The sequence below is a fragment of the Pseudomonas sp. GL-B-12 genome (assembly GCF_019955895.1).
Lineage (GTDB): Bacteria > Pseudomonadota > Gammaproteobacteria > Pseudomonadales > Pseudomonadaceae > Aquipseudomonas.
In genome coordinates, this window is the sequence record NZ_JAHBCX010000044.1 from 1 (window position 1) to 57671 (window position 57671).

The 57671-nt window shown below is 60.1% G+C and carries 51 protein-coding genes (1 of these 51 running past the window's edge); 19 read left to right on the plus strand and 32 right to left on the minus strand.

Annotated features, from left to right (window positions below):
• The first annotated feature begins 513 nt into the window (after positions 1–513).
• The gene (locus KGA85_RS22390) at positions 514–1380 is read left to right on the plus strand and encodes an OST-HTH/LOTUS domain-containing protein (RefSeq protein WP_223543378.1); all 867 of its coding nucleotides are present in this window, start codon (positions 514–516) and stop codon (positions 1378–1380) included.
• Positions 1381–2062: 682 nt separating this feature from the next.
• Positions 2063–2392 carry a hypothetical protein gene (locus tag KGA85_RS22395; protein WP_223459259.1) on the plus strand — a complete coding sequence of 110 codons (330 nt, stop codon included), beginning with the start codon at positions 2063–2065 and terminating at the stop codon, positions 2390–2392.
• An 83-nt stretch (positions 2393–2475) separates the two neighbouring features.
• Here the strand turns inward: KGA85_RS22395 and KGA85_RS22400 are convergent, their stop codons facing one another.
• Positions 2476–2973: a DUF4411 family protein gene (locus KGA85_RS22400; protein WP_223459257.1), complete on the minus strand. Its 498-nt coding sequence runs from the start codon at positions 2971–2973 to the stop codon at positions 2476–2478.
• Complete coding sequence (locus KGA85_RS22405) at positions 2970–4106, minus strand: XRE family transcriptional regulator (protein ID WP_223459255.1); 1137 nt, start codon at positions 4104–4106, stop codon at positions 2970–2972. Before KGA85_RS22405 ends, KGA85_RS22400 begins: the two co-directional genes overlap by 4 nt.
• Positions 4107–4801: 695 nt before the next feature.
• On the opposite strand from KGA85_RS22405, the gene KGA85_RS22410 reads away from it, so the two are divergent.
• The 6 genes from KGA85_RS22410 to KGA85_RS22435 all read left to right on the plus strand — a co-directional run bounded on the left by KGA85_RS22410 (position 4802) and on the right by KGA85_RS22435 (position 12189).
• A complete protein-coding gene (locus KGA85_RS22410) occupies positions 4802–5113 on the plus strand; it encodes a DUF3077 domain-containing protein (protein WP_223459253.1) in 312 nt (103 codons plus the stop codon).
• Positions 5114–5812: 699 nt separating this feature from the next.
• Positions 5813–6289, plus strand: a complete 477-nt coding sequence (locus KGA85_RS22415; protein ID WP_223459251.1) for a formate dehydrogenase subunit gamma — start codon at positions 5813–5815, stop codon at positions 6287–6289.
• Complete coding sequence (locus KGA85_RS22420; protein ID WP_223459249.1) at positions 6286–7848, plus strand: formate dehydrogenase beta subunit; 1563 nt, start codon at positions 6286–6288, stop codon at positions 7846–7848. The genes KGA85_RS22415 and KGA85_RS22420 overlap by 4 nt, the downstream gene beginning before the upstream one ends.
• On the plus strand, positions 7845–10727 hold the full coding sequence (gene fdhF, locus KGA85_RS22425; protein ID WP_223459247.1) for a formate dehydrogenase subunit alpha: 2883 nt from the start codon (positions 7845–7847) through the stop codon (positions 10725–10727). Before KGA85_RS22420 ends, fdhF begins: the two co-directional genes overlap by 4 nt.
• Positions 10724–10945 carry a formate dehydrogenase subunit delta gene (locus KGA85_RS22430; protein WP_223459245.1) on the plus strand — a complete coding sequence of 74 codons (222 nt, stop codon included), beginning with the start codon at positions 10724–10726 and terminating at the stop codon, positions 10943–10945. The genes fdhF and KGA85_RS22430 overlap by 4 nt, the downstream gene beginning before the upstream one ends.
• A 203-nt stretch (positions 10946–11148) precedes the next feature.
• Entirely contained in the window at positions 11149–12189 is a 1041-nt protein-coding gene (locus KGA85_RS22435; RefSeq protein WP_223459243.1) for a DMT family transporter, read from the plus strand.
• Positions 12190–12234: 45 nt separating this feature from the next.
• On the opposite strand, the gene KGA85_RS22440 is transcribed toward KGA85_RS22435, so the two are convergent.
• From KGA85_RS22440 to KGA85_RS22475, 8 genes are all read right to left on the minus strand, one after another.
• The gene (locus KGA85_RS22440; protein WP_046040256.1) at positions 12235–12582 is read right to left on the minus strand and encodes a potassium channel family protein; all 348 of its coding nucleotides are present in this window, start codon (positions 12580–12582) and stop codon (positions 12235–12237) included.
• A 299-nt stretch (positions 12583–12881) separates the two neighbouring features.
• Entirely contained in the window at positions 12882–14525 is a 1644-nt protein-coding gene (locus tag KGA85_RS22445; RefSeq protein ID WP_223533760.1) for a fatty acid--CoA ligase, read from the minus strand.
• Between the two features lie 24 nt (positions 14526–14549).
• Complete coding sequence (locus KGA85_RS22450) at positions 14550–16328, minus strand: acyl-CoA dehydrogenase C-terminal domain-containing protein (RefSeq protein WP_223543379.1); 1779 nt, start codon at positions 16326–16328, stop codon at positions 14550–14552.
• Positions 16329–16334: 6 nt separating this feature from the next.
• A complete protein-coding gene (locus KGA85_RS22455; RefSeq protein ID WP_223459237.1) occupies positions 16335–18854 on the minus strand; it encodes an efflux RND transporter permease subunit in 2520 nt (839 codons plus the stop codon).
• Positions 18855–18870: 16 nt separating this feature from the next.
• Positions 18871–19962, minus strand: a complete 1092-nt coding sequence (locus KGA85_RS22460) for a WD40/YVTN/BNR-like repeat-containing protein (RefSeq protein WP_223543380.1) — start codon at positions 19960–19962, stop codon at positions 18871–18873.
• 155 nt (positions 19963–20117) lie between these two features.
• Positions 20118–21476 carry a DUF1329 domain-containing protein gene (locus KGA85_RS22465; RefSeq protein WP_223459233.1) on the minus strand — a complete coding sequence of 453 codons (1359 nt, stop codon included), beginning with the start codon at positions 21474–21476 and terminating at the stop codon, positions 20118–20120.
• A 41-nt stretch (positions 21477–21517) separates the two neighbouring features.
• On the minus strand, positions 21518–23521 hold the full coding sequence (locus KGA85_RS22470) for a DUF1302 domain-containing protein (RefSeq protein ID WP_223459231.1): 2004 nt from the start codon (positions 23519–23521) through the stop codon (positions 21518–21520).
• A 124-nt stretch (positions 23522–23645) separates the two neighbouring features.
• Positions 23646–24212: an RBBP9/YdeN family alpha/beta hydrolase gene (locus KGA85_RS22475; protein WP_223459229.1), complete on the minus strand. Its 567-nt coding sequence runs from the start codon at positions 24210–24212 to the stop codon at positions 23646–23648.
• Between the two features lie 355 nt (positions 24213–24567).
• Between KGA85_RS22475 and KGA85_RS22480 the strand changes: the two genes are divergently transcribed.
• Positions 24568–25602, plus strand: a complete 1035-nt coding sequence (locus KGA85_RS22480; RefSeq protein WP_150754899.1) for an AraC family transcriptional regulator — start codon at positions 24568–24570, stop codon at positions 25600–25602.
• 139 nt (positions 25603–25741) lie between these two features.
• Here KGA85_RS22480 and KGA85_RS22485 read toward each other — a convergent pair whose 3' ends face one another.
• From KGA85_RS22485 to KGA85_RS22515, 7 genes are all read right to left on the minus strand, one after another.
• On the minus strand, positions 25742–26752 hold the full coding sequence (locus tag KGA85_RS22485; protein WP_223543381.1) for a YeiH family protein: 1011 nt from the start codon (positions 26750–26752) through the stop codon (positions 25742–25744).
• A complete protein-coding gene (locus KGA85_RS22490) occupies positions 26749–27075 on the minus strand; it encodes a Rieske (2Fe-2S) protein (protein WP_057716326.1) in 327 nt (108 codons plus the stop codon). Before KGA85_RS22490 ends, KGA85_RS22485 begins: the two co-directional genes overlap by 4 nt.
• A complete protein-coding gene (locus KGA85_RS22495; RefSeq protein ID WP_223543382.1) occupies positions 27072–27734 on the minus strand; it encodes a DsbA family oxidoreductase in 663 nt (220 codons plus the stop codon). Before KGA85_RS22495 ends, KGA85_RS22490 begins: the two co-directional genes overlap by 4 nt.
• Positions 27731–29062 carry an MFS transporter gene (locus KGA85_RS22500; RefSeq protein WP_223459219.1) on the minus strand — a complete coding sequence of 444 codons (1332 nt, stop codon included), beginning with the start codon at positions 29060–29062 and terminating at the stop codon, positions 27731–27733. The genes KGA85_RS22495 and KGA85_RS22500 overlap by 4 nt, the downstream gene beginning before the upstream one ends.
• Positions 29063–29154: 92 nt before the next feature.
• On the minus strand, positions 29155–30207 hold the full coding sequence (locus tag KGA85_RS22505; protein ID WP_223459217.1) for a 3-keto-5-aminohexanoate cleavage protein: 1053 nt from the start codon (positions 30205–30207) through the stop codon (positions 29155–29157).
• A 114-nt stretch (positions 30208–30321) separates the two neighbouring features.
• A complete protein-coding gene (locus tag KGA85_RS22510; protein WP_007979208.1) occupies positions 30322–31170 on the minus strand; it encodes a TauD/TfdA dioxygenase family protein in 849 nt (282 codons plus the stop codon).
• A gap of 13 nt (positions 31171–31183) precedes the next feature.
• Complete coding sequence (locus tag KGA85_RS22515) at positions 31184–32164, minus strand: quinone oxidoreductase family protein (RefSeq protein ID WP_223448320.1); 981 nt, start codon at positions 32162–32164, stop codon at positions 31184–31186.
• Positions 32165–32368: 204 nt separating this feature from the next.
• Here KGA85_RS22515 and KGA85_RS22520 point away from each other — a divergent pair, with 204 nt between their 5' ends.
• Positions 32369–34291 (plus strand): alkaline phosphatase D family protein, encoded by a 1923-nt coding sequence (locus KGA85_RS22520; RefSeq protein WP_223459215.1) that lies wholly within the window; start codon positions 32369–32371, stop codon positions 34289–34291.
• 119 nt (positions 34292–34410) lie between these two features.
• Here the strand turns inward: KGA85_RS22520 and KGA85_RS22525 are convergent, their stop codons facing one another.
• Positions 34411–35559 carry a hypothetical protein gene (locus KGA85_RS22525; protein ID WP_223459214.1) on the minus strand — a complete coding sequence of 383 codons (1149 nt, stop codon included), beginning with the start codon at positions 35557–35559 and terminating at the stop codon, positions 34411–34413.
• 465 nt (positions 35560–36024) lie between these two features.
• Here KGA85_RS22525 and KGA85_RS22530 point away from each other — a divergent pair, with 465 nt between their 5' ends.
• From KGA85_RS22530 to KGA85_RS22545, 4 genes are all read left to right on the plus strand, one after another.
• The gene (locus KGA85_RS22530; RefSeq protein ID WP_223537570.1) at positions 36025–37008 is read left to right on the plus strand and encodes a hypothetical protein; all 984 of its coding nucleotides are present in this window, start codon (positions 36025–36027) and stop codon (positions 37006–37008) included.
• A gap of 195 nt (positions 37009–37203) precedes the next feature.
• Positions 37204–37695, plus strand: a complete 492-nt coding sequence (locus KGA85_RS22535; protein ID WP_223459210.1) for an adenylate kinase — start codon at positions 37204–37206, stop codon at positions 37693–37695.
• Positions 37696–37901: 206 nt separating this feature from the next.
• Positions 37902–38156, plus strand: coding sequence for a type II toxin-antitoxin system prevent-host-death family antitoxin (locus tag KGA85_RS22540; RefSeq protein ID WP_223459208.1), 255 nt, complete (start codon positions 37902–37904; stop codon positions 38154–38156).
• The gene (locus KGA85_RS22545; RefSeq protein ID WP_015093589.1) at positions 38153–38407 is read left to right on the plus strand and encodes a Txe/YoeB family addiction module toxin; all 255 of its coding nucleotides are present in this window, start codon (positions 38153–38155) and stop codon (positions 38405–38407) included. Before KGA85_RS22540 ends, KGA85_RS22545 begins: the two co-directional genes overlap by 4 nt.
• Positions 38408–38415: 8 nt before the next feature.
• Here the strand turns inward: KGA85_RS22545 and KGA85_RS22550 are convergent, their stop codons facing one another.
• A complete protein-coding gene (locus KGA85_RS22550; protein ID WP_223543383.1) occupies positions 38416–39591 on the minus strand; it encodes an aspartate aminotransferase family protein in 1176 nt (391 codons plus the stop codon).
• A 102-nt stretch (positions 39592–39693) separates the two neighbouring features.
• On the opposite strand from KGA85_RS22550, the gene KGA85_RS22555 reads away from it, so the two are divergent.
• Positions 39694–40611: a LysR family transcriptional regulator gene (locus KGA85_RS22555; protein ID WP_223543384.1), complete on the plus strand. Its 918-nt coding sequence runs from the start codon at positions 39694–39696 to the stop codon at positions 40609–40611.
• Positions 40612–40620: 9 nt separating this feature from the next.
• Here the strand turns inward: KGA85_RS22555 and msrA are convergent, their stop codons facing one another.
• From msrA to msrB, 3 genes are read right to left on the minus strand one after another with little or no spacing between them, the layout of a single operon-like run.
• On the minus strand, positions 40621–41328 hold the full coding sequence (gene msrA / locus KGA85_RS22560) for a peptide-methionine (S)-S-oxide reductase MsrA (RefSeq protein ID WP_223532656.1): 708 nt from the start codon (positions 41326–41328) through the stop codon (positions 40621–40623).
• A gap of 29 nt (positions 41329–41357) precedes the next feature.
• Positions 41358–43133 carry a cytochrome c biogenesis protein DipZ gene (locus KGA85_RS22565; protein WP_223543385.1) on the minus strand — a complete coding sequence of 592 codons (1776 nt, stop codon included), beginning with the start codon at positions 43131–43133 and terminating at the stop codon, positions 41358–41360.
• Positions 43134–43166: 33 nt separating this feature from the next.
• Positions 43167–43685, minus strand: a complete 519-nt coding sequence (gene msrB, locus KGA85_RS22570) for a peptide-methionine (R)-S-oxide reductase MsrB (RefSeq protein ID WP_223459081.1) — start codon at positions 43683–43685, stop codon at positions 43167–43169.
• A 151-nt stretch (positions 43686–43836) separates the two neighbouring features.
• Between msrB and KGA85_RS22575 the strand changes: the two genes are divergently transcribed.
• The 4 genes from KGA85_RS22575 (at position 43837) to KGA85_RS22590 (ending at position 48760) form a co-directional block, all read left to right on the plus strand.
• Complete coding sequence (locus KGA85_RS22575; protein WP_008000098.1) at positions 43837–44556, plus strand: response regulator transcription factor; 720 nt, start codon at positions 43837–43839, stop codon at positions 44554–44556.
• Positions 44553–46073, plus strand: coding sequence for a sensor histidine kinase (locus KGA85_RS22580; protein WP_223543386.1), 1521 nt, complete (start codon positions 44553–44555; stop codon positions 46071–46073). The genes KGA85_RS22575 and KGA85_RS22580 overlap by 4 nt, the downstream gene beginning before the upstream one ends.
• Before the next feature lie 184 nt (positions 46074–46257).
• Entirely contained in the window at positions 46258–46962 is a 705-nt protein-coding gene (locus KGA85_RS22585) for a hypothetical protein (protein ID WP_223459086.1), read from the plus strand.
• 367 nt (positions 46963–47329) lie between these two features.
• Positions 47330–48760 carry a PLP-dependent aminotransferase family protein gene (locus tag KGA85_RS22590; protein WP_223459087.1) on the plus strand — a complete coding sequence of 477 codons (1431 nt, stop codon included), beginning with the start codon at positions 47330–47332 and terminating at the stop codon, positions 48758–48760.
• A 24-nt stretch (positions 48761–48784) separates the two neighbouring features.
• Here KGA85_RS22590 and KGA85_RS22595 read toward each other — a convergent pair whose 3' ends face one another.
• The 10 genes from KGA85_RS22595 to KGA85_RS22640 form a co-directional block, all read right to left on the minus strand.
• Complete coding sequence (locus KGA85_RS22595; protein ID WP_223543387.1) at positions 48785–49585, minus strand: N-acyl homoserine lactonase family protein; 801 nt, start codon at positions 49583–49585, stop codon at positions 48785–48787.
• A gap of 14 nt (positions 49586–49599) precedes the next feature.
• Positions 49600–50559: a diiron oxygenase gene (locus tag KGA85_RS22600; protein ID WP_223543388.1), complete on the minus strand. Its 960-nt coding sequence runs from the start codon at positions 50557–50559 to the stop codon at positions 49600–49602.
• Positions 50560–50626: 67 nt separating this feature from the next.
• Complete coding sequence (locus KGA85_RS22605; RefSeq protein ID WP_223459092.1) at positions 50627–51385, minus strand: TauD/TfdA family dioxygenase; 759 nt, start codon at positions 51383–51385, stop codon at positions 50627–50629.
• A gap of 21 nt (positions 51386–51406) precedes the next feature.
• Positions 51407–52279, minus strand: coding sequence for a branched-chain amino acid aminotransferase (locus KGA85_RS22610; protein ID WP_223459094.1), 873 nt, complete (start codon positions 52277–52279; stop codon positions 51407–51409).
• Between the two features lie 31 nt (positions 52280–52310).
• Positions 52311–53651, minus strand: coding sequence for a KamA family radical SAM protein (locus KGA85_RS22615; RefSeq protein ID WP_223459095.1), 1341 nt, complete (start codon positions 53649–53651; stop codon positions 52311–52313).
• A gap of 32 nt (positions 53652–53683) precedes the next feature.
• Positions 53684–54328, minus strand: a complete 645-nt coding sequence (gene yfcF / locus KGA85_RS22620; protein ID WP_223459097.1) for a glutathione transferase — start codon at positions 54326–54328, stop codon at positions 53684–53686.
• Between the two features lie 243 nt (positions 54329–54571).
• Complete coding sequence (locus KGA85_RS22625; protein WP_223459099.1) at positions 54572–55057, minus strand: cupin domain-containing protein; 486 nt, start codon at positions 55055–55057, stop codon at positions 54572–54574.
• Between the two features lie 83 nt (positions 55058–55140).
• Positions 55141–55635: a RidA family protein gene (locus KGA85_RS22630; RefSeq protein WP_150727357.1), complete on the minus strand. Its 495-nt coding sequence runs from the start codon at positions 55633–55635 to the stop codon at positions 55141–55143.
• 48 nt (positions 55636–55683) lie between these two features.
• Entirely contained in the window at positions 55684–56964 is a 1281-nt protein-coding gene (locus tag KGA85_RS22635) for an acetyl-CoA carboxylase biotin carboxylase subunit family protein (protein WP_223459102.1), read from the minus strand.
• Positions 56965–57006: 42 nt separating this feature from the next.
• Positions 57007–57671, minus strand: the 3' portion of a protein-coding gene (locus KGA85_RS22640) for a hypothetical protein (protein WP_223459103.1). The gene runs 436 nt beyond the window's last position; the window shows 665 of its 1101 coding nt (coding positions 437–1101); the start codon falls outside the window, past its right edge; its stop codon occupies positions 57007–57009.

Below are 57671 nucleotides of genomic sequence, written 5' to 3' on the forward strand. Positions count from 1 at the left end.
CTTGGCCAGGTCGACTCCAATGCGCATAAGCTTCATGTGTGGACTCCTTCTCACTGTTGACTGTGGTTCGCACCTTCAGTCTGGCACTCAAGATGCCGAAGTGAGGAGGAGTCCATCCCATTGCTTTTGGCTGTGGATTGCCGCCTGTCGCGACAGGCTGAAAACGACCCAGGCTGTGTAAAAACGCAGACGCCGTTTTGAAGTCCTCGCTTCTACGTTGAATCTGCAAACGTCCGGTTAGTTAGCAGACCTGGATTTTGCGTAGGTGCGTGCTTTTCGCGCCGATTTTCATTGCCGCGTCTGCCTTAAAATGTTTTTACACAGCCTCGCCCCATAGCTGTCACTCGCCAGCGGCAGCTGTCGACCGATTCTGTTGAAAAAGTCCGAGCGGATTGACTCAACCTACACTGAGCTTGAAAAGCGTCCGATTTACGCGTTGCTCGTGCTCCTAGCAGGGCGAGAGTATTGCAGTGAATCGCTCCAGCCCTACCACTTATGCCTGAGTCGTTAATCATGGAGGACGTCACTACCATGCCCTCGGATGATGTACCTGCTGTTCAACATATAGTGCAGCGCAAACTCGGACGCTGTCTGTTGCGCTTGCAACAATACGAACGGCAGCTGAAAGCCATTGTCGCGCATGGTGAGCTGAGCGGTCCTGCGGATCGGCTGCCTATCATCCGTGAGCAGAAGGTCGCACGTGCCCAGAACAAGACGATGGGCACGTTGATGGGGATGTTGACCGAAAGCTTTCTGTCCCCGCCGCCCCCAAATGAAGAAGAGTCACAGACGGAAGCCGATCTCGGTGACCAGATCTGGCTCAGGTATCGATACCAGTTGGAAATGACAGCCGAGAACTATGAGGCAATGAAGGCCGACCTCAAGGAGCTGGTTGACCTGCGCAATAAAGTGGTTCACCACTTTATTGAGCGTTTCGATCTCTGGTCTGAATCAGGCTGCCAGGCGGCGGTTGGTTTTCTGGAGGAAAGCTACGAAACCATCAATCGGCATTGCCTAAATCTGCAATCCTGGGCCAAACACATGAGTGAGGCACGAGCTAAACTGGCTTCGCTTATGCAGAGCCAGGCATTTGAAGATGCGCTCGTCGACGGTATCAGGGAGGACAGTTCAGTCTTTTGGCCTGGCAATGGGATATGCCGCTGTTTACGTGAAGCAGAAAACAAACTTGCCGAAGATGGCTGGACTCGACTGGAAGCAGCCATCTGCTGGATTGGTGGTACCTATCCAGAGCAGACGCCCAAGCGCTACGGTTGCAAAAGCTGGAGGCATGCCCTGTACGAATCACGGCAGTTCGAAATACGAAAATCCCAAGCTGATAACGAACCTACTGCCGTCTGGTATCGCAGCAAGGTCAGTTGAATGGGAAACTGAATCCTCCCTCCTTTTGTAAGCGCGCTGAGTGACTGCTCCTAGCCGACATCTGCCTGTCACTACCGTCAGCTTTGGGTCCAGGCTGTGTAAAAACGCAGACACTGTCTTGAAGTCTGTGTCGCTACGTAAAATCTGCCAATGATTGGTGTATCAGCGGGGACCTGAAATTTGTGTAGGAACGCGATTTTCGTTCTGGTTCTGACTGTCAAACCTGCTCTAAACCGTTTTTACACAGCCTCGGTCGTTTTCTGCCTGTCATGACAGACATGTTTGGGTCGACAGTTGCCTATAGCGGCAGGCCAGACTCCACCGAACCCGATTGCTTTGTTGACAGCAATGACTCACACAACATGCATCTCGTCGGAAATCAGAAAGGCGAAATCTGGAATCTTCCATCCACCAAGTTCCATTGATATAAATCACTCAAATTTACACTTTTCCGTATATTAAAAAGTGTACATGTGCTTTTATAGATATTAATCAAATGCTTAACCTATTCTTCGAGTCCCCCTCGGGCACCAAAATTAAGAAAGGTCTTGCTTTGCAAGGCCTTTTTTTTCGTCCATAGAAAAGTGATCCACATTGCTGCCCTCTGTAGGAGCTGCCGCGGGCTGCGATCTTTTGACCCTCCTTCACCAGACACGCTGGACACTGCACAAGGACCATCCCCATGGAAACCCCACTGGAAACAGTCGCGCTTTTCTCGCTGAAGCTGGCTTATGAGTCAGCGGATCAGAGTCCGATTTTGCGGGACGACCTGGTCATGAGCGACTATCAGCGGGATGTGTTTGGCATACTGGTACGCCGGGGTGATGTCGAAGCGATCCAGCTCAAAGTGGATGAGTGTCTGGCATTGGCACTGGATGCCGTCGGCGGTATTGAGAAACCGCTAGGGCGTGAGCTGAAAAGGTTGGCGATTAGTTTTGGCAATGCGCAAACGATGGAGCAGCTTGATGCGCCACTGATCGCGATCAAAAAATACTTGAAAGACATATTGTAAGAGATGACTTTCTGGCTAATTCCCATCTCGACATATCTAACGCCAACTTTCTTACAAGCCTATTCTGGTCTTTAACTAGTCTATCAAGCAGGTAACACAAACCTTGCTTCAAGCCTATGCAGCAGCTCAAACGTATTCAAAAAAGGAATGTTTAGCTGCTCACAAAGATTAGGAATGATGAATTTTCGTTTGGCTTCACGATTCAACACTTCATGAGTAACGACTGTAGCCCCCGTAGTCATAGCTTTTGCGATTAACCAAGGGTCAGCACCGGCTAAGAAATCGTCCATAGCACCTACTTTCATTTTCGGCGCTTGATTTGCCACAAGCCCTGCAATCTGAGCAAACGCCATTTGCGTAGCTTTATCGGTGGTTGAGTGGAAGAACTCTTGATTTTCCTTCGCCCACTCCGCCAATTCGTCATGCCCCTTAGTTAACTCATCCTTAACAGGTGCGATACTGGCTAAATCTAACGCTTTATTTTTCAACAACAGCCATTGCCAATAGCCAGGACAGATAGCCATCCCGTAGTAACGGTTCTTCGCTTCGATCAGGGTGTTAGCGTCGAGTAAATGATTCATTCCGTAATCTTGCTGGCGAGAGTCCTTAATTTGGCAGGTTGCACGCCGAGCAAGTGTCCCGCTTCGCGCAGCAGCATCCGGCCACTCATTGCTTCAGTCAGCACTGCCTTGCTTAGGCGAGGGCTGTTTTTCGCGGTGGCGTTACGGTAATAGTCACCCGCCCCACCTTTTTCATCCTGGAAAGCCTTGAGGATCACTCGATAGTAGGCGCTGTATTGGGCTTGGCTTATATATCCAAGATCCAATGCGCGGCGACCGATAGCTAATTTACTGATATGAAACCGAGTGGCTAGCGGAGCTAAATTGTCTTGCCAGTCAATATCTGCGTTCCAAAGGGCACGGAATTGGGCTTCGGGAGCCAGAAACTCACCTGCAACTGTATTGCAGAAACGCTCCTCGTCTCGACCATTTGCGGAATTCCCGTCAGACACGCCACTGCTACCAATCCAGATATGGGCAAGCTCGTGAAGCAACGTGAACAGCCTGGCGGTGGGGGCGTCGGAACTGTTGATAAATACAATTGGGGCGTAGGTATTACTGATGGCAAACCCCCGAAACTCGCTCACTTCAAGTTTGCGGTGAGTGTTCCCTAAAGCAATTCCACTGCGCATAACCAAAACGCCAGCCGCCTCAGCAGCTTCGATCAAGGCACGGCTGTATTTTTCGTAATCCAATCGAGCAATGTCAGGGTTCACGCCGAGGACCCGGCGAATATCGTCGACCACCTCTCCGACTTGAGATCGACTACTGAAGCGACCTACAAATCCCAGCGGTTGATGCTCCTGGTGTTGCAAATACTCCAGGTACCAGTCCTGCTTACGTATGGCATCCCTTACGGTGTCCAACAGTTCCAAAGTGGGACGTTGAGGAGCAATCCCTCCCACCGTCCGCAGATCAGGTAAAGGCAGTTGTTCGACGGGAGGCTGCTGTAGAAACAGGAATCCGAAAGGGATGTGAGCGACACTCGCCCACTTTTGAGCCTGAAGGAATGTTGGCTTGGTCTCGCCAGCCTCCCATTCATGTACTCGATCAGGCTTCACTGGCAGCTTTTTAGCAACCTGCTCAGTGGAGAGACCTGCGCGCTCACGAGACCAGGTGAGCAGGCTTGGATTGACGAAGGCGGCTTGACTCATAGGGTCGCAGGCAAATCAGATGGGTCCAGTAACCGTTCAAGAGCATCCTTGGCAGATGCGTCCGACTGAAGCTGGTTCCCGCTATCTGGCATTGCCTTTCTCCTTGGCTATTGAATATCTGGTAACAGCGTCTACAGATTAGTAGAGAAGCGGAGCTACCGACGGTAGAAGCGGGCGAGTATGAGGTAAATCCGCAACGACCCGAAGCGCAAATATGTAACCCGCGGACAGATGGCATTGCCCTTTTTCCAGAGCGTCGCCGCGCCTGCATCACGCGGATATCTGCGGTGACTGACCACATCATTGCTCAGCGCTCTCGAAGGTTGCAGGAAAAGGGACCACACGATACCCTCCCACCGTCGCTGCCAATTCAGCGACCGGGTGTGGTAACCCGAGTTATTCAAGGCGCAACAGCGCCCCAATCACGTCATCAGGCGCTTTTTTTATGCCTGCGGCGTGAGTTATGGCGGCTGTGCGTGGGACGCCCTCGGGCGTGCCGGTTTCCTTGATTCCCGGTTTACCACCCTGCGCACAGCTGTCACCCATTCGTGTGGTAACGAACGTGGCAGCTCCTCATATCAAGGAGTTGGATAATGCGCAGTATCAATCCGTTTGAAATTTGGCTTTCCCCTCTACGCAATTCCCGATCGCGTAACCCCCTTCCCCCATTGCCTCTCCATCCTCGGAGGTGGCCAATGACCGAACAACCTGAACTCAAAACCATCGGCCTGACACCGGCCATCTACTGCGCGGATCAAGCGCTGTTCCATGTCACTCGCGGTGTCCCTCTCGGCGATGCGTTATCCATGGCCTCCGATTTTCTGTTCCTGGCCAAAACGCTCACTGAAGATGCCGCTTATGCCAGAGACACTGATCGTCACGCCTGGGCTGCGCATTATCTGACTTCGATGAGTAAGGCGTTGGTGGATGATGCGGTGAAGGTGCTGACTCGGGATCGGACTTGTGCGCCGGTATCCAAGCGGGCGGGGGCGAAGGCTGAGGCTTAGTGGTTGAGGCCTGTGGGGTGTAGGTGGTTTGTGATGGTGGTAGTTGATTCAGCATTTATGTTGTTTGGGCTGGCACTATCGCGAGCAAGCTCGCTCCTACAGCGGTTTTGTGTGTTTAGTGGTATTTGGGATTAGCCCCGATGGTTTCGTAAGGAAAGCTTCGGAGGGGCTGGCGTAGGCAACCTCCATGTTCCATAAACAAGAAGGCCCGAACGTAATGCCGGACTGAGCCAGCACCAGAGGATCGGGCGCGATTGGGATTAATGCTGTCGTAGCCTAATGGCAATGTCAACGTCGCCAGCAGGAACGGTGGTTGCCTCGGCTTTTCCAGCCTCCGAGTCCTTCCAGTGGGCTTGTTCGTCACCTTCTCCACAGGCAATCCGCTGTGCATAACTCCAGCAAGCTCCCCTCTGGCACGGCGCCTCCCGCCTCATTCTTCTAGACTCAATACAAGGTCGTAGACAGAACCAAACACGTCGCTCTGGTGCGGCCGAATCAAGGGCCGCGTGGCAATCTGGCTTTTATGCCCCTATTGAGGTGCGGCGAAGACCGTGCCGGGCGCAACAAGATGCCCGCTCAGGGTGCCCTGGCCGACGGTCTGTAGATGCCACGATACCGTGACGTGGTGTGAATGCCGCAGCCGACACTTTCGGACAACCGACGACCTTCTGGTTTGTCCGTGACCGTGAGGATTGCTGAATGCCTGATGAGAAGTTGCACCTGCCTGTGGTCAACAGTCTGCTGGAGCGCCACAAGGGCTCTGCGGGTGCGCTGTTGCCCATTCTTCATGATATTCAGGAGCGCATCGGTTATATCCCCGATGTCGCCGTCCCCGAGATTGCCCATGCCCTCAACCTGAGTCAGGCCGAGGTTCGCGGGGTGATCAGTTTTTACCATGACTTCCGTACCGCGCCTCCCGCGCGACATATCTTGCGTCTGTGCCGGGCCGAGTCGTGCCAGAGCCGTGGTGCCGAGCAGCTTGCCGCGCAGTTGCGCGAGCGTCTGCAACTGGACGATCACGGCAGCAGCGCCGATGGCAGCATCAGTTTGCGGCCGGTGTATTGCCTGGGTGCCTGCGCCTGTTCGCCGGCTCTGGAGTTGGATGGCCGGGTGCATGCGCGGCTCAGTGCCGAGCGTCTGGATGCATTGCTCGATGCTTGCCGGGAGGACGCATGATGCCGACTCTTTATCTGCCTTGTGATTCCCTTGCCCGTGCCGTGGGTGCCGATGAGGTGGCGGTGGCGCTGATCACTCAGGCCCGGGAACGCAATCTGCCGCTGGAGTTGCAGCGCACCAGTTCGCGCGGTTTGTATTGGCTGGAACCGCTGCTGGAAGTGGACAGCGCGCAAGGTCGTATCGGTTTTGGGCCGCTGACGGCGGCTGATGTGCCGTCGGTGCTCGATGCGCTGCAAAGCGAGCCGTCCGCTCATCCGCTGGCCTTGGGGCTGGTGGAGGAATTGCAGTATCTGAAGACTCAACAACGCCTGCTGTTCGCCCGTGCTGGCATTACCCGGCCGCTGTCCCTGGAGGATTACCGGGCCCACGGCGGTTTCGAGGGTTTGACCCAGGCCATCGCCATTGGCGGTGAGCAGACCGCGACGGCGGTGTTCGATTCGGGCCTGCGTGGCCGTGGCGGCGCGGCTTTCCCGGCCGGGATCAAGTGGCGCACGGTGCGCGGCACCCAGGCTGCGCAAAAGTACATTGTGTGCAACGCCGACGAAGGCGACTCCGGCACCTTTGCCGACCGCATGTTGATGGAAGGCGACCCTTTCCTGCTGATCGAAGGCATGGCGATTGCCGGCATTACCGTCGGCGCCACCTTCGGCTACATCTATGTCCGCTCGGAATATCCGGATGCCGTGGCCACGCTGCGTCAGGCGTTGAACATCGCCCGAGAAGCCGGTTACCTGGGCTCCGATGTCGGCGGCAGCGGTCAGGCTTTCGATATGGAAGTGCGGGTCGGGGCCGGGGCTTATATCTGCGGTGAAGAAACCGCGCTGCTGGACTCGCTCGAAGGCAAGCGCGGGATCGTCCGCGCCAAGCCGCCGATTCCCGCGTTGCAGGGCTTGTTCGGCTTGCCGACGCTGGTGCACAACGTGCTGACTTTGGCCTCGGTGCCGCTGATTCTGGCCAAGGGTGCGCAGTTCTACCGCGATTACGGCATGGGCCGTTCCCTGGGCACCATGCCCTTCCAGCTGGCGGGCAATGTGCGTCATGGCGGTCTGGTGGAACGGGCCTTTGGCCTGACCCTGCGCGAACTGGTGGAAGACTACGGTGGTGGCACCGCCAGTGGTCGTCCGCTGAAAGCTGCGCAGGTTGGTGGCCCTCTCGGTGCATGGGTTCCGCCCTCGCAATTCGATACGCCGCTGGATTACGAAGCCTTTATGGCCATCGGCGCAATGCTCGGTCACGGTGGTGTGGTGGTGGCTGACGACACCCTCGACATGGCCCGCATGGCGCGCTTCGCGATGCAGTTCTGCGCCGAGGAGTCCTGTGGCAAATGCACGCCGTGCCGCATCGGCTCGACCCGGGGCGTCGAGGTGATCGACCGTCTGCTGGCTGCGCCGGACCAGAACAGTCGTGATGAGCAGGTGATCATCCTCAAGGACCTGTGCGACACCCTGCAATACGGTTCGCTGTGCGCGTTGGGCGGCATGACGTCTTATCCCGTGACCAGCGCCCTCAAGCACTTCCCCGCTGACTTCGGTCTGCAAGCCTCGGAGGCCGAACAATGATCACTCTCTTCGACCCGAAAACCGATATCGACCTCGGCACGCCAGCCCGCGACAGCCAGGTGCAAGTCACCCTGAACATCGATGGCCGCAGCATCAGCGTGCCCGAAGGCACTTCGGTGATGCGCGCCGCTGCGTTGCTGGGCACCACCATTCCCAAACTCTGTGCCACCGACAGCCTGGAAGCCTTCGGCTCCTGCCGCATGTGCCTGGTGGAGATCGACGGCATGCGCGGGTATCCGGCGTCCTGCACCACGCCGGTCAGCGAAGGCATGAGCGTACACACCCAGACGCCAAAGCTCGCCACCTTGCGCCGCAACGTCATGGAGTTGTACATCTCCGATCACCCGCTGGACTGCCTGACCTGCTCGGCCAACGGCAACTGCGAGCTGCAAACCGTCGCCGGCCAGGTTGGCCTGCGGGAAGTGCGTTATGGCTATGAAGGCGAGAACCATTTGGAGGACGTGAAAGACACCTCCAACCCCTATTTCGACTACGACCCGAGCAAGTGCATCGTCTGCAACCGCTGCGTGCGCGCCTGCGAAGAAACCCAGGGCACCTTTGCCCTGACCATTACCGGGCGCGGTTTTGAATCCCGCGTGGCCGCCGCCGGTGGCGAGAACTTCCTCGATTCGGAATGCGTGTCCTGCGGCGCCTGCGTGCAAGCCTGCCCCACCGCGACCCTGATGGAAAAAAGCGTGGTCGAACTGGGCCAGCCCGAACGCAGTGTGATCACCACTTGTGCCTATTGCGGGGTGGGCTGCTCGTTCCGTGCCGAGATGAAAGGCGACCAGTTGGTGCGCATGGTTCCGGACAAGAACGGCCAGGCCAACCACGGCCACTCCTGCGTCAAAGGGCGCTTTGCCTGGGGCTACGCCACCCACCCGGATCGCATCACCAAACCGATGATCCGCAAGCACATCAGCGACCCTTGGCAGGAAGTCAGCTGGGATGAAGCGGTGACCTACGCCGCCAGCGAATTCCGTCGGCTGCAGCAACAATATGGCCGCGATTCCATTGGTGGCATCACCTCCAGCCGCTGCACCAACGAAGAAACCTATCTGGTGCAAAAACTGGTGCGCGCCGCCTTCGGCAACAACAACGTCGACACCTGTGCGCGGGTCTGCCACTCGCCGACCGGTTATGGCCTGAAGCAAACGTTGGGCGAGTCCGCAGGTACCCAGAGTTTCGACTCGGTGATGCAGGCCGACGTGATCCTGGTGATGGGCGCCAACCCCAGCGACGCTCATCCCGTGTTCGCCTCCCAACTCAAACGCCGCCTGCGTGAAGGCGCGCGGCTGATCGTCATCGATCCGCGACGCATCGATCTGGTGGATACGGTGCATGCCCGCGCCGAGTATCACCTGGCCCTGCGCCCCGGTACCAACGTCGCCATGCTCAATGCGCTGGCTCATGTGATTGTCACTGAAGGACTGCTCAACCAGGCCTTTATCGACGCCCGTTGCGAGGGCAGTGATTTCGCGGTCTGGAGTGAATTCGTCAGCCGTGCGGAAAACTCGCCGGAAGCCCTTGGCCCTGTCTGCGGTGTACCCGCTGCCGACATCCGTGCCGCTGCGCGCCTGTATGCCACCGGTGGCAATGCAGCGATCTACTATGGCCTGGGTGTCACCGAGCACAGCCAGGGCAGTACCTCAGTGATGGGCATCGCCAACCTGGCCATGGCCACCGGCAACATCGGCCGCGAAGGCGTGGGCGTGAACCCGCTGCGGGGGCAGAACAACGTCCAGGGCTCCTGCGACATGGGTTCCTTCCCCCATGAGCTGCCCGGCTACCGGCACGTCTCCAACGAGGTGGTACGAGCGCAGTTCGAACAGGCCTGGAACGTCACCCTGCAACCCGACCCGGGCCTGCGTATCCCCAACATGTTCGAGGCAGCCTTGGGCGGCAGCTTCAAGGGCCTGTATTGCCAGGGCGAAGACATCGCCCAGAGCGACCCCAATACCCAGCACGTCACCGCGGCTCTGTCGGCCATGGAATGCATAGTGGTGCAGGACATTTTCCTCAACGAAACCGCCAAGTTCGCCCACGTGTTCCTGCCGGGCTGCTCGTTCCTGGAAAAAGACGGCACCTTCACCAACGCTGAGCGACGCATCTCCCGGGTGCGCAAGGTCATGGACCCGCTGGGCGGCAAGGCCGACTGGGAAGGCACGGTGGCCCTGGCCAATGCCTTGGGCTACCCGATGAACTACCAACATCCGTCGCAAATCATGGATGAGATCGCCAGCCTGACGCCGACCTTCACCAACGTCAGCTACGCCGAACTGGATCGCCACGGCAGCCTGCAATGGCCGTGCAACGCCGAGGCACCGGACGGCACGCCGACGATGCACATCGAAGAGTTTGTGCGCGGCAAGGGGCGCTTCATGCTCACCGGCTACGTGCCGACCGAGGAAAAGGTCAACAGTCGCTATCCGCTGCTGCTGACCACCGGGCGCATCCTCAGCCAGTACAACGTCGGCGCCCAGACCCGGCGCACCGACAACGTGGCCTGGCATGACGAAGATCGCCTGGAAATCCACCCGACCGACGCCGAGAGCCGTGGCATCAACGAAGGTGACTGGGTCGGCATCGGCAGCCGCGCCGGGCAGACCGTGCTGCGTGCGCGGATCACCGAACGGGTCGCCCCGGGCGTGGTGTACACCACTTTCCACTTCCCGGAATCGGGCGCCAACGTGATCACCACCGACAACTCCGACTGGGCCACCAACTGTCCGGAGTACAAGGTCACCGCCGTGGAGGTCAGCCGCGTTTATCACCCTTCGGAGTGGCAGAAGCGCTTCCAGGAATTCAGCGACGAACAACAGCGCCTGCTTGACGCTCGTCGCCAGGAACGTGGGACCAAAGCCGAGGTGCGCCGATGAGTACCGACAACCTGATCAAGATGGCCAACCAGATCGCCCAGTACTTTGCCAGCCAGCCGGACCAGCAACAGGCGGTGCTCAGCGTGCGCAATCATATGCAGATGTACTGGGCGCCCAGCATGCGCAAGGAGTTGCTGACCTGGCAGACGGAGCATCAGGGGGCAGACTTGCACCCGCTGGTGCAGGCGGCGGTGACTGGGGCGGGTTGGGAGGCTTAGCCTTGGACGATCCCGACTGAACAGCTAAACAACTGTGGGAGCGAGCCTGCTCGCGATAGCGGTGTATCAGCCAGCACAAATGCTGAATGTTACGCAGCCATCGCGAGCAGGGGGGTTGTGTTGTGTGGACAGGCCACAGGCGCTCATTTGCTGCACTAAGCGTATCCTGTTCACAACTGCCTTCCCTGAGCCCCGGAACCACAATGACCAAAAGCATTCTCTACGCCTTGGGCGCTGCTGCCTTGTTCGGCGCCAGCACGCCCTTGGCCAAGTGGCTAGGCTTGAACGTGTCCCCCATCCTCCTGGCCGGCCTGCTTTACCTGGGCAGCGGCGTCGGGCTGACGCTAACCCGCCTGATCCGTGATCGTGGCTGGCGGCCGACAGGCCTGACAGCCCCTGAATGGCCGTGGTTCATCGGGGCCATTGTGTTCGGTGGCGTACTGGGCCCGGTTTCATTGATGTTTGGACTCACCCTCACCTCTGGCACCACCGCATCACTGTTGCTGAACCTGGAAGCCGTGTTGACCGCACTGATGGCGTGGGTGGTGTTCCGGGAGAACGCTGACCGGCGCATTGTTGCGGGGATGGTGGCCATTGTTGCCGGGGGCGTGTTGTTGGCGTGGCCTCGCACTTCGGCAGAGGTTCATGGCTGGTTGGGGCCTGTCGCGGTGGCGGTGGCGTGTTTTTGTTGGGCCATTGATAACAACCTCACCCGCAAGGTGTCTGCGTCGGATGCGTTGTTTATTGCTGGCACCAAAGGGCTGGTGGCAGGGGCCGTCAATTGCACGCTAGGGATCGCGCTGGGTATGCACTTGCCAGAGTGGTCGCTTCTTGGGCCAACCCTGCTGGTGGGCTTTTTGGGGTATGGCGTTAGTCTGGTGCTATTCGTCCTGGCGCTGCGGGGGCTTGGTACGGCGCGGACCGGGGCGTACTTTTCCACGGCGCCGTTCCTGGGAGCCGCGATAGCGATCCTGTTTTTCGGTGAAGCCGTGACCTGGGTGTTTTGGATCGCTGCCGGCCTGATGGGGCTTGGGGTCTGGATTCATCTGACCGAGAGTCACTTACACGAGCATCAGCACGAACCGCAAATCCATGACCACAAGCACGTCCATGATGAGCATCATCAGCATGAACATGACTTTGAGTGGGATGGTGTACAACCGCACCGCCATGTTCACCAACACTCACCGATCGTCCACAGTCATCCGCACTTTCCCGACATCCATCACCGGCACTCGCATTGAGCCCCGGAGGCTGCGGCCATTTAAATGGCCGTGGCCATCACCGCCCTACTCGACGTCCTTCTGCCGCGACGCCGTCACGGTCACTTCAATCGCCCGGACACTGATCGCCGCGAATGTCGCGGTCATCAGCACGCCGTTGAAACCCAGCAGGATCGCCAGCACTCGCGACACACCCAGTTTTGGCACCAGCTCTCCATAGCCAATGGTCAGGCCCGTCACGAAGGCAAAGTAGACACCGTCATCAGGGCTCCACCCCTCCAACTGGGCGATGATGAGGCCAATCGCAACGATCACTAACAGCAGTATCGAGAAGATCGGCCACACCACTTTGAAATAGAACCAGACGGCTTTGTAGAACTCTTTGCGGACGTTGGATGCACGGGTGAAGTTCATGTCGTGGGCTTCCGTGGGGTTTGCCTGACCGGCAATTGAATGCACGGCGGTTCAATACCCCGTTCAGCTTGGCACAAGCGCTGAAAACTGCGACCGACGGGGCGTTATCTTTGCCGAGGACTATGACAAAGATGACGCCCCGCAAACTATCCAGAAACCGCCTGCTGCTAAATTCCTTGTAGGAGTGAGCTTGCTCGCGATGGTCGTTAACGATTACGGGTGTTTACCGGTTAAACGCGGCGCTCTCGAGTCCATCGCGAGCAGGCTCGCTCCTACAACAACAGTGGCGGGTTTATCCCTCAGTTCGCTTCAGTTTCCCGGATCAGCTTCTTGTTGATCTTGCCGACGCTGGTCTTGGGGATTTCGGTCACGAACTTGAACTGCTTGGGGATCGCCCATTTGTTGATGCGCCCGCCGTCGACGAAGGCTTGCAAATGAACCTCCAGAATCTTGCGGTCGAGGTATTGCCCTGGTTCGCAGACGACCATGGCCATCGGGCGTTCGCCCCACTGTTCATCGACGATGCCCACGACGGCGACGGACATGACTCCCGGGTGCTCGCTGATCAGGCTTTCCAGTTCCAGTGAGCTGATCCACTCGCCGCCGGTCTTGATCACGTCCTTGATGCGGTCCTTGATTTCTACGCCGCCGAGTGGGTCGATCGAGGCCATGTCGCCGGTGTGCAGCCAGCCGTTTAGCCAGAGCTCAGCGCCTTTTTCCGGCTCTTTCAAATAGCCTTGGGTCAGCCACGGTGCACGGACGACGATTTCACCGAGGGACTCACCGTCGTGGGCCACATCGTTGCCCTCGGCGTCGATGATCTTCAGGTCGACCATCGGCACCGGCGTGCCGGTCTTGATGCGGATCGGCAGTTGCGCTTCGGCGGACAGTTGCAGGTCTTCATCGCGCAGGTACGTCAGGCACAGCAACGGGCAGGTCTCGGACATGCCGTAGCCGGCATGCACCACCATGCCTTTGGCACTGGCTTCGCTGGCGACGCCGAGGGTCAGCGCACTGCCGCCGAGGAGCATTTTCCAGCCGTCGAAACGGGTCGCCTTGCCTTCTTCACAGTTGAGGATCATCTGCAAAATGGTCGGCACGCAGTGGGAGAAGGTCACCTTCTCTTCGCGGTACAGCCTGACCAGGCTGTTGGGCTCGTAGCGGCCGGGGTACACCTGCTTGATGCCCATCAGGGTCGCGACATACGGCACGCCCCACGCATGCACGTGGAACATCGGCGTGATGGGCATGTACACATCGTCGGAACGCAGCAGCGGTTGGCCCTGATAGACGCCCAGGGTACCGACGGCATTCAGGGTGTGCAGCACCAGTTGCCGGTGGCTGAAGTACACGCCTTTCGGGTCGCCGGTGGTGCCGGTGGTGTAGAACAGCGTGGCGACCGAGTTCTCGTCGAAATCGGGGAAGTCGTACTGGTCCGGGGCCAGGGACAGCAGGTGCTCGTACTCGCCCAGCACCGGCAACGAGGTCGTGGTCGCCTCGTCATCGGTGAGCTGCAGGTAGCCTTTGACGGTTTCCAGCCGACCGTGGATCTGCTCGACCAGTGGCAGGAAATCATCATGCACCAGCACCAGGTCATCCTCGGCGTGGTTCATGGTGAACAGCACCTGCTCCGGCGACAGGCGAATGTTCACTGTGTGCAGCACCGCGCCGATCATCGGCACGGCGAAGAAGCATTCCAGGTAGCGGTGGCTGTCCCAGTCGAGCAGGGCCACAGTGTCACCGGCCTTGACCCCGGCCGCCGTCAGCGCATTGGCCAGTCGGCGGATACGCTTGTTGAGGGTCTGGTAGCTGTAGCGCAGCTTGTCGGCGTAGACGATTTCCCGGCCCGGCTCGTAGCGCACGCCGGACAGCAGCAATTGCTTGATCAGCAAGGGATAGACATAAGCGCCGTCGGCGGGCGGGATTATTTTTGTCGCCATCATGATTAAGGTTCCTTGTCCTTTCGATCAGAACTGATCGGCTTGCAGCTCGTAGAGGCAGTCGCTGCCGGCCTTGGCCGATGCGCTCAACGAGTGGATACGCGGCAGCAACCGGGCGAAGTAGAAACGCGCGGTGGCCAGTTTGCTGGTGTAGAAATCGTCTTCGGCATCGCCGCTCATGACGGCCTTGGCCATACGCGCCCACATGTAGGCGTACGCGGTGTAGCCGAACACGTGCAGGTACTCGACCGAGGCCGCGCCGATTTCATTCGGGTTGTTTTGTGCCCGGTCGAGCAACCACGCGGTCAGTTCGTCAAGGGTGTCCACGGCGGCGTTCAACGGCTGGGTGAACTCGCCGAGGTCCGCGCAGGCAGTGGCCGTGAAACTGCGGATTTCCGAGGCGAACAAGCGGTAGAGCGCCCCGCCGCTGCCGACGATCTTGCGCCCGGCCAGGTCCAGAGACTGGACGCCGTTGGTGCCTTCGTAGATCTGGGTAATGCGCACGTCGCGCACCAGTTGCTCCTGGCCCCACTCACGGATGTAGCCGTGGCCGCCGAAGACCTGCTGGCCGTGGAGGGTGGTTTCCAGGCCCATGTCGGTGAGAAAGGCCTTGGCCACCGGGGTCAGCAGCGATACCAGATCCTGCGCGCGCTGGCGTGTCGGTGCGTCTTCGCTGTACTTGGCGATGTCCAGTTGCAGGGCCACGTAGCTGGAGAACGCACGACCGCCTTCGTTCAAGGCTTTCATGGTCAGCAGCATGCGGCGCACGTCCGGGTGCACGATGATCGGGTCGGCCGCTTTGTCCTTGTGCTGCGCGCCGGTCGGTGCGCGGCTTTGCAGGCGGTCACGGGCGTAGGCGACGGCGTTCTGGTACGAACGCTCACCCTGCGCCAGGCCCTGGATGCCCACGCCCAGACGCTCGTAGTTCATCATGGTGAACATGGCCGCCAAGCCTTTGTTCGGTGCGTCGACAATCCAGCCGGTGGCGCCGTCGAAGTTCATCACGCAGGTGGCGGAGGCCTTGATGCCCATCTTGTGTTCGATGGAACCGCAGGACAGCGCGTTGTTTTCGCCCAGCGATCCGTCGGCGTTGACCAGCACTTTCGGCACCAGGAACAGCGAGATGCCTTTCGGCCCGGCCGGTGCATCCGGCAGACGCGCCAGCACCAGATGAATGATGTTTTCGGTCAGGTCGTGCTCACCGCCGGTGATGAAAATCTTGCTGCCGCTGACCTTGTAACTGCCATCGGTCTGGGGTTCAGCCTTGGTGCGGATCAGGCCCAGGTCGGTACCGGAATGGGCTTCGGTCAGGCACATCGAACCGGTCCAGGTGCCGGCGTACATGTTCGGCAAGTAAGCCGCTTTCAGTTCTTCACTGGCGTGGGCCTTGATCGACAGGCAGGCACCGGCGGTCAGCATCGGGTACAGGCCGAACGACAGGCTGGCCGAGTTGACCATCTCTTCGACCTGGGCCGAAATCGCCTTGGGCATTCCCATGCCGCCGTACTGCGGATCACCGCCGACACCCACCCAACCGCCTTCGGCGAAGGCTTGATAGGCCTCGGCAAAACCATCCGGGGCGCTGACCGAGCCATTGCTCCAGGTGCAGCCCTGTTCGTCGCTGGCGCGGTTCAGTGGCGCGATCACTTCGGCGCTGATCTTGCCGGCCTCTTCGAGGATGGCGGCGGCGGTTTCTTCATCGATCACGTCGGCCAGGCCGGGCAATTGCGCCCAGAGCCGGGACACCTGGAAAACCTCGTTGAGTACGAAGCGCATGTCGCGCAGGGGAGCTTTGTAATCAGACATCTTGGCTTACTCGGAAGTGGTCACGGCATGGGGCATGCCGGGACGTTCAGTGGATTCAGCGTTTTCGGTTGCCGCGACAGAACCGGGCTGAGGGGCCCGTTCGCGCAGCAGGAAGTAGGACAGGGCCGGAATCAGGATCAGCGCGCCGAGCATGTTCCACAGGAACATGAAGGTCAGCAGGATGCCCATGTCGGCCTGGAACTTGATCGGCGACCAGACCCAGCACACCACGCCGGCAGCGAGGGTGATGCCCACCAGCCCGACCACGCGGCCGGTGAAGGACACGGCGTTGCGGTAGGCCTCGGACAGCGGCAAGCCCTGGCGCTGGAAGTGCAACTGCACGCTGAGCAGGTACAAGGCGTAGTCCACGCCGATGCCCACGCCGAGGGCGATCACCGGCAGGGTCGCGACTTTCACGCCGATACCCATGGCCACCATCAAGGCTTCGCAGAGGATCGAGGTCAGCACCAGCGGCAACAGGGCCACCAGCGTGGCGCGCCAGCTGCGGAAGGTGATCAGGCAGAACAGCGTCACCGCCGCATACACGTACAGCAGCATGGTGCGGTTGGCTTCGCGCACCACGATGTTGGTCGCGGCTTCAATACCGGCGGTGCCGGCGGCGAGCAGGAACTGGCGATCCGCGGTGCTGTTTTCCTTGGCGAACTTGTCGGCAATCGCCACCACCGCATCCAGGGTTTCGGCCTTGTGATCCTTGAGGAAGGTAATCACCGGCATCAGCGAGCAGTCGGTGTTAAACAGCTCCGGCGAGTTGACCGAGGCTTGCTGGGCGGCGTAGTTCAGCACGTCCTGGTTGCGCTGGATGCTGTTGAGCTTGGGGTTGCCTTCGTAGGTGCCGGCGGTGATCTGGCGTACCGCGTTGACCAAGGACGCGGTCGCCTGCACGCCCGGATACTGCTGCAGTTCCCAGGCCAGGCGGTCGGCGAGGACCAGGGTCTTGTAGTTCAGGCAGCCTTCCGGCGCGGTCTTGATCATCACCGCGAACAGGTCGCTGGACAGCGCGTAATGCTGGGTGATGTAGGCGTTGTCGCGGTTGTAGCGCGAGTCGGCGCGCAACTCCGGCGCCCCGCTGTCCAGGTCGCCGATCTTCAGGTTCAGGCTGACCATGTAACCGCCAATGCCCATCAACACCGCGACCACTACCGCGCCGGTGGCCCACTTGGCGGTGGTGAAGCGATCGAGCGTGTCCCACAGTCTGCCGAAGCCTTTGTGCTTCTCTGCGCGGTTGTCGATTTTCAGCGCACGCTCGGCGGCCTTGGCACCGACGCCGACGTAGGACAGCGCCACCGGCATCAGCAACAGCGAGGTGAAGATCAGTACCGCGACACCGATACTGGCGGTGATCGCCAGGTCCTGGATCACCGGGATGTCGATCAGCATCAACACGGCGAAACCCACGGCATCGGCCAGCAACGCGGTGACGCCGGCAATGAACAGACGGCGGAAGGTGTAGCGCGCAGCGATCAGTTTATGGGTGCCACGGGCGATGTCCTGCATGATGCCGTTCATCTTCTGCGCGGCATGGGACACGCCGATGGCGAAGATCAAGAACGGCACCAGCACCGAGTACGGATCGATGGCGTAGCCGAGCCAGGCGACGATGCCCAGTTGCCAGACCACTGCGATCAGCGAGCAGCCGACCACCAGCAGGGTGCTGCGCACGCAACGGGTGTAGGCGTAGATGATGATCAGCGACGTGACCACGGCAAGGCCGAAGAACATCATCACCTGGATCAGGCCGTCGATCAGGTCGCCCATGAGTTTGGCGAAGCCGATCACCCGCACCTTGTAATGGCCGGTGCCTTCGACCCCGGATTTACGCGCAGCGCTGTCGCCGGCGTATTCGATCTTGTCGCGCAACTGCTCTTCGAGCATCTGCGAGAACGCGTGGTAGTTGATGCGTTGACCACCGGCGGCGGCTTTGTCCATCAGCGGCACGATCAGCATGGTCGACTTGAAGTCGCTGGCCACCAGGCTGCCCACCAGGCCGGCGCGGGAGATGTTCTGGCGCAACTGTTCAATGTCGGAGGGCGAGCCCTGATAACTGTCGGGCATCACCGGGCCACCCTGGAAACCGTCCTCGGTGACTTCGGTCCAGCGCACGGCCGGGCTCCACAGCGACTTCATCCACGCGCGGTCGACGCCTTCGGTGAGGAACAGCTGGTCGTTGACCTGCTTGAGCACGTCGAGGTATTCGGGGTCGAAAATATCGCCCTGGGTGTTCTCGACCACGACGCGCACCGAGTTGCCCAGACCGCGCAGCGACTGGCGGTTTTCCAGGAAGTTCTGGATATAGGGCTGGCTCTGCGGAATCATTTTTTCGAAGCTTGGGCGCAACTCCAGGCGAGTCACCGCCATGAAGCCCAGCACCACGGTGGCGAGCGCCATCAGCAACATGAACAGCGGGCGGTAGTTGAATACCAGCCGTTCGAGGAGGTTGCCGGAGCGCTGGTCGAAATCCCGCAGTTCGCGGATCACCGGCATGGCGTCTTGTTTGATATTGCCCATGTCTGGGTTCTCGCTCTTAGGGTTCGAGGGCTGGATCGGCGGACAGCGTCCGGGCGCCACGGCTGCCCGCTACCACCAACGCGCCAGCGGCGGACTGGGTGGCACCGGCGACCGGGGTCGGTGCCGGTTGCTGCTTCAGATGCAACTGCGCGCCCGTCCCTTGGCTGACCAGCATCTGCCCGCCCTGGGTGAACAAGCGATAATCGCCACGGGCATCGATCAGGCCCGCGGTGATGCTGACGTGCAGGCCGCTGTCCAGTGCGGTCCAGCTCTGGCCGCCGTCGGTGCTGCGCAACACGTTGCCGCGCAGACCGTAGATCAGCACTTCGCCAGGCTTGCCAAGCACGCCGAAAAAGCTGCCTTGATAAGGCGTCGGCACGGCATTGAAGCGTTGGGCGCTGTCGTCCCATTTGAGCAGCAGGCCTTGCTCGCCCGCGATGTACAGACTGTCGCCGGTGGAGGCGATGGCGTTGAGGTGGAAACCCTGGGGGTTGTCGGTGCGATCCTGGAATGGCGTCCAGCTCAGACCACCATCGTCGGTGCGCAGGATCAGGTTGAATACCCCGACCACATAGCCGGTTTTGTCGTTGGCGAACCAGACGTCAAGCAGCGGTTTGTCCGCGCCCTGATCGACTAGCCTCTGGCCCTCGGCGACCAGCAGCGGCCATTGCTCATTGCCCGGTTCGGCGCTGGCCAGCGCCGTGTAATGCTTGACCAGCAAGGCGCCGATCTGACGACCGTCGAGTTGCTTTTGCCAAGTCGCGCCGGCGTCGCTGCTGTGCAGCACCACGCCGTCATTACCCACCGCCCAGCCTTGGGTGGTGGTCGGAAAATTCACCGCAGTGAGGTCGGCACTGGCCGGTACGGCGGCCTGTTGCCAGTGGTTTCCCGAATCATCGGAAAACAGAATATGGCCACGCTGGCCGACGGTAATCACGCGCCCGCCGGCACGGGTCATGCCGGACAACGGGCTGTTGATGGCCAAGGCACTGACTCTGGCGGGCAGGTCCAGCACATCAACGTAATCGGCCGCCTGGGTGATGCCCTGCGACAGGCAAAGCACAACGCCAAACGCCAACTGCAACATATTATTTTTATACGAACACATACTGCGTCCTCTTCGGAAAACCGCGCCCTGCAAGTCATGCCGTTGGTAGGAGCGAGCCTGCTCGCGAAGGACGAGTGGGCGACGCGGGCATCCAGAAAACACGCGTCATCGTTAACGTCCATCGCGAGCAGGCTCGCTCCCACAATGCGGTTGGCTTAGCGAATACCGGCGCCGGCCAGGGATTCCGAAGACCACTGGGCCTTGGAGAGCGGCTCGATGTACTTGATGCCGCCGTACGGGCCGACTACACCGTTGATGTTGTATGAACCACCGACCAGGTCGTAGATCATGAAGGGCGTCGAATCCGGAACCTGCTTGTCATAGCTCTGGCTCAGGAAGGCGAAGGAACCGCGATAGAGCTGACCACGGGCGTCATATTGATCCGAGGCCAAAGCGGTCCAGCTGTCTTCGTCGAGGTAGAAGCGACGCTTGGCGTAGATGTGACGGGCACCGGCCTTGAGGTTGCCTTCGACGACCCATACACGGTGTTTTTCCCAGCGTACGAAGTCAGGCGACAGGTGATTGGCGGTGGTCAGCGACTTCGGATCCTGGACGTAGGTCAGCTTGTAGGTGTTGTAGGGCACGATCATTTCTTGCTTGCCGACCAGTTTCCAGTCGTAGCGATCCAGTGCACCGTTGAACACGAACACGTCATCGTAGGTGCCCGCGCCAGCGGTACCAGGGTTAGGCGTGTCGTAGGCCAGGCTCGGAGCCAGCTTTACCCGACGCTGCCCCGGCAAGTACTGCCAGGCGCGACGCGGTTGCTGCAACGGGTTGGCGGCGTCCTTGAGCATGATCGCCTCACCGGCGCGGCGCGCAGGGCCGGTGTATGCCAGCTTCATCTGGTAGTACACATCGGAACTGCTGATCGGCTGCGAGAGGTTTTCGTAGATCGGGTAGGAGATGTTCGCTTGCCCGGTGGTCGCCAGGCTAGGAACGCCCGCGGAGTCGACGTTCCAGGAGTCGTACTTGGAGCTGATGCTCACGCCCTGATAACGCAACAGGAAGTTCCACATCGCTTCGTTGCCCGACTGCGGAATCGGGAACGGAATGCCCGGCAGCACGTTGTCAATGGCCAGGCCACCTTCCAGGGACTTGGCGCCGCTGGCGTTCTTCACGCCGTTGTCCAGAATCGCTTGAGGCAGCGACACGGTGCGGTGCGTCGGGAACACGTCGACACGGAACGTCGGGAAACGCTTGGCCAGTTCTACCGTGGTCGCCGTGAGCATGCCCTTGTACTGCTCGACGTTCTTGCCGTCGATCACCAGCACAGGCTTTTCACTGGCAAACGGATCCGGGCGCATGCTGTCGCCGGCTTTGAAGCTGGCCGGCGCAGTGGTCAAGCCACCGTTGTAGGCAGGAATGGAACCATCAGCGTTCCCGGCTTTTTCAGCCCCTACCTGTGTCAGGCTGGTGCCCAGCTTGGCAGCTTCCTGAGTTGAAACAGCAGCCTGTGCCTGAGCGGCAAGGACCATGGCCAGCGAAGCGGCCAACACGGTTTTTACAAATTTCATCTTGTTATTCTCCTGCTTGCATTGAGCAAATCAGTGGTGAATCAGAATGTTGTTTTCATCGTCAGGTACACGGCGCCACGGTCCTCAGTCGTGGCACCACCTCCGGAGAAGGACGAGTAGCCGCCGGCGAAACAGGCGTAGTTTTCGTTGCCGCTAAAGGCGTTCGGGGTGGAGCCGTCACCACCGGTCGGGCCGGTACTCACACCGCTGGTGTTGCACTTGTCGGTTTGGCCAAAGGAGTCCACGTACTTCAGGTCGACAAAGTATTTGTTGTACACAACGGCACCGACGCCCACGGCATAGTTACCGGTGTCCTTGGCACCGCCACCGGAGACCGGCGACACACCAGCAAGACCGACGTTGACCGACATCGGCGCGTTGAGGTCGACACCCGGGAATACCTGGTACCAGGTCGGTGTGAAGTTGACTGCCAGACCCCAGTTGTCACGGGTCGGCGCGTCGATACCGCGATAGCTGCCCTTGCCCTTGTAGAGCGCTTCGTTCTTGCTATCGAGCTTGAGCAGGTTGCTGTAGTACAGCTCGGCAAGCACAGTTGCCTGATCGAACACCGGCGTTTTCGGCAGGGTCATCAGACCGTTGAGTGTCCAGTGCAAGGTGTCGCCGGTGGCGCTCATGCTGTCGCCGCGGCTCGGGGTGTCATAGACCACACCGGTGGCGTCCGTACGTGCAGGCAGCAGACCAAGCCCTTGACCCAGGCCCAGCGGGCTGCGGGTACTGACGATCGCCGGGATACTGGCCAGCGGCATGTTGTGACGAACGTTCAGGTCCGAACCCACGCTCACTCCACCCACGTCCTTGGACAAGCTCAGGCCAAGGATCTTGATGTTGTCGGCATAGGCCAGTTGATAGGTGGCGGTGTCCAGCGAATTGAGGGTGTTGATCACCGCAGGCACTTGTCCCGCCGGACGGGTGCCGTTCGGGTTGGCCGAGGTAATGCCCCTGGCGTCCAGAAAGGCTTGCGGCAGGATTTCCGAGGTTTCGCGGTAGTAAACGCCGAGGGTGCCATCCAGCCAGGCCGGCGACCACTTGGCCATGACGCCCCAGTCGCCGCTGCTGCCCGGTGTCAGGTCATGTCCGCGACGCACGTTGGTCAACGCGTTGCACGGCGCCAGGCCACAACCCAGCGGACTGCCAGGCACCACGGCGTTGGTGTTGCCGAGCAGGAACGATTGCGCACCAAAGCCGATCAGATCGGAACCACCGTAATAAGTGCCCGCTTCCGGCAGACGCGCGGCGTCCCAATCGAGGAAGTACTGGGCACCGACGGTCAGCTCGGGATTGACGGTGAACGACATCGACAACTGGTTACGCGGAACGAACAGTTCCTTGGCTTCGGTGCCCGGCGACGCGGCAAGCTTGGCCAGGTCGAGGCCGGACTGGCCATAGCTGACCGAGTGCACCGGGTTGAGAATGGTCTCGCCCCAGAACACGTTGTGCTGACCGGCCTTGACGCTGAACATCGACTCCTCGCCCACTTCGGTGCTGTAGAACACGAAGGCATCGAGGATTTCGCCCGAAGGACCGCTGTAGTAGCGCTGGGCATAGTTGCTCAGGTGCGGGCTGCCGTTGCCGACGTTGTCATGGGTGACCCCGGCCAGGCGCGGGTCGTTGGCGATCAGGCCCGAACGCGCATCGTTGCCGTTGACGAACGGGTTGGAATTGGAGCCGGTGTTGTCATAGGCCTTGTCGTACCAACTGGCGGCGCTGACGCGAAAACCCATGGCGTTCTTGTAGACCACATCCATTTCGGTCAACAGGTCGATACGATTGGTGATGTTGGTACCGGCCTTGCGAAAGTTGTAGTCGCCGTCGTTGTTGTTCGGCGTTGCCAACATGCGCTTGTCGGCACTTTCGGTGCGCACGCCGTAGTTGTACTTGATGGTGTTATCCACACGTACGTTCCAGTCCGGATTCCCCGTCTCGATCTCGGCCGCATGGGCCACCGGTACGGTTGCCGCGAGAATGGCTGAGGCCAGCAAGGTGCAGCGTGGAGCGGTGAAGCCGTGACTCTTATTGTTGTGCATTGCGTTGTCTCCGCCTTTTTGTATTTGTTTTAAGCGCAGCCGCCCTCGCACAAACCTCTTCGGGTTTGCGTTTAAGGAATGAGGGCAAATGCCGGTTGGCGTACTGCCAGTCCAGCTCCTTGTACTAGCGATCCAGCTCCTGGATGAGTGCCTCGGCTTGCTGCCAATGGCCAAATCCTGCGGCCGGATTGAGATGGCCGACATCGCCCAGGTTGAGCAATTCGGCGCCCCAGCCTTCTGCCATGCGGGTGACCGCAGCAAGACTGGCCAGGTGATCGTTGGTGCTGCCGGCCACGATGCTGCGAAATGGCAGCGGGCCTTGTGGCAGAGGATTCCAGCCCTGGCTACGCAGGGTCTCGGAAGATGGATAGTTTGACGGCCAGACCGCATCGAGGTCCGGTGGCGCGGCCAGCAAGGCGCCCTTGATCGGACGGCTGTAGTGCGCAGCCCAGTGCGCGACCATCAGCACGCCGGCGCTGTGGGCCACCAGAATCACGGGCCCGTCGATCTGTTCGAGTTCGTGTTGAATCGCCCGCACACGGGCCATGCAATCGAGCTTGTCGGTCTCCAGCGGCGCAACACTGCGCACGTTGCTCAGCCTGGCTGCAAGCAAAGTTTGCCAATGTTCGGCCACGTGCTCGCGCAGACCCGGAACGATCAGAATGGTGGCGGCTGTTTGCAGTTTGTCCACGGTCAACACCTTCGCTTTCTCGATAACTCGACTGGCTGTTTTCGCCAGAGGCTTTTTGTAGGGTCGACATTAAAGAGCGCCCACCCGAAGCGCTTTACATTGGACGTCAGGCACTTTTCTTTTGATGACAAATTGTCAGACAGCAGGACAGCGCGACCGCTGGTCGAAAAATCCCGCAGGTTGGCGCAAGGTCACTGTAATCAACGGATGAGCGCTGATGGCTCCATGCAGCGTAGAGGATGGGTGACCGATCAGCATGAAAACCATCAACGACATGACAACTGTTCAACTGTTGATACGCTGGATATAGTCGCCACGCTCACGCCAATCGCCATCGGCCCAAGGAAGACTTTGCATGACCAAGCTTGTTCGCGCCGCCGTCTTGACCAACTACCTGGAGGTCACCCAGTACCTGGGTTTCAACCCGCGCGACGTGCTGGCCGCTGTCGGCCTGAGCAGGGCCCAACTGCAAGCCCCTGAACACCGTATCCAGATCGATGCCGCCGTCCGCTTGCTGGAAGACTCGGCCACCGCCAGCGGCTGCCAGACCTTCGGCCTGAGCATGGCCGAGTCGCGCCAGCTCTCGGACTTCGGCGTGGTCAGCCTGCTGCTCAGCCACCAGCGCACCCTGCGCGATGCCTTGCAGGTCGTGGTGGATTACCGGCACCTGATGAACGACTCGCTGGCCATCTTCATTGAAGAGGCCGGCAAGATGGTGATCATTCGCGAAGAGGTGGTCACCGAATCGCCGATGCCCAGCCGCCAGGCCACGGAGCTGGCCATCGGCGTGATGTTCCGGCTGTGCTCGGCCCTGCTCGGTTCACACTGGCACCCCTACAGCGTCAACTTCATGCACCAGCCACCGGACAACCTGCACCTGCACCGCCGGCTGTTCGGCTGCAACCTGGAGTTCGGCAGCGAGTTCAACGGCATCGTCTGCCCTGACGTCAGCCTCGACGTGACCAACCCCAACGCCGACCCGGCCATGGCCCGCTACGCCCAGAGCTACCTCGACTCGCTGCAGAACCACGAAGGCGCCTCGATGCTGTTCGAGGTGCGCAAGGCCATCTACCTGCTGCTGCCCATGGGGCGCGCCACCATCGAACAGGTCGCCCAGAGCCAGGGCATGAACGTGCGCACTCTGCAACGCCGCCTCAAGGACGACGGCTGCGCCTTCAACGACGTGATCAACGACGTGCGCCGCGACCTGGTGCTGCGTTACCTGGACAACCCGAATTATCCGCTGAGCCGCATTGCCGACATGCTTGGCTACTCGATGGCGAGTTCGTTTACGCGGTGGTTCATTAGCCAGTTCGGTATGCCGCCGGCTTCATGGCGTGCGCAAAAACAATCCACAGCAAAACCTGTCGCAGGCCCGAAAGATCTCTGAATCGACCGCACAAAAAAAACGGCGACTGCTGGTACAGTCGCCGCGAAAGACCGGTGTTTGTAGCACCGGTCTGGAGCCCCACGGCATGAGGAGTCAACGCCGTGCAGCCCTGCCATAAAACGAACGATTGGTGACGCGCTCAGAGCCCCCAGTGCAGCAACAACAGCACCAGCACGACCAGGAACACCGTCTCCCCGACCATCAGCAGAATCGGCTTGATCCCGACCGCCGCCAGCTCCTTGAGCCGGGTCTTCATGCCCAGGGCACTGATGGAAATCACCAGGCACCAGCGCGACAGTTCGTTGACCGATCCTTGCACCGCAGGCGCTATCCATCCGGTGCTGTTGATGCAGGCCAGAATCAGAAAGCCGACGGCGAACCACGGCAACAGCGGCGGGCGTTTGCCGGTCGGGTCGGCGCCTTGCATGCGGGTGATCATCGCCGCGGTGACGATCACCGGCAGCAGCATGGCAACGCGCATCAGCTTGACCACCGTGGCCGTGTCGCCGGTCTCGGTCGACATGCTGTAGCCGGCGCCGACCACCTGGGCCACGTCGTGGATCGTGGCGCCGAGGAACACGCCCGCCACCTGCGGTGACAACTGCAGCCAGTTGGCGATCATCGGGTAGACGATCATCGCCATCGTCGACAACGCCGACACGCCAATGACCGTGAACAGTGTGGCGCGCTCTTTCTGCGGATGGTTCGGCAGCGCCGCTGCCAATGCCAGGGCCGCCGAGGCGCCGCAGATGGCCGTCGCGCCGCCGGTGAGCATGCCGAACAGGCGCTGGAAGCCCAGGGCCTTGGCGGCGATCACAGACACGCTGATGGTCACCACCACCAGGATCACCACCAGCGCTATCGGCTTCCAGCCCAGCGCCGCCATTTGTTCCAGGGTGATGCGCATGCCCAGCAGCGCCACGCCGATGCGCAGCACGGTGCGGGCGGTGAACTCGACACCGGCCTTGCAGGGGCCGTCATCGGCGAGAAAATTCAGGGCCATGCCCAGCAGCAAGGCAAACAGCATGACCGGCGCACCGTAGTGCTCGGACAAGAACGACGCGGCGGCCGCGACAATCAGACTGACGATAAACCCCGGTGCCAGTTCGCGCGTGCGACTGTGGATACGGGTGAGAGCAATGGCGCTCATGGCGCGGACTCCTCGGATGCGATGACGATAAACGCCTGGCCGTCGATGATCTCGACCGGGTAGTTGGTGACTTTGACCTGCCTGGAATTGAGCAGGTAGCCGCTGTGCAAATCGAAGCGCAAACCATGGGCGAGGCATTGAATCACCCGACCCTCAAGACGCCCTCCGCATAGCGATGAGCCCTGGTGCGGGCAGCTGTCGTCAATGGCAAACAACTGCCCGTCGACGTTGAACAGCGCCAGGCTTTTGTCTTCGAACTCGAACAGCGCCCGGCCACCGGCCTGCGGGTGCTTGCCGGCTGGCACGGGAATGCGCCGGGTCATGCTGGCTGCCGCTCGTGATCACTTTCTTTCAGTGCCTGGCTCATGGCTGCGAGCAATGCCTCGGCAGGTTGCGCGCCCACGACCGTCATGCGGCGGTCGAACTGAAAACTCGGCACGCCACTGCTCGCCCCGGGCAAGCCTTCAAACGGCGTGGCATCGCCCTTCAGGCAATCGAGCACCCCATCCGGGGCGACGCCGCAGGAGCGGGCAATGGCAAGCAAGGTCTCACGGCAACCGAGGTTTTCGCGTCTCAGGAAATAAGCGGCGAACAGTCGTTCGAGCAACATCTCACGCTGACTGGCATTGCCCAGTGCACTGGCACGCTCGAACAAACGATGGGCGTCCGCGGTGTTGGGCATCGTCTCGATACGGCTGAGGTCAATGGCCAATCCAACTGCCCCGGCAGCCTGCTGTACCTGGTTCTGGCGCATGGCCACGGCGTCGGCATTGCCCAGACGCTTGCGGTAGAAATCGGCGAAGGGTTCACCTTCTACCGGTATCTGAGGCAACAGCTGCACGCCATGCCACACCGTGGTGATCTGCACATCCGGGTGGCGACTGCGAAACTGTACCTGCGCATGCTCCAGTTGGCGTTTGCCGATCAGGCACCAGGGGCAGATAAAATCGAAAAACACATCAATACGTAAACGACGACTCACAACTTCACCTCTATCCCGGCTTCACCGATAGGGTCAGGCACGCTCTGACCCTGAAGGCGGGCAATATCTTTGTGGTAATGACACTTGGCATAAAAGAACACCGCCGCCGCCGCGAGGCTGACCAGTGGCACCAGTTGAAACGCGGCATGCAGACCGATGAGGTCCGACACCCGGCCGGTGATGAACGGCCCGGGCGCCAGCCCCAGCATGTTGTTGGCCAGGGTCAGCGTGGCGAACGCCGTACCGTGCACCGAGTAATGGGTAAGGTTGGCAACCATCGCACCGGCGGGGCCAGTGGTACCGGTGGCAATCAGCATGCCCAGGCAGATCAGCAGCAGTTGCACTGGCCCTGCCTGCAAGGCAAAGGCCGCCGACAGCAACAGGCAACTGCCCAGGCAAAAGCCGATGGCCAGGCTGACCTTGCGCTCCGGCGAGTTGCGACACAGCCGATCGCTGAGCATGCCGCACAGGATCATCCCCGCGCCGCTGCACAACACGATGATCGCCGCCATGCCGCCGGCCTTGTCGGTAGGCATGTCGTAGTAGCGGTTGAGGTAGCTGGGAATCCACACCATCACCGTACCGCCGACGAACAACTGCAAACCGCTGGCGACGTAGGTCGCTACCACCGAACGGCTGGACCACAGCGTGCGCAGCGGACGCTTGACCGCGGCGGCCGTCTTGTTCGCAATCTGCGCGGCACGTTGTGGCGCAATGCGCGCCTCCTTGACGATGAGCGGATAGAGCACCGCCAGAAACAGGCCAAACAGCGACATGCCGGCGAACGACCAGCGCCAGCCCAGCTTGGCGGCAATCGCACCGCCCAAAGCCATGCCCAACACCGAACCGAACATCCCGCCGGCCATGAAGGCGCTGGCCAGGGTGGCGCGCATGTGTTTGGGGAACACCGAGATCACCACGGCGATGCCCACGCTGCCGTAGGCGGCTTCGCCGACGCCGACCATGAATCGCGCGATGAACATCTGCTGGTAGTCCTGAGCCAACGCGCAACCCAGGGTCGCCACGCTCCACAGGAACGCCATCAGCGCCAGGCTCTTGACCCGGCCGAAACGGTCAGCCATCAACGACAGGGGAAACGTCAGCAGGCCGACCATCAGGGCAACGATGCCACTGAGCAGACCGAGCTGTCCGTCGCTCAACACCCACTCAGTCTTGAGCAGGGGGAATACCGCGTTCAGCACCTGACGCGACATGTAATCGGAAATCAACAGACCGAACGTCAAGGCAAAGACGATCCAGGCATATTGGCGCGCAACGCCGACTCCGCTGGAGTCGTCATCGTCAGCGGCTATTGGGTGAAAGGCCATGCAGCCTCCTCAAGAGCTTTGTTTTATTTTTGTTATCAAGCGTGTAACGGTCAGGCGGACGAGAGGTCACGGCCTCTCGTCCCGACCCACGGTCAACCGCGTTGCGGAGTACCTTTCTGCCCAGCCTTGCGGTTGGGGGCCATGCCGTTGGCCAACAGGGTTTCTTCGATGGTTTCGTACTGCACGCCGATGCGGTAGATCTCGCGGGCTTCTTTGCCGGTGGCGATTTCACGGCCCAGTTCATGGGCAATGCGCACGGTTTGCTGGATTTGTGCAACCGAGCCGAAACGGTCGCCCTTGTGGTCAATGATAGTGTCTTCATTGCCCACACGCGGGTGCATGCCCATGGCCATCGACATGGTGTTGAACGGCATGACGTTCTTGAGCAGCGATTCGGAGGTCAGGGTGCAACCGTCCGGCGCGCGGTGGATGAAGTTGAAGAAGTTGAACGGGTTCGGGCCGTCGAAACCGCCGCCGATGCCGATCCAGGTCAGGTTCAGCGGGCCCTTGTAAATGCCCCTGCGCACCAGGCGCTCGAGGGTTTCCATGGCGTGCATGCCGGTCAGCTGGAAGTGCGGCTGGATGCCATTGTCCATCAAGCGCTTGAGGTGCTCGGCAACCCAGGCCGGACCTGCCGGTACGGTCATCTCGCTGTAGGCAGCCTGGGTCATCGGGTTGGCCAGGGAGGTGCCTTCCAGGTATTCCGGATACAGCAGCTCCATGATGTTCATTTGCGTGGTGTTGATCGCGACCGTGACCTGATCCGGTTTTGGCGTCAGCTCGGCCAGCATGTGGCGAGTGTCGTCGGACAGCCACTTGGCCGCTTCGCCATCGCTTTCCGGAGCGAAGGAAATCGAGCCGCCGACCTGGATGATCATGTCCGGCACGGCTTCACGCACACCGGCAATCAGCTCGTTGAATTTCGACAGGCGCTTGGAGCCCTTGCCGTCCAGTTCGCGCACATGCAGGTGCAGCACGGTGGCGCCGGCTTCATAGCATTCGACCGCTTTCTGGACTTGCTCATCCATGGTCAACGGGATGTCTTCCGGGAAGTCTTCGGGCATCCACTCCGGGCCGTACGGGGCCACGGTAATGACTACCTTTTCCATGTTTTCGGGGTGCAGGGAATCGTCGAAGAATTGCATGGTTACTCCAGTTCTTATGCCAGTTCTTATGATTGTCCCGCCCACCCGGGGTCGTGCCGGGCAGACGTGTTTACGAGTGCGAATGCTGCGAATGCGAATGCAGGTGGCGTTCGATCAGAACGTCTTGTCGCCGATAATCCCGGCACGCTCCATCTTGCGATGGCACGGCGGGTAATCCATGACGGCGTAGTGCTGGGTACTGCGGTTGTCCCAGATGGCGATGCTGTTGGGCTTCCAGCGCCAGCGCACCTGATACTCAGGGATGTACGCCTGGCTGATCAGGTAACGCAGCAACTCGCCGGCGCCGGGGTTGGCGTCCTGGCCGAAACGCACCCGCTCAGGGGTGTGGTAGTTGCTGAAGTGGGTGGTGAAGGCGTTGACGAACAGCACCTTCTCGCCGGTTTCCGGATGGGTGCGCACCACCGGGTGTTCGGCGTCCGGGTACATCGCCTTGAGCGCCAGGCGTTTTTCAATCGGCATGGCGGCACCGAAGCTCGCTTCGATGCTGTGGCGGGCACGCAGGTCGGCGATCTTGACCTTTACGTCTTCCGGCAAGTTCGCATAGGCCTGGACCATGTTGGTCCACATGGTGTCGCCGCCCACTGGCGGGCATTCCACGCAACGCAGCACGCAGCCCATCGGCGGTGCTTCGCGCCAGGTGGCGTCGGTGTGCCAGGCGTTTTCGTAGCGGTCCATCGGCTGGTCCGGATTCTTGTAGATCCGCACCAGACCCGGATGATCCGGATCACTGCCGGCCACCGGATGATCTTCCAGCTCGCCGAAGCGTCGGGCGAAGGCCACGTGCTCGGCGCGGGTGATGTCCTGATCACGCAGGAACACCACGCGGTGCTTGAGCAACTGGGCACGAATCTCGGCAAACAGACCGTCGTCATGCACCGCGTCGGCCAGGTTGACGCCGATCAGTTCGGCGCCAATGCTGCAGGTCAATTGTTCGACTTTCATGGCTGGCCGCTCCTTAAATGACGAAAATCGACGAGCCGGTAGTCTTGCGAGATTCAAGGTCGCGGTGGGCCTGCACGGCATCCTGCAAGGCGTAGTGCTGGTTGATCTCGATCTTGATCCGGCCGCTGCCGACGTGGTCGAACAACTCGCCAGCCAGGGCGGCTTTTTCGGCCGGGTCGCTGATGTAGTTGGCCAGGGCCGGACGGGTCAGGTACAGCGAACCTTTCATCGCCAGCATCACCGGGTCGAACGCCGGGATCGGTCCGGATGCGGTACCCACGCAGACCATCAGGCCACGGGGTTTCAACGAATCCAGCGAACCCATGAAGGTGTTCTTGCCAACACTGTCGAACACCACGTTGACGCCCACACCGTCGGTCAATTCGCGAACTCGAGCGGCGACGTCTTCATGGCTGTAATTGATCGTATGGTCGCAACCGTGAGCCCGGGCGATTTCCGCCTTTTGCTCGGTCGAAACCGTACCGATCACGTTCAGGCCCAGCAGTTTGGCCCACTGCGAAACGATCAGACCGACACCGCCAGCGGCGGCATGCAACAGGATGCTGTCGCCCGGCTTGAAGTCGTAGATGCGGCGCATCAGGTACGAAGACGTCAGGCCACGCATGGTCATCGCGGCAGCGGTCTCGAAGCTGATGGTTTCCGGCAGCTTGATCAGCGGCGCGGCCGGGATCAGGCGCTCGGTGCTGTAGGCGCCGAGGGTGTTGAGAAAACCGGTGTAGGTGACACGATCACCGACCTCGACATTGGTGACCCCTTCACCAACGGCCTGGACTACGCCAGAGGCCTCGACGCCCATGCCGTTGGGCATCGGAATCGGGTAGGTGCCGTTGCGGAAATAGGTGTCGGCATAGTTCAGGCCAACTGCCACATGACGAAGCCGAACCTGGCCGGGACCGGGTTCGCCGACTTCGACGTCCTCATAACGTAGAACTTCGGGACCACCGGTTTCGTAGAAGCGTACGGCTTTGGCCATTTTTCTTATTCTCCAATCTGCAATATGGGCGTGTTGCATCGAATTGCGCTGATTGGACTGTAGGACGAGGCCTGTTGAGACGCTTCTCATCAGACGACAATGGCTTTTCATTTGGTGACAGGCGGAAACGGGATCGTCTAGCCGGTCCCGCCGCCACCTGCGCTATCATCGCCCGCCTCGATCCCCCAAGAGTCTTGAACCCGGATGCCCGACACGCTGCCACTGCCCGACGATCACCAAGCCTTGCCGCCGGTCCTGGCGGGCCCGCTGTTGCGGCGTCTTGAGCCCACGCGGCTGGTGCTGTGGCTGGTGGGTTCCCGGGCGCTGGCGCTGACCTTGCGCTTGCAGGGCGTCGGCGATATCCGTCTCGATGCCGGGCAATGCACGGTGATTGCGGTGGGTGCTCATGCCTTTGTGCACTTGATCGATGTGCACCTCGATTGCGCCCTGCCCTGCGATGAGTCGATCGACTATGACCTGTTGATCGATGACACAGAACAAGGCATCGCCGACTGGGCGCCGCACCTGCTGTATGGAGACGCCCGTTGCCCGAACTTCGTCCTGCGCGCACGGGTCGACCAGTTGCTGCATGGCTCTTGCCGCAAGCCTCATCACCCGGCGACAGACGGCTTGCTGTGCGTCGACCAGCTGCTGGCGCAGGAACACGCGGCCAAGGACCGCCCGGCACTGCTGATGATGACGGGCGATCAGGTCTACGCCGACGATGTCGCGGGGCCGATGTTGCGGGCGATTCACGCTTTGATCGAGCGCCTGGGCCTGTTCGGGGAACACCTCGAAGGCGCCGTGGTCAGCGACAGCGCCGGGCTTTACGAGCATCCGGCCAGTTACTACCACCGTGCGGATCTGCTGCCGGCACTGCAAAGCAATGAAACCCTGCGCGAGCGATTTTTCGGTGGCGCGCGCAAGCCGATTTTCACCAGCAGCAGTGCCGACAATCACCTGGTGACCTTCGCCGAAGTCATGGCCATGTACTTGTTGGTCTGGTCGCCAGTGCCCTGGACCCTGATCGCGCCCCAGGCACCGACGCTGACGCCGGAACGGCTCAAGCGCTACGCCCTTGAACAGACGCGTATCGATGCCTTCAAGGCAGGCCTTGGCAACGTCGCACGGGCACTGGCGCATCTGCCGACGCTGATGATTTTCGACGACCACGACATCACCGATGACTGGAACCTTAGCGCGCAATGGGAGGAAACGGCCTACGGCCATCCGTTCTCCCGGCGCATCATCGGCAACGCGCTGCTGGCGTACATGTTGTGCCAGGGCTGGGGCAACAATCCGGATGCTTTCGCCGCAGTGCTGGATAAGGCCGGCGCGTTGAGCGATAGCGCACGCGACCGTCACCTCGACAGCACGGGTCAGGATGATTTGATCGATGACCTGCTGAAGTTTCAGCACTGGCATTACGTGCTGCCGACCACCCCGGCCATCGTGGTGATCGACACCCGCACCCGGCGCTGGCGCAGCGAAATGAACCTCAAGCAACCTTCCGGCTTGCTCGACTGGGAAGCCCTGAGCGAACTGCAACAGGAACTGCTGGACCACCCGAGCGCGATCATCGTTTCACCGGCGCCGATCTTCGGCGTCAAGCTGATTGAAACCGTGCAGCGGGTATTCAGCTGGTGCGGTTATCCACTTCTGGTGGACGCGGAAAACTGGATGGCCCATCGCGGTGCGGCACAGGTGATCCTGAACATTTTCCGCCACTCGCGCACGCCGGGTAACTACGTGGTGCTGTCGGGCGATGTGCACTATTCCTTCGTCTACGAAGTGCTGATCCGCCATCGCAAGGCCGGGCCGCGCATCTGGCAGATCACCAGCAGCGGCATCAAGAACGAATTCCCCGCCACCCTGCTCGAGTGGTTCGACCGCCTCAACCGCTGGCTGTACTCGCCACGCTCACCGTTGAACTGGCTGACCAAGCGTCGCCGCATGCGCATCGTGCCCCACGTGCCCGAACACGCCGAAGCCGGTGAGCGGCTTTGGAACTCGGCGGGGATCGGGCAGGTGTTCTTTAATGACCTGGGGCAGCCGCAGACCATCTATCAGCACAACTCGAACGGCTCGCCGAAGACCCGGATGATTGCGCCGGAAGGAGATGATTGAGGTAAAGAAGACACCACAAAAAACTGTGGGAGCGACGGTGCGGCGAGCAGGCTCGCACACACTGGATTTCTGGCATGTACTCTTTCCAGATCCTGTGGGCCTGCTCGCGAAGAGGTCAGTTAAATATTGGGGGAATCCATTCTGTAACCCGCACCCGGCGAACCTTCATGGAGTGCCACCTGAATTTTCGAATACAAGGCATTCGCCTCAGCAGTGGTGATTGATCGCGAACAATCACGCAGTACAACACGTAGCAGCACATTCTCCTGCCCCGGCAGCAATCCGAGGCGATCAATGGCCTGCAGAGGCAGTTCTGTGAACGCCCAGCGCCCTTTGATCTGCATTTCCTCGATCCAATCTGAACAATCGCCAGCTGCCTGCAACATCCTTTCAGTCAACACTTCCTCCCTCAGCCCCGGCGTTACCGCTAACGAAATATCACGAGTAATCGAAGGCAACCGAGAGACGGCGCTCCACGGATCCAGATCATGCATCTGTGCCTGTACTCGTTCGTTCTGATCACGCAGCAAACGAATATCCGGAATGCCTTTGCGCAGCATGGTCAAGCGATCCAATCCCATTCCCAGCGCCAGACCTCCATGACGCAAAGGATCGATCTTCAGTCGCTCCAATAATGATTTGGCAATTCGACCGCACTCCAGAACCTCTACAGGGACGCCGTCATTCAACAGATTTACTTCGATCCCGCCCTCAGTGTAGTGATGCGGACTATCACTGTAGATCCAAGGCATATCAGGCACGGCGGATTTGAGGATATCGCCGACCAGGCAAAGTAAATGCTCATGCGTCGACAAATCAGGATCACCGAGCACCCAGATATCCATCTGATGCGGCTGCGCACAATGCCAACGATCCCGGCTGTCGCGACGAAAAGTGATACCAGGCGCGGCCAATAATATTGACTGCCCCGGTTGTCGTAGCTTGGCCGCTCGCTGAAGCGCAGACGGAATTTGGCTAGTGGTTTGCGTCCGTAACAGAGACCACTCGTCAACCCATCGAGTGTGTGCACTTCCAAGCGTAATCTCAGATGGGTCATAACCAAGCAATCCGTAGTTTTCTTCAGCGGAAACAATTCTCGGCCCCGTCTGCACTTGCGCTTGTGGCCAGCCCTTATCCGTTAACCCTTGAAGGACCTCCTTGAGCAATAATCGAATGGCGTGATCGGGTGTAGCGGGCTCAGTTAGATCAGCCAGTAACAAGGCTTGGTGTACGGATGTCTCTGTCAGATATTTCTTTGATTCCTGCACTACACAACCCCTTATTAACAATTGAATGTAGCCCCTCGCAAAAAGAGCCCCATAGACCAACCTAACGATTTAAGATCGTCCATCACAACCAAATCCGGTGAAAAACTAAATTTTCAGAAGAGGACTACAGCCACTACTTACACAAATAACCAAGAGCTTCTTACAAGACGCCTCACGAGCATCATTAATTCTAAAAAAACCTCAAGCAGCCTATTTAATACATCAAAAAAATCTGTATTAATTATTTCGCCCCCTCAAGACCACTTGGGAGCACAAAACCAACAAAATGAAAAAGGATGATCAAATGAAAAAGAAAAATGTCGTTAAAGAAAAGCTCACCCGCATAATTTCCGGCCCGGAAAATTTTGGCTGGGCGCCGTTAGCTTGGGCTCATACTGAAGAGTAAACGATGAAAATGGGCGTCAAGATCACTCTTGCCGCCCACCGACAAAAAAGGAGGTACCAATGTTATCCAGATCGATGATAACAACGCTCTTTGGTCAAGAAGAGCCTTCCATAATTGCGGACTTTGAGGAGTTCCTCCAAGAGTGCTCTAAATTAGGATTCAAGACACTCAACATCTCTGACATCGACAGTCTCCCCAAAAATAGCATCATCTTTTCATTCACTAATGACGCAGCGAAAAAGACATTTGAAATTGCGAAAAACACCAAACACAAAAAAAGCATCTTTTGCGCAACACAAGTATTCGAGCCTACTTTAAAAGCAGCACTTTATAGTTTCAATCTATTATTGGTAAGCGACTTTCAACGAGCACTAAGCACACAAAGACATGTACTGAACATGCTCAATTCACACAACTCATTTTTCTTGACTGGAAATGACGCTGACGCGCAAATAACGATAGCCCCTCACGCTCAGCCTTATGCTTTTATTACGGAGGATATAGAAAACGATTTCATTCATTCCGTGGCGGAGTTTTTTGAAGTTCATTATGCTCACATGAATCCACAAGATCCGAGTCCATTTTCCTTTCACGGAACCTTGAAAATAGCCGGAATACTTACAGTTCTTAGAAGACCCAACCCTGTTTTACCAGAAGGCTTAAATATTTCTTTAAAATGGTTGAGCGATCGCATATCTGTAGAAGGTGCACTATTGACCATTGAAGACAACACAATCACCTCACTGAAAATAAATGGCAATGAACACATAAAACTATTGGATCTTGCAGCAGGGCCTAGAGGCCTCAAGCTGACTGAGTTTGCTATTGGAGTAAACGACACAATCGCAAATAGCATTAACTACAAAATCAACTCTCAATTAAACGAAGGGATTAATGGCGTTCATATAGCAATCGGGGACGGTTCTTCTGGTTATCACATAGATTTCCTGAGCCCGACAGTAAAGGTAAGCCCGACTCACAACAGAGCCAACCTGATCGCCCTTACTACAGCCTCCCACATCACGGCAATGTCTAAAACATGACACTATAAAAGGGCTTACAGAAATGATGAGCAGTGACGCACGGCAAGTTACCGATAGACCTCAAGGCGCGCAGGCCGGCGGATTCTGGTGTACCTGTAGGCTTGCCCGCGGTAAGACCAGCACATCCAACATCAATGCTGACTGAAGCACCGCTTTCGCGAGCAGGTTCGTACCCACAATTGATCGGAGTCGCTCATGGACCTCACCCGCACCCTGATCATCGGCAACTCCGGTTCCGGCAAGAGCTGGCTGGCGCAGCGGCTGGCCGAGCAACTGCATGTGCCCTGGACCGATCTCGACTGGATTCACTGGCTGTCCGACGAACACAGCATCCCCCGCCCCCGCGCCGAAGCATTGACCATGGCGCGGATCGCGGCCGAACAAGAGCGCTGGGTGATCGAAGGCGTGTATGGCTGGATCGCCTGCGAACTCCTGCCACGGGCGACTGCGCTGATCTGGCTGAGCGTCGGGGACGAGGATTGCGTGGCCAACATTCGACAACGCGAGGCCGGGCGCGATGAGCAGGACCTGTTGCTGATCGACTTGCTGGAGTGGGCGGGCAGTTATCGCCAGCGGCAGGGGTCAAGTGGATTTGCGGCGCATCAGCGACTGTTCGAGGAGTTTTGCGGTGGGAAAATCCGTCTGCGGGATCGGGAGGAAATCGCGGCGCTGGTTCATCACTCGTAAATTTTTGCAGCTGTGGTCGGACAATCCTGATGGATGGCGTGTAGCTCAGAATGGGATTACATCAGTCACGGAAACGTCCTGAGGAACATTCGGCGATACTCGATACAAGCGTGGATGCACTTTCCACGTAACAACCACTCGTAGGTATCGCCTTGCTAACATGTACTCATTTCTGTACGTTCTCTGCATCAAGCGAGGACAATCACATGGAAACCATCAACTACACCAACGCTCGGGCACACCTGGCGCAAACCATGGACCGGGTGAATGAAGATCGCGCCCCGCTACTGGTAACCCGCCAGAAAGGCGAGCCGGTAGTGATGATGTCATTGGCCGAATACAACGCACTCGAAGAGACAGCCTATCTGCTGCGCTCCCCAGCCAACGCTGAACGCCTGATCAAATCAATCAGTAGCCTGCGAGCGGGCAAAACAAAAACCAGGCAACTGATTGAAGAATGAATATCGAGTTCACCCCTGAAGCCTGGGACGATTATCTCTGGTTCCAGCAGAACGATAAGGCCGGGCTCAAACGTATCAACCTGTTGATCAAAGCTATCCAGCGTGAGCCTTTCGACGGTCTGGGAAAACCCGAACCGCTCAAGCATAACCTGAGCGGATTCTGGTCACGCCGGATAACGGCTGAACATCGACTGGTCTACGCCGTTGAAGACGGCGAAATACGCGTCGTGATGTGCAGATACCATTACTGAGCAGAACTTCAGCCCGCTTTCACCACCCGACCCACCCCTCTGACAATCATCTCCACCTCCCGCTCATCAATAGTCAGCGGCGGTAGCAGGCGGATGGTCTTGCCCCGCGTGACGTTGATCAGCAAACCGTGATCCCGGGCGGCGATCAGGCTCAGGTCGCGGATCGGTTGCTTGAGTTCGATGCCGATCATCAGGCCCTGGCCGCGGATTTGCGAGACGTTCGGGTTGCCCGCCAGTTCTGTGCGCAATCTTTCGAGCAGGCGCTCCCCCTGAAGCCGGGCGTTTTCCAGCAGCCCTTGTTCTTCAACGATATCCAGCACGGTGCAACCGACCCGGCAGGCCAGCGGATTACCGCCAAAGGTGCTGCCGTGGCTGCCCGGCGTGAAGAGTTCGGCTGCCTTGCCACGGGCCAGGCAAGCGCCGATGGGCACGCCGTTGCCCAAGCCCTTGGCCAGGGTCATGACGTCCGGGACGATGCCTTCGTGCTGGAACGCGAACCACTGGCCGGTGCGGCCGATGCCAGTCTGGATTTCATCAAGCATCATCAGCCATGAGCGCCGGTTGCACAGTTCGCGCACGGCCTTGAGATAGCCCGGTGGCGCCAGTTGCACACCGCTTTCGCCCTGGATCGGCTCCATCAGGATCGCCACGATCCGCGAGCCAAAGGCCTGTTGCACCTTGTCCAGCGCGTCGAGGTCGCCGAACGGCACTTTGACGAAATCCCCCGGCAGCTTGTTGAAACCCAGGCGCACGGCCGGACCATCGCTGGCCGACAAGGTGCCGAGGGTGCGGCCATGGAATGCGTTCTCCATGACCACCACCAGCGGCTGCTCGATGCCCTTGTGCCAGCCATGCAGCCGGGCGATTTTCAGTGCGGTTTCGTTGGCTTCGGCCCCGGAGTTGTTGAAGAACGCCCGGTCCATGCCCGCCAGCCGCGTCAGTTTCTGCGCCAGCCGCTGTTGCCAGTCGATGCTGTAGAGGTTCGAGGTGTGCAGCAGCAACCCGGCCTGTTCAGTGATGGCAGCGACGATTTTCGGGTGGGAGTGGCCGACATTGGTCACCGCCACACCGGCAACCGCATCCAGGTATTCGCGACCGGCCTGATCCCACAGGCGAGTGCCCAGGCCCTTGTTGAAACTCAAGGCCAAGGGTTGGTAAGTGCTCATCAGGCAGGCGGCGGTCATGACATCAAGCTCCAGCAGGGGTCGGTGTTTTTGCAGTATGGTTAGCCACCCGAGCTGGATAAACACTGTAAAACTTCAATCATTTAAAAGCAGAGCTTGATAATGGATCTGTTCCAGGCAATGACCGTCTACGTCAAAGTGGTGGAGACCGGCAGCATGACCGCCGCCGCCTTGCAGTGTGAAATGTCCACGACCATGGTCGGCAACCACCTCAAGGCCCTGGAGCAACGGCTGGGTGTGCGCCTGCTCAACCGCACGACACGGCGCCAGCGGCTGACCGAGTTCGGCGCCGCGTATTACCAGCGCTGCCTGGAAGTGCTGGGGTTGGTGGCCGATTCCGAGCGACTGGCCGAGCAGGCGCTGGACGAACCGAGCGGCATCTTGCGCATCACCGCGCCCTTGACCTTCGGTACCGAGCGCCTGGCGCCGGCACTGAGTGAGTTCAGCCGGCAAAACCCGCGGGTGAAACTCGACGTGGTCCTGACCAACCGACGCCCGGATCTGCTGGAAAACGGCCTCGATGTGGCGTTTCGCCTCGGGGCGCTTGAGCCCTCCAACCTGATCGCCCGCCCGCTGATCGACTACACCCTGACCATGTGCGCGTCACCGGAGTACCTGGCCCGGCGGGGCACACCGCAAACGCCTGAAGACCTGCGACACCACGATTGCCTGTCCTTTGCCTATCCGGCCGGGGATGACTGGCAATCGGTGCAAAAGGAATGGCGCCTGGCCGGTCCCGATGGCGAAGTCAGCGTAGGGGTCGGCGGGCCGATGCTGATCAACAGTTCGGCGGGGTTGCATCAAGCGGCGCGCACCGGCATGGGCATCGTGATGATGCCCGATGCCCTGGTCGAGCAAGACCTCAAGGACGGAAAACTGCTGGCCCTGATGCCCGATTACTGCCCGCCCAGTCGGCCGATGCACCTGGTCTACGCCCAGGATCGCCACCGTTTGCCGAAACTGCGGCGCTTCGTCGAATTCGCCGTGCAGATGTGGGGCAAGCACCCGTCGGCCGAATAGGCCATGCATTTACATCCCCGCCTTCACCAGCACCGGCTGTTCCTGATATCGATTGGGGTACAGCTGCTTCAACTGCGCGACCTTTGGCAAATCGTTGATCACGATGTACGGATAGGTCGGATGTTCGGTCAGGAAGTCCTGATGCTCCTCTTCCGCCGGGTAGAAACCGTTGAAGGTTTCGAGCTTGGTCACGATCGGCTTGTCGAAGGCATGGGCGGCGTCGAGCTGGGCGATGTAGGCCTGTGCGACCCGCTGCTGCTCGGCACTTTTGGTAAAGATCGCCGAGCGATACTGGGTGCCGCTGTCCGGCCCCTGGCGGTTGAGTTCGGTCGGATTGTGCGCCACCGAAAAGTAGATCTGCAGCAAGGTGCCGTAGCTGACCTGAGCAGGATCGAAGGTCACTTCGACCGATTCCGCATGGCCGGTATTGCCGTTGCTGACGCGCTCATATTGCGCGGTATTGGCCGCCCCGCCCGCGTAGCCGGAGACGGCGTTCTTCACGCCTTTGACATGCTGGAACACCCCTTGGACACCCCAGAAGCAGCCGCCGGCGAACACCGCGGTTTCGCTGCGGGCCTGGGTGGTTTCGTCGAGGGCCGGCGGTGGAAGGATGACCCCCTCTTCGGCGCCACCGAAGGAGAACGCCGAGCATTGGCTGATGATGCCGGCAGCCGCCAGCCCCAGCAGGGTACGGCGCCAGGTAAAGAGTGTTTTCATGGGGCGAACTCCTGAATCGTTGGAAGTAATCAGCCGAAGGTGAAGGCGTAAGCCGACGCACCCGGATCAAGAAACTCGATGCTGAAGGTCCGGTCGGTCACGCCGCCGCTCTGGCGCACCAGTTGATACAAGCGTTGGTCCGTCACGGTGCCGCTGCCATCGGGGGCCACGTCCATGCCGTGGTCATTGCCCGGCGCGTTGCCGTCGATCAGCACCTTGAAGCGCACCGGTTTGCCATCGGCGCCAGGGCCGAGCACCAAATGCAAATCACGGGCGTGGAAGCGATAGACGATGCGGCTGGCCGGTGCGCTGGCAGTGGCCCGCTCCGGGCCGACATGCCATTGGCCACCCAGGCTCCAGTCGTTGAGGGCCAGTTGCGCCGGCGGGTTGTAGGCCGCGACCTTGTCCGGCACCAGCGCGGTTTCCGGTACGAAATGCTCAGCGCGCTGGTAGCCGACATAGGTTTCCGGCGACTGCACGGCGTCGTTGTCCGGGGCCATTTGCACGCCGTCGGCCTTGGCACTGATCAGCCCGTCGGCGACCTTGGCCGCCCCCGCCTCGCGCAGCAATTGCTGGATGACCCGCTCCGACTCGGCGTACGCGCCTTCGCCGAAATGGTGATAACGAATGCGTCCCTGGGCGTCGGCAAAGTAATGCGCCGGCCAGTACTCGTTGTTGAAGGCGCGCCAGATCTTGAACTCGTTGTCGATGGCCACCGGGTAGTTGATGCCCAGGTCTTTCATGGCCTTGGTGACGTTGCTGACGTCGCGCTCGAAGGCAAACTCCGGCGCATGCACGCCGATCACCACCAGGCCCTGATCGCGATATTTTTCGGCCCAGGCTTTGACATAGGGCAGCGAACGCAGGCAGTTGATGCAGGAGTAGGTCCAGAAATCCACCAGCACGACCTTGCCTTTCAAGGCCTGGGCATCGAGGGGTGGCGAGTTGAGCCATTGCACGGCGCCCTCCAGTGACGGCAGGTTGCCTTCGACCGGCAAGGTGCCCGGGGATTTCTCGGCCACTTGCACCGCGCCCGCGGAGGTCGTGTTTTGCGCCATCATCGCCCCGCTGTTACGCGGTAACTTGCCGGACAGTTTCTCCACCAACGCTTGCTCGATTCCGCCGGTCGACGCCGTGGAAAACCGCGCCAGAACCCCCGTATCCAACCCCAGGGCAATCGCCGCCACACCGGCCAGCATTGCAGCGCCCAGACCGCGACGCAGCCATTCACCCGCGCCAATCGAGCGCTTCATCGCGGCGAAGACTTTGCCGCCCAGCAACAAGGCCAGCGCGAGGGACGTGGCAGCACCGGCGGCATACGCCAGCAGCAAAAAGGTGGTTTGAATGCTGGCGCCTTGCAGCGCCGCACCGGTCAGCAGCAAACCGAGGATCGGTCCGGCGCAGGGCGCCCACAACAGGCCGGTGGCCACGCCGATCAGAAACGAAGCGCCAGGACGCGGCCGCGAATCGGCGCCCGCCACCTCCGACAAACGACTGCCCGCCGCCACCAGTGGCCGGGTCAGGCGTTCAGCCAATTGCGGCAGCAACAACGTCAGACCGAACAACGCCACGAACACCAGCGCCAGCCAGCGCCCGTACTGGTTGAGTTGCACCACCCAGCCACCGCCCACCGCCGCCAACGTGGCGACCAGCGCGAAGGTCAGCGCCATGCCCACCAGCAGCGGCAATCCGCTTTTGACGAAGGGTTGCCCGGTGCGGGCGAAGACAAACGGCAACACCGGCAGAATGCACGGGCTGACAATCGTCAGCACACCACCGAGATAAGCGAGGACCAGCAGCCACATGGCGATTACCTGCAAAAAGTGAGTGGAGGGGAATCACACCGTCTTCGGCACGAATTTCATCGCCAGGCCGTTCATGCAGTAACGCAGGCCGGTGGGTTTCGGGCCGTCGTCGAAGACATGGCCCAGATGCCCACCGCAGCGCCGGCAGTGAACCTCTTCGCGGACCATGCCGAACGCACGGTCCTGGCGGGTGGCCACGGCCTTGTCCAGGGGTGCCCAGAAACTCGGCCAACCGGTGCGGCTGTCGAATTTGGTCGCTGAGGAAAACAGCGGCAGGTCGCAACCGGCGCAGGCGAAGGTGCCATCGCGGTGCTCGTTGTTCAGCGGGCTGCTGTAGGCCCGTTCGGTACCCTCTTCGCGCAGGATGTCGTACTGCTCATCGCTGAGGATGGCGTGCCATTCTTTGTCACTGTGGGTCACTTCGAATGCCTCCGCTGCGCTGGCCTCGCTGATTAATGCGGTGCCTGTGGAAAACTTCGGCAACAGGCCGATCGCCAGTGTTGCCACCCCCAGTCCGCCGCTCACTAGAAGAAATTGCCGTCGTGAAAACATGCTCGTCTCCAAAAAATCCAGGGGTGTTTCATGGAACACAGCCTAGGCTTTGGGTGATCGCCAAATCCTCACGGGAAGTTAAACAATTCGTGATAACTCGGGCCCTGAAAAACCCGCACAATGCGTCCATTGCGCCGAAGGATTGAGCTGTATGGAACAGACCAAACGCGTCCTCGTGGTCGAGGACGATATGCATATCGCCGACCTGATCTGCCTGCATCTTCGCGATGAGCAGTTCGAGGTGGTGCACAGCGCCGATGGCGATGAAGGCATGCGCCTGCTGCAGCAAGGCAACTGGGACGCACTGGTCCTCGACCTGATGCTGCCCGGTGTCGACGGCCTGGAAATCTGCCGCCGCGCCCGCGCCATGGCTCGCTACACGCCGATCATCATCACCAGCGCGCGCTCCAGCGAAGTGCACCGGATTCTCGGCCTGGAGCTGGGTGCCGACGACTATCTGGCCAAGCCCTTTTCCATGCTTGAACTGGTGGCCCGGGTCAAGGCGCTGCTGCGCCGGGTCGATGCCATGGCGCGCAACCTGAAGATGGACGCCGGCAGCCTGCTCACCGATGGCTTGGCCATCGACCCGATCACCCGCGAAGTGTCCCTCGACGGACGGCGCCTGGACCTCACGCCCCGGGAATTCGACTTGCTGTACTTCTTCGCCCGCCAGCCCGGCAAGGTGTTTTCGCGCATGGACCTGCTCAATGCCGTGTGGGGCTACAGCCATGAAGGCTACGAGCACACGGTCAACACCCACATCAACCGCCTGCGCGCCAAGATCGAGGCGGACCCGGCGCAACCGGTGCGCATCCTCACGGTCTGGGGCCGCGGCTACAAGTTCGCCACAGGCGAGGAGCCGCAGCCATGAGGCTGACCCTGACGCAACGCCTGTCCCTGGTGTTCGCCGTGCTGCTGCTGGTGTGCTGCGGCACGTCGGCGTGGTTGCAGGTGCGCTCCAACCAGATGCATGAGCAGGAAGTGGTGCAAGGCTTGTCCCGGGACCTGGCGCAGCACATCGCCAGTGACACGGTGCTGATGGACACCCAAGGCCTGATGCCCAATGCCGTGCGTGACCTGTTCAGCAAACTGATGCAGGTCAACCCGAGCGTCGAGGTGTACCTGCTCGACACCGAGGGCAAGATTGTCGGCAGCGCCGCGCCCGAGGGCCGGATCCGTCGTGAGCGGATCGACTTGGCGCCAATCCAGCGCCTGTTGCGGGGCGATGCCCTGCCGATTCTCGGCGACGACCCGCGCAGCGTCGATGCACGCAAGGTGTTCAGCGCTGCGCCGCTGAAGGTCGACGGCAAGCCGGCCGGTTATCTCTACGTGGTGCTGCTCGGTGAGGATCACGACCGCCTGGCCGAGCGCGGTGCGACCAGCGCGGCACTCAACACAGCGCTGCTGTCCATCGGCCTGGTGGCGCTGCTGTGCCTGATCGCCGGTCTCACGGCGTTTGCCCTGATTACCCGGCCGTTGCGCCGCCTGACTGAAACCGTCAGCCAGTTCGACATCGATGGCGCTCCAGTCACCCCGGCCCTGCCCGTCGCGGTGGAAAAAGCCGCCAGTCACGATGAAATCGCCGTGCTCGATGCCGCGTTCCGGCAGATGCAGACCCGCCTGGGCGAGCAATGGCGCTCTTTGACCCGCCAGGACCAGGAGCGCCGCGAACTGGTGGCGAACATCTCCCACGACTTGCGCACGCCGCTGGCCTCGTTGCACGGTTATCTGGAAACCCTGTCGCTCAAGGACGCTACGCTGTCCCCTGCCGACCGCCGTCGCTATCTGGGCATCGCGCTGGACCAGAGCCGCAAGGTCGGTGGTCTAGCGCAGTCGCTGCTGGAACTGGTGCGGCTGGAGCACGGCTTCGTGCAGCCGGTGCTGGAACGCTTTTCCCTGACCGACCTGGCTCAGGACATCTTCCAGAAATTCGAGCTCACCGCCGAGGCGCGCAAAGTCAAACTCAAGGCCACCTTCGCGCCTAATGCCTCGGCGGCCTGTGCGGACCTCGGATTGATTGAACGGGTGCTGACCAACCTGTTCGACAACGCCCTGCGCCATACCCCGGCCGGTGGCGAGGTCGAACTGGGCCTGCGCCCGCAAGGATCGTTTATCGAAGTCACCGTCAGCGATACCGGCCCCGGCATCGCCCCGGAACTGCGCGAAGGGTTGTTCCTGCGTCCGTTCAATATCGGCGGCGCACGGCGTGATGGCGGGTTGGGGCTGCGGATTGTGCATCGCATCCTGCAATTGCATGGGCGCGAGATACAGTTGATCGATGTGCCGGGGCGGGGGGCGACGTTTCGGTTTTCTTTGCCGATCGATGAGGAAACGGCGACTGCGTTGGCGGTGCGGTCGATGAACCTCAATACACCCAGACAGGCCTAACAGTCCGAGGCGCCTGCATCGCGAGCATTCGAGCGTCGACCGGCTGCTCCTACAGGGGAGCAAAAAAATGACCAGCCGCCCGTTGATCCGTGACAACGCCGCCCCGGTCCAATAGATTAGGCGACCTGAAAAAGCCCCCGGGCTTTCTCGCCCCAATTCAAGTTATAGAAGTAGTGAAATTTCAATGTCCGATTCCAATACCGCTGAAACCGTAGTCACCTTGTCGTCCAAAGCGGAATACGAAAACTCCATCAATCTTTCACAACACGTGCCCCAGGCCAAGACCATCAGCGAGATGGTGCTGGACGCTTTCCAGTCCACCCGCGAAAGCGACCAGATCCGCGAACTGCGTGCCGCCATCCGTCAGGCCCACGACAGCTTCGACGATGACAAAGCCTACGAACTGATGGGCCAGCTCAAGCAGCTCAAGGACGTCGAGGCCGCCGACATCGCCGCCCTCGAAGACCTGAGCAGCAAATTCCCGATCAGCCGCATCCTGTCCAGCTTCAAGGACGACCCGGCGTTCCAGGAAATCGTCTACGGCCTGGCCCTGAAAGTGCTGAACCAGACCCACCAGGCCATCAGCAACCCGGGCAGCGGCAAGAGCAAAGCCGCCAAGGCCAAGAAAGAAGTCGAAGTGTTCACCATCAGCAAGGACGGCATGAGCGTCACCTTGCCGTTGCGCACCCCGCGCTCGCGCCTGAACGTCGACCGTGAAGCCCTGGAATTCCTCGGTTTCACCTTCGTTGGTGAAGGCGAAGAGGCAGAACTGGAAAGCGAGACGTTCCTGGACAACAGCGGCGCCGAGCAAGCGGTCAACCGCAAGAACATCATCACCGCCCTGCAGCAGCAGACCGCGTTCGATGGGTACAGCATCGCAGCGCAGTAAGGCGCCCCACCCTGATCTGTGGTGAGAAGACTGCCTGTGGCGAGCGAGCTTGCTCGCGCTTGAGTGCGCAGCACTCAAAAAAAATCGGCAATTGCTGTCAGGTTTTTAGGGCCGCTACGCAGCCCAGCGCGAGCAAGCTCGCTCGCCACAGATCCGTCACGTAATACCTTTAAGAATGTAACACCCAAAGCCCCGCCATCTGAGCGGGGCTTTTTATTGCCCGTGATTCGGGCAAAACCGCGATTACTCTTCCAGTATCGACGCAGAACACCACTTCCCTTCACCCATGAGCACCACGGGTCCGCCTGCGGGGAGCGTCAACTCACTTTCCAGCCCAGACCTCAGTGGTGCAACTGCCGAGGTCATCATGAACACGACCCCCTTGTATCGCCAGTTGGCCAACCACTACCTGGACGCTATCCGCAGCGGCACCCTGAAAACCGGTGAACGCCTGCCCTCGATCCGGTTGATGATGGAAAAACACGCCGTCAGCCTGTCGACCGCCGTGCAGGTGTGCCGGGAACTGGAAGACTACGGTGTGCTGGAAGCCCGGCCGCGTTCCGGCAACTACATTCGCCAGCCCGACACCCTGCCCAGGCCCGCCCCGATTGCCCTGGCACCAGCGCCGGACACCCGCGCGTATGTCGGCATTCATGAACAGGTCTGCGCGGTGCTCAAGGCCAGTCAGCGCGCGACGATCAAGGTCAATTTTGCCAGCGCCTACTGCGCGCCTGAGCTTTATCCGCTCAAGACCTTGCAAGACAACATGATCAAGGCCCTGCGTTACGACGCCCGCCTGTTCGGCACCGCGGGCGGCGCCTGCGGCAACAGCGCATTGCGCAACATCCTGGCCCGGCGGGCACTGGCCAGCAAGACCCACCTGGCCCCCGAGCGGATCGTGATCACCAACGGCGCCACCGAAGCGATCAACCTGGCCTTGCGTGCGGTCACCCGCCCCGGCGACACCGTGGCCGTGGAGTCGCCGACCTTCTACGGTCTGCTGCAAACTCTCGAAAGCCTGAACCTGCGCGCGCTGGAAGTCCCGGCCTCGGCCCACACCGGGCTCAATCTGCAGGCCCTGCAACGGCTGCTGCAAGGCCCCGAACGGGTCAAGGCATTGATCGTCATTCCCAACCTGCAAAACCCGCTGGGCAGCATCATGCCCGACGCCAACAAGGCCCGGCTGGTGAAACTGTGCGCCGAGCACAACACCGTGCTGATCGAGGACGACACCTACGGCGACCTGGTGGACACCGAGCAGCCGCTGTCCACGCTCAAACATTGGGATAGCACCGACAACGTGATCTATTGCGCTTCGTTGAACAAAACCCTGGCACCGGGAATGCGCCTGGGCTGGATCAGCGCCGGCAAATGGCACGACCGCGTGGAGATGCTCAAACATGCGCAGTCGCGCGGGTGCGAGGCGTTATCGCAAATGGCGGCCAGCGAATTCATGCGTACACCCTCCTACGAGCGCTACCTACGGCGGTTGAGGAAAACCCTGACCCAACAACGTCAACAGATGAGCGAGGCGATTATTCGCTACTTCCCCCTCGGCACCCGCGTGACCAACCCCCAGGGCGGCACGTTGTTATGGGTTGAACTGCCTCGCCGGCATTCGTCCATCGCGTTTTTTCATGATGCGTTGAACGTCGGTATCCAGATTTCGCCTGGGGATATCTTTTCCAATGCCAATCGCTTCGATCACTTTGTGCGCATTGGCTGTGGCGCGCCGTATTCGCCGCGGATTGATGAAGCACTGCAGACGTTGGGGCGCATCCTGAAAAATCAGGGCTAACACTACCCCCTGTGGGGGTGATTTTCAGAGCGGATTCTGGTGCAGGCAAATGATATGCGGGTCGTCATTCCAGTGCGGGAAACGCTCGGCGATCAGCGGGTCGTGGCCGGGGATGACGTGGTCTTCGCCATCGGCCAGGCGGTCGATCTCGGTGAAGGCTTCGAGAGTTTGCGCCAGGTCATCGAGAATCGGAAACGGACTGCGCTGACGAATGTTGACCCACAAATGCGCGGCGTCCGAGGCCAGCACAATCCAGCCGCGCTCGGTATTGACCCGCACCACCTGGCTGCCCGGCGTATGCCCGCCCACCGGGTGCAGGGTCACGCCGGGAACTACCTCGACAACACCGTTGTGCAAACGCATCCGCCCTTCGAACAGCGGCGGCAGCGCCGACATCACGTCCTCGACCTCGTAGGTTTTGTTCACCGTGCGATGGGCCATTTTCGGCCCGGTGCAGAAACGCAGTTCCGCTTCCTGCAAATGCACCGTCGCCTTCGGGAACAGCCCGAGGTTGCCGGCATGATCCCAGTGCAAATGGGTTAGGACCAGGTGCTCGACCCGGGCCGGATTGATGTCCAGTTGCCGCAGGGATTCTTCCGGCAGGCGATACATCTGGCGATTGCGCCGGTCCGCCGTGGACGGCTGGAAACAGGTGTCGACCACGACCACCTGCTGCTCGTTGCGGATGACCCAGAAGTAGTAGTCCAGCGGCATCGGCGCATTCGGATCACCGCAGCAGGCGTCGTAGAGAAAGTTCTCCCTGGCGGTTCGCTGGGCGTTTGCGCCGACACGAATAGCGAAGACTTCGTACACAGGAGCAGACATGGACACCTCCGGGTTCAGGCGACCGCCGTGGTTTTGAGGGTCGGGCGGAAATCGAAATCGATCTGGTCGCTGATGCCCAGGTCCTGAGCCAGCTTATGCAGGCCGCTGTAGTCGCGCATGATGGTCGCGTTCTTGTTGCTCTCGCGGGTATCGGCAATGATCAGCGCCGCATCCTCGACCCCGAGCTGCGTCAGAATCGCCTCCCACATCGAGTAGTCCTGGGCGATAAAAGCACTCAGCGCCACCGACAGGTTGCGTGCGAAAAATTCCCGCTGGATGGGCTGCATGTTCGCGTACATGACCTTGGCCACTTCGGCCAGCACCTTGCTGTGGGCGTATTCGTCGCGGTTGTGCAGCTCGGCCACCCGGCAGTTCTGCGGCTGGATGGTCTGGTCGTCCGCCAGCAGGTCCAGATAGGCGTTGACGCTGATTTCGGCCACCACCGCAAAGGTGATCGCCGCCAGATCCCGCTGCCATTGCTCGGGCAGTGCTTCACGCTGGGCTTTGAGGCGCAGGTAAGTGACGGACGGCGGCAAGTCCAGATCCTGATCCAGCGCCCGGTCGAGTTTGGTCCGCTCGATGGCGCGCAGGTGCATCAGCGTGTGGTAGTGCTCGTCGATCAGGGTCTGTTGCATGGCCTCGCGAAAATGCCAGTCATCCTTGCCCAGGTACTGATTGGCGATGACGCTCAGCGCCGGATTGACCACATGTTCCTCGGCAGTGACGGTGCGCAGGTTGTAGCCGATCCACCCCCAGGTCACCACGCTGCTCTTGAGCTCGTCGCTCAAGGCCTGGAATTTCGGATGGTGAAAGAACGGCACCATGCACTCCGGGTAATCCGGGCGCGCCGGGTCGAATGCTTCGTTGACCTGGGCCCTGTCCGGCGAACACACCGTGGCGCGCTTGGTCCAGGCCTGGTTGAGCCGCACGATCAGTTGATGATCGACCTGGGCGATCTCGATTGCTGTTTGCATGACGCGATACCTGTAAGGCGCGTACCCGCCAAGGGGTACGCCAAAAGAATGAAGGGCGCCGGAAAAATCAGGCCAGCCAATAGCGGGTCAGGTTGCGCGCCGGGTCAGTGTAACGACTGCGGGCGTGGATCATTCGCCAGTTGTCCCAAATCAGCAGGCATCCGTCGGGAATCAGCACCGGAACGTTGTGCTCGACGAAGTACGCTTCGCCGAGCACGGCAAACCTGGCCAGTGGCGAGGTGCTGTTGGCAACCAGCGATTGCTGCAACGCTTCCTTGGACGGATTCACGTCGCCGTAGTGAAACTGGTTGTAGCTGAAGCGGAAAATATCCCCGTCTTCCGTAGGCGTGAGGATGTACTCCTTGACCCGCCGCTGTCCCGGTTCGCCCGGTTTGGCGGTGGCGATAAATTCTACCGGCGTGTCATCCAGCCACTCACGCAGTTGCGGCTCGCTGTGTTCCAGGGACTTGAGAAACTCGTAGCCGTCCACCAACCCGGTGTGCCCGCCACCGCACGTGGCCTGTTTATGGCAATGCAACGCCAGATAACGTGGCGGCGGCCCATAGACCGGCGCTTCAGTGTGCGGGCCGATGCCGTTCATGCTCTGGGAATACGGCAAGTCTTCGTAACCCGGCTTGCGGGTAATGGGAAAGGCCATCTGGCCGTTGAACTGCGGAATGATCGGGCCGAATTCGCGCAAGGTGCCTACGACATCATCGGCAAATTCGTCTGGGGTCAGCACCGTCCAGCCCAACGTCGACAGTTCTTCGTGACGATGGCCGAGTGAAATGCAAGGTTGAGACGCAACAATCCCTTGGTCTGACATGGTGAGATTCCTGGCGGGTGATCAGGCGTTTACGGTTGAGGTGTAAGCGGCGATGAAGTCGTGGCAGGCGTCGCCCGGTCGGTAGTGCTGTTCATCGATGCTCTGCACCGGGGTGATTTCGGCGGCGGTGCCGGTGAGAAAACACTCGTCGAAGTCGCCAAGCTCCGTAGGCAAAATCGTGCGTTCGACCACCTGGTAGTCCAGCGCCTTGGCCAGTTCGATCACCGTCTGGCGGGTGATGCCGTTGAGGAAGCAATCCGCTGCCGGGGTGTGCAGCGTCCGGCCTTTGACGAAGAACACATTGGCACTGGTGGCTTCGGCGACGTGGCCGCGCCAGTCGAGCATCAGCGCATCGTGGTAACCCGTGTTCTCGGCGTCGTGCTTGCTCAGTGTGGCGATCTGGTAATGCCCGGAGGCCTTGGCTTCGAACGGGCTGCTGCTCGGTGGCGGGCGGCGCCAGCTCGCGGTTTTCAAGCGGATGCCGGCCATGCGCGCCGCCGGGTCGAAATAGCTCGGCCACTGCCAGCACGCGATGGCCACATGCACACGATTGAAACGCGCCGAGGTGGAAATCATCTCGCTGCCGCGCCAGGCCACCGGGCGCAGGTAGCCATCGACGACCTTGTTGCGTTGCAGCAGTTCGTGGCTGGCCGCCTCCAGTTCAGCCAGCGCATAGGGGATGGCAAAGTCCATCAGTTGCGCCGAGCGATACAAGCGCTCGCTGTGTTCGCGCAGCTTGAAGATTCTGCCGTTGTAAACCCGCTCGCCTTCATACACGGTGCTCGCGTAATGCAGGCCATGGGTCAGCACATGCAACTGTGCCCGGGACCACTCGACGAACTCGCCGTCGAGCCAGATAACGCCCTCGCGCTGATCAAACGGGATACTGCTCATATCCATATCTCCCCATTGTTCATGATTTTTCCTACGCCGTTTCCAGCAACACGGGTATCAATTCCGGCACGGCGGTGAGCTCGGTCTGAAAGAAGAACGCCCGCTCGCCGAAGGCCGGTTGCAGGTCATCGAACCAGGTCACTTGCGGATCGAAGCGCGCGTAGAACGTGCGCAACACCCATTGCGGATTGCGTGCCTGAAGGAACTGCAAGACGAAGACTTTTTCCCCGGCGACAGTCTCGATGCCGTTGATCAACACCTTGCCGTAGAAGGTGCTCATGGACGGCCCGCGCACCGTGCGCGCAAGCCCCGACACCGTGCGGTACGCCGCCTGGAAGATCTCGAAGGCCCGGGCCAGCGGCATCGCGAAGTAATGGCTGGGGCCGGTATCGCGCTCGACGAACATGTAATAAGGCACGGCCCCGAGCCGTACCCCTTCGGTCCACAGCGCGGCCCAATCGGCGGGGTTTTCGTTGATATGGCGGATCAGCGGCGCCTGCATGCGCACCGTCGCGCCCGTCGAGCGAATGCGCTCGACGGCCCGGCGGGCTATGGCCTGACGGATCTCCACCGGGTGGTTGTAGTGGCCCATGATCGACAGGTTTTTCCCCGCCGCAACGATGCGCTGGAACAGCTCCAGCAACTCGGGCGCATCCTTGTCGCTGACAAAACGCTGCGGCCAGTACGCCACGGACTTGGTGCCGATACGGATGTTCTTCAGGTGTGGCAACGCCAGCAGCGGCTCGATGTAACCGGCCAGGGAGCGGGTGTTCATGATCATCGGGTCGCCGCCGGTAATCAGCACGTCGGTGACTTCGCTGTGCACCCTCAGGTAACTGACCAGTTCCTGGGACTCGCGGGCGTTGAACTTGAGTTCTTCCTCGCCGATGAACTGCGCCCAGCGGAAACAGAAGGTGCAGTACGCGTGACAGGTCTGACCGGCACCGGGGAAAAACAGCACGGTCTCGCGGTACTTGTGCTGGATGCCCGGCAGGATTTTGCCGTTGAGGGTGACACCGTTGTGGGTCAACTGCCCGGCCGGATGCGGGTTCATGCGCCGCCAGATCGCCTCGATCCGACGCTTGATCGCTGCGCTGTCATCCAGCTCGATCAATTGCTTGAGCGAGGCATATTCCTCCGCCAGCAACATGTCCTTGTGGGGAAAGGTCATACGGAAAACAGGATCGTCCGGAATGTTGTTCCAGTCGATCAGCGTGCCCAGCACGTATTCGTTGGTGCGAAACGGCATGACCCGCGCCACCACGGTCATGGCCTCCTGCAACGCCGGCGTCAGCTTGTGCCAGTAAGGTGTGTCGCGGATGGTGCGTGAGTTATAGGGTTTGTAGCGTTCGTGCTCCGACAGTCCTTGCATGGCCGCGCTCCTGGTGATTGCCCTGAGTGTTGTTACGCGATGGCCGGCGCTTTGCGCTCTATGTCCATCCACGCCCGGACGCTGTCGCGATCCCACTGGCGACGCACATACGCCGCGAGCCGCGCCGGTACCGGATCGCCGTTGGCAACCAGTCGGTTGAGCATGATTGCAAGGTCGGTGTCGGCAATGCTCCAGTCACCGAACAGATGCTCGGCGCCCTCTTCCAGCAAATGGTCGGCGACGAAGAACAAGCGTTCGACGGCAGCTTGGGCCTCGTCGGACAGCGCAGTGTTTTTCTTGCCGAAATACACCAGGTCAAACGGGCGCTCCTTGCGTACCACCAGCAAGTCACTGCGCAACCAGGCCTGCAATTGGCGAGCACGGGCGCGCAGCTGGATGTCCTGCGGATATAGTTTTTTATGCCCGGGAGAGAGCTCATCGAGGTATTCGGCAATCGCCGATGATTCCGACAAGGCAAAATCGTCGTGAACTAACGTTGGAATCTTGCAGGTCAGCGAAAGATCGCGATAACTCGCCAGATAGTTTTCGCGTGCTTTTAGATCAACCGTAACAAGTTCAAATGAAAGTTGCTTTTCCTTGAGTGCCACAAAAGCCGACATCGCAAAAGCGCTGACATGATCGGCACCGACATACAATTTTAGCTTCCTGTTTTCCATAGAACACTCCATTGACCAACTGCAGGAATTGACGTGCATTGGAAGTGATCGTAGTTAGTTGAATGAAGGCTGAATAGATACAGAATTTGTCCGTTTCAATCGATACAGAAAGTTGATTTACACCGACAGATACGCAGCCAAAACCCCGGCAATAACGCTGCAAAAGGCGATACGGAGCAGGTCTGAAAAACAAAAAAAAGGGAGCCCACGAAAGTGGGCTCCCTGGGCTGATGCGGTGGGAAATTACGGTTGGGTGGTGATCAGGCCATGGCTGTCGGCGAAGTTCGAAAGCAGTGCCATTTGCGGCATATTGCTCATGTTCAGCATCGCCAAAGGCTCGTGATTACTGGTGTTGACGAAGCCGTGCCTGGTCCATGCCGGCACCAGCAGTACATCGCCGCTGCTGACGTTGACCCCATCGGCATCGCCGAGGGTCAACACGCCCCTGCCGCACTGGATGACAAACAGATGCCACCAGGAATGGGCATGGCCGTTGAGCGTCACACCGGGGTTCAGCCATTGCATGGCGATCGCCATGCCAGGCGTCACCTCACAGCCCTCAATGCTTTTGTCGTGAGCCAACGCGACAATATCAACGTCGCCGGCTTCAAGGGTCTGACGCATACCCGCCAGTTCAGTGCCTTTCCATACCTTGGGACTTGGCGGTCGATGGTGCAGGCTCTGACGAAAGTCCTTATATGAAAAAAACGCACCTTGAAAGTTATCCATTCGCACGTCCTTTCTTTTTATTACCCATACTTTAGCGCTAAACCTTAAGTTAACGGTTCAGCGCTGTAAAGTCGGGAAACAACTTACAAAACCGATGGGCGCAAGGCGGCGATCATGTCCACTTCTATCGCGGCATTCTTGGGTAACTGATAAACACCCACCGTGGTGCGGGTATGTTTACCGGCATCACCCAGCACATGGCTGAACACATCCGAGGCGCCGTTGGCCACTTCACTCAAATCGACAAAGTCCGCCGTGGACTTCACATAGACCGTTACCCGGATCAATGACTTGATCTTGTCCAGCGAACCAATGGCATCGACGATCAACGCCAGCCCACGCATCGCGCTGATGCTGGCGGCCGCTTGCGCATCGGCCAAGCTGAGGTCCAGGCCGACGCGGCCAGGGTAATGGATCTTGCCGTTCATGCGCGGCACCAGGCCGCTGATGTACAGCTCATCGTGATGACGGATCAGCGGTGCGTAATGCCCGCCTGCGGTGTTTTCGCCGTAGATGTCATAACCAAACTCTTTGGCCAGGGCGATGAAGCGTTCATCGCAGGTCATGTGCTGGATCATTGATCGAACCCTCTTAATCAGTAATGCAAAAAACGGGTGCTTGCAGGCTCAACACACGGCGCGGGTCGCCGGTGCCAGGCAAGTCACCTCAATGCGTGACTCAATCGCCTCGGCCAGACGCAACAGGTCGTTGCTCAGTTGCCCGTAGTGTTCGTTGAACAACACGATGTGGCCGATGAATGAGAAGTTGTCTTTCACTAACGCGCTGACGGAGTCGCCGATACGCTTGGCGTACTGGCCCTCCACCAGCTCGATACGCAGGGCGCGGGCCAAGGCCTTGATGTCGGGCGTCGCGCGCAGGATTCCGCCGGCCGGCGCCCTGAGCAGTCGAATGCCGCAATAGCCGCGGGCCACGGGCTCATGCTGTTCGGTCTGCCCTTCCACCGCCCAGCGCACCCAACGTTCCCATGGGTCGAAATTGACGAAGGCGCGTTTGGCCAGGTCCCAGATGTGCATGCCGCCGGGGCGCATGTTGGTTTCCACGGCGGAGGTCAGGTTGTCGCTGCGCAGGAACACTTCGTTGTGCCAGGCACCATTGGCCTGGGATACCAAACCCGACATATGCCGACCGGCAGCCATCAAACGTGCCTGAACCTCAGCCGCAAGCGGTGCGGGCACAACTTGCTGGATCTCTGCGCGGTAGGCGCCTTCGGTGGTGGTTTTTTCAGTCACCCAGGTGCTGCCGGCCACGCAGTCCCAGCTGTATTCGCGGGCGTTCTGCACCAGCGCTTCAAGGACGATGCCGCCTTCGCGGTAAGGCTTCAGGGCGAGCCAGGCGTCATCGCATTCCGAAGGGTGATGGATGACGCGACAGCCCCGGCTCGCGCCTTCGCAGGCCGGCTTGATGAAGGCTTTTCCGCCCAGTTCGACGACACGCTGGCGCAGTTCCGACAGGCTTTCGACCCGCGCGGAAAACACCGGTCGGTATTCTCCGGGGGAGGTGCTGGCCGCCGCTTCGAGCCGACGGAAGATCTGCTTGTCCAGACCCGCCCGCGCTTCGCCTGGGGTAATGCCCGGCAGGTCGAAGTGAGTGGCCAGCGCTGCACCGAGCAGCACGCCGCGATCGGAGAACGGCAGTACGCCGATCAGCTTCCAGCTATCGGCATTCAGGCACCCCACCACCAGTTCAAGGGACGCCGCCACGTCTTTCTCGGCCAGCGAAGTGCTGCAGACGTGATCGGCCACTTGGTCGTCATGGGGCTGAATTTTCTCGACCAGCAGGATGAGCCTGGCGTTGTAGAGCGACTTGCACAGCTCGCGCAGTTTCTGGATGTCGTGAACCCGATTGCCGTTGTAACCGACCACTACTACGCATGAAGTCGTATTCATAATGCCCCCGACCTGCAAAGTGAAAACCGCAACGGCGATGACTCAGTCATGCAACGACGCATTGGATTTACGGTTGAGCCAATACCAGGCCAGGATCCCTGCGGCACCGATGGCGGCCAGCACCAGCGCGTTGTACGGCGCCGGCACCACCCGCATGATCAACACGGTCAGCCCGGCCCCCACCCCCAGGGACACTTCCTTGACGAACATGTTGTTTTGCTTGACCGAGAAGTAGTCGAGGTAGCTGAAGGCGCACTCGGCAATGGACAGCAGCGCCACCCAGACCAGCGCCCCGGCGAGGGTTTCGACGTGGAACGCGGCGGGCGAAGACAGAACGGCAAAGCCGCCGACGATGATCCCGATCACCGCCACGACCTTGAAGCGCCCGGTGCGCTCGATCAGCTTCATCACCGGCACCTGGGCGAACACCACCACGGCGCTGTTGAGGATCAGCATCAAGCCGTACCAAGCCGGCAGCTCGCCGGTCTTGAGCAGAATCGCCTGTGGCAGGATCGAGAACACCCCGAACAGCTTGATGCCCATGATGATGCCGGCGATCACCCAGGGCAGTTTGTTGCCCCAGTTGCTGCCGGCCTGACTGGCCGGGCGGGCCAGCACCGGTTCGGTGGTGAAGGTTGCGCCGAGGGCGATCGGCAGGCACAGCAACACGAACGCCGCCGCACCGAGGAAAAACATCGTAGGCGTGA

Excerpts from the sequence above, each read along its gene's own strand:
- KGA85_RS22390 (WP_223543378.1), top strand. The coding sequence starts at position 514 with ATGGAGGACGTCACTACCATGCCCTCGGATGATGTACCTGCTGTTCAA.
- KGA85_RS22395 (WP_223459259.1), top strand. The coding sequence starts at position 2,063 with ATGGAAACCCCACTGGAAACAGTCGCGCTTTTCTCGCTGAAGCTGGCT.
- KGA85_RS22400 (WP_223459257.1), bottom strand. The coding sequence starts at position 2,973 with ATGAATCATTTACTCGACGCTAACACCCTGATCGAAGCGAAGAACCGT.
- KGA85_RS22405 (WP_223459255.1), bottom strand. The coding sequence starts at position 4,106 with ATGAGTCAAGCCGCCTTCGTCAATCCAAGCCTGCTCACCTGGTCTCGT.
- KGA85_RS22410 (WP_223459253.1), top strand. The coding sequence starts at position 4,802 with ATGACCGAACAACCTGAACTCAAAACCATCGGCCTGACACCGGCCATC.
- KGA85_RS22415 (WP_223459251.1), top strand. The coding sequence starts at position 5,813 with ATGCCTGATGAGAAGTTGCACCTGCCTGTGGTCAACAGTCTGCTGGAG.
- KGA85_RS22420 (WP_223459249.1), top strand. The coding sequence starts at position 6,286 with ATGATGCCGACTCTTTATCTGCCTTGTGATTCCCTTGCCCGTGCCGTG.
- fdhF (WP_223459247.1), top strand. The coding sequence starts at position 7,845 with ATGATCACTCTCTTCGACCCGAAAACCGATATCGACCTCGGCACGCCA.
- KGA85_RS22430 (WP_223459245.1), top strand. The coding sequence starts at position 10,724 with ATGAGTACCGACAACCTGATCAAGATGGCCAACCAGATCGCCCAGTAC.
- KGA85_RS22435 (WP_223459243.1), top strand. The coding sequence starts at position 11,149 with ATGACCAAAAGCATTCTCTACGCCTTGGGCGCTGCTGCCTTGTTCGGC.
- KGA85_RS22440 (WP_046040256.1), bottom strand. The coding sequence starts at position 12,582 with ATGAACTTCACCCGTGCATCCAACGTCCGCAAAGAGTTCTACAAAGCC.
- KGA85_RS22445 (WP_223533760.1), bottom strand. The coding sequence starts at position 14,525 with ATGATGGCGACAAAAATAATCCCGCCCGCCGACGGCGCTTATGTCTAT.
- KGA85_RS22450 (WP_223543379.1), bottom strand. The coding sequence starts at position 16,328 with ATGTCTGATTACAAAGCTCCCCTGCGCGACATGCGCTTCGTACTCAAC.
- KGA85_RS22455 (WP_223459237.1), bottom strand. The coding sequence starts at position 18,854 with ATGGGCAATATCAAACAAGACGCCATGCCGGTGATCCGCGAACTGCGG.
- KGA85_RS22460 (WP_223543380.1), bottom strand. The coding sequence starts at position 19,962 with ATGTGTTCGTATAAAAATAATATGTTGCAGTTGGCGTTTGGCGTTGTG.
- KGA85_RS22465 (WP_223459233.1), bottom strand. The coding sequence starts at position 21,476 with ATGAAATTTGTAAAAACCGTGTTGGCCGCTTCGCTGGCCATGGTCCTT.
- KGA85_RS22470 (WP_223459231.1), bottom strand. The coding sequence starts at position 23,521 with ATGCACAACAATAAGAGTCACGGCTTCACCGCTCCACGCTGCACCTTG.
- KGA85_RS22480 (WP_150754899.1), top strand. The coding sequence starts at position 24,568 with ATGACCAAGCTTGTTCGCGCCGCCGTCTTGACCAACTACCTGGAGGTC.
- KGA85_RS22485 (WP_223543381.1), bottom strand. The coding sequence starts at position 26,752 with ATGAGCGCCATTGCTCTCACCCGTATCCACAGTCGCACGCGCGAACTG.
- KGA85_RS22490 (WP_057716326.1), bottom strand. The coding sequence starts at position 27,075 with ATGACCCGGCGCATTCCCGTGCCAGCCGGCAAGCACCCGCAGGCCGGT.
- KGA85_RS22500 (WP_223459219.1), bottom strand. The coding sequence starts at position 29,062 with ATGGCCTTTCACCCAATAGCCGCTGACGATGACGACTCCAGCGGAGTC.
- KGA85_RS22505 (WP_223459217.1), bottom strand. The coding sequence starts at position 30,207 with ATGCAATTCTTCGACGATTCCCTGCACCCCGAAAACATGGAAAAGGTA.
- KGA85_RS22510 (WP_007979208.1), bottom strand. The coding sequence starts at position 31,170 with ATGAAAGTCGAACAATTGACCTGCAGCATTGGCGCCGAACTGATCGGC.
- KGA85_RS22515 (WP_223448320.1), bottom strand. The coding sequence starts at position 32,164 with ATGGCCAAAGCCGTACGCTTCTACGAAACCGGTGGTCCCGAAGTTCTA.
- KGA85_RS22520 (WP_223459215.1), top strand. The coding sequence starts at position 32,369 with ATGCCCGACACGCTGCCACTGCCCGACGATCACCAAGCCTTGCCGCCG.
- KGA85_RS22530 (WP_223537570.1), top strand. The coding sequence starts at position 36,025 with ATGTTATCCAGATCGATGATAACAACGCTCTTTGGTCAAGAAGAGCCT.
- KGA85_RS22535 (WP_223459210.1), top strand. The coding sequence starts at position 37,204 with ATGGACCTCACCCGCACCCTGATCATCGGCAACTCCGGTTCCGGCAAG.
- KGA85_RS22540 (WP_223459208.1), top strand. The coding sequence starts at position 37,902 with ATGGAAACCATCAACTACACCAACGCTCGGGCACACCTGGCGCAAACC.
- KGA85_RS22545 (WP_015093589.1), top strand. The coding sequence starts at position 38,153 with ATGAATATCGAGTTCACCCCTGAAGCCTGGGACGATTATCTCTGGTTC.
- KGA85_RS22550 (WP_223543383.1), bottom strand. The coding sequence starts at position 39,591 with ATGACCGCCGCCTGCCTGATGAGCACTTACCAACCCTTGGCCTTGAGT.
- KGA85_RS22555 (WP_223543384.1), top strand. The coding sequence starts at position 39,694 with ATGGATCTGTTCCAGGCAATGACCGTCTACGTCAAAGTGGTGGAGACC.
- msrA (WP_223532656.1), bottom strand. The coding sequence starts at position 41,328 with ATGAAAACACTCTTTACCTGGCGCCGTACCCTGCTGGGGCTGGCGGCT.
- KGA85_RS22565 (WP_223543385.1), bottom strand. The coding sequence starts at position 43,133 with ATGTGGCTGCTGGTCCTCGCTTATCTCGGTGGTGTGCTGACGATTGTC.
- msrB (WP_223459081.1), bottom strand. The coding sequence starts at position 43,685 with ATGTTTTCACGACGGCAATTTCTTCTAGTGAGCGGCGGACTGGGGGTG.
- KGA85_RS22575 (WP_008000098.1), top strand. The coding sequence starts at position 43,837 with ATGGAACAGACCAAACGCGTCCTCGTGGTCGAGGACGATATGCATATC.
- KGA85_RS22580 (WP_223543386.1), top strand. The coding sequence starts at position 44,553 with ATGAGGCTGACCCTGACGCAACGCCTGTCCCTGGTGTTCGCCGTGCTG.
- KGA85_RS22585 (WP_223459086.1), top strand. The coding sequence starts at position 46,258 with ATGTCCGATTCCAATACCGCTGAAACCGTAGTCACCTTGTCGTCCAAA.
- KGA85_RS22590 (WP_223459087.1), top strand. The coding sequence starts at position 47,330 with ATGAACACGACCCCCTTGTATCGCCAGTTGGCCAACCACTACCTGGAC.
- KGA85_RS22595 (WP_223543387.1), bottom strand. The coding sequence starts at position 49,585 with ATGTCTGCTCCTGTGTACGAAGTCTTCGCTATTCGTGTCGGCGCAAAC.
- KGA85_RS22600 (WP_223543388.1), bottom strand. The coding sequence starts at position 50,559 with ATGCAAACAGCAATCGAGATCGCCCAGGTCGATCATCAACTGATCGTG.
- KGA85_RS22605 (WP_223459092.1), bottom strand. The coding sequence starts at position 51,385 with ATGTCAGACCAAGGGATTGTTGCGTCTCAACCTTGCATTTCACTCGGC.
- KGA85_RS22610 (WP_223459094.1), bottom strand. The coding sequence starts at position 52,279 with ATGAGCAGTATCCCGTTTGATCAGCGCGAGGGCGTTATCTGGCTCGAC.
- KGA85_RS22615 (WP_223459095.1), bottom strand. The coding sequence starts at position 53,651 with ATGCAAGGACTGTCGGAGCACGAACGCTACAAACCCTATAACTCACGC.
- yfcF (WP_223459097.1), bottom strand. The coding sequence starts at position 54,328 with ATGGAAAACAGGAAGCTAAAATTGTATGTCGGTGCCGATCATGTCAGC.
- KGA85_RS22625 (WP_223459099.1), bottom strand. The coding sequence starts at position 55,057 with ATGGATAACTTTCAAGGTGCGTTTTTTTCATATAAGGACTTTCGTCAG.
- KGA85_RS22630 (WP_150727357.1), bottom strand. The coding sequence starts at position 55,635 with ATGATCCAGCACATGACCTGCGATGAACGCTTCATCGCCCTGGCCAAA.
- KGA85_RS22635 (WP_223459102.1), bottom strand. The coding sequence starts at position 56,964 with ATGAATACGACTTCATGCGTAGTAGTGGTCGGTTACAACGGCAATCGG.